Origin of the sequence: Streptomyces sp. NPDC049970, from assembly GCF_040660235.1 — a bacterium.
Taxonomy (GTDB): Bacteria; Actinomycetota; Actinomycetes; order Streptomycetales; family Streptomycetaceae; genus Streptomyces.
Window position 1 is genome coordinate 1 of sequence record NZ_JBFALP010000026.1, and the last position, 55253, is coordinate 55253.

Annotated in this window: 56 protein-coding genes and 1 riboswitch (1 of these 57 running past the window's edge); of the genes, 30 read left to right on the forward strand and 26 right to left on the reverse strand. The window is 72.2% G+C overall.

Features of this window, described 5'->3' with window-relative positions:
* The coding region (cobC, locus tag AB0I83_RS29275; protein ID WP_363306796.1) for an Rv2231c family pyridoxal phosphate-dependent protein CobC at window positions 1-1515 on the reverse strand (1515 nt) is incomplete at its 3' end.
* A gap of 77 nt (window positions 1516-1592) precedes the next feature.
* Here cobC and AB0I83_RS29280 point away from each other — a divergent pair.
* Window positions 1593-2315 carry a ZIP family metal transporter gene (locus AB0I83_RS29280; protein WP_356536253.1) on the forward strand — a complete coding sequence of 241 codons (723 nt, stop codon included), beginning with the start codon at window positions 1593-1595 and terminating at the stop codon, window positions 2313-2315.
* Between the two features lie 2 nt (window positions 2316-2317).
* Here the strand turns inward: AB0I83_RS29280 and AB0I83_RS29285 are convergent, their stop codons facing one another.
* The 7 genes from AB0I83_RS29285 to AB0I83_RS29315 form a co-directional block, all read right to left on the reverse strand.
* The gene (locus AB0I83_RS29285) at window positions 2318-3664 is read right to left on the reverse strand and encodes a cobyrinate a,c-diamide synthase (protein ID WP_356536252.1); all 1347 of its coding nucleotides are present in this window, start codon (window positions 3662-3664) and stop codon (window positions 2318-2320) included.
* Complete coding sequence (gene cobO, locus AB0I83_RS29290) at window positions 3658-4266, reverse strand: cob(I)yrinic acid a,c-diamide adenosyltransferase (RefSeq protein ID WP_356536251.1); 609 nt, start codon at window positions 4264-4266, stop codon at window positions 3658-3660. The genes AB0I83_RS29285 and cobO overlap by 7 nt, the downstream gene beginning before the upstream one ends.
* Window positions 4266-6299, reverse strand: coding sequence for a putative cobaltochelatase (locus AB0I83_RS29295; RefSeq protein WP_363306797.1), 2034 nt, complete (start codon window positions 6297-6299; stop codon window positions 4266-4268). Before AB0I83_RS29295 ends, cobO begins: the two co-directional genes overlap by 1 nt.
* Window positions 6296-7927, reverse strand: a complete 1632-nt coding sequence (locus AB0I83_RS29300; protein ID WP_363306798.1) for a cobyric acid synthase — start codon at window positions 7925-7927, stop codon at window positions 6296-6298. Before AB0I83_RS29300 ends, AB0I83_RS29295 begins: the two co-directional genes overlap by 4 nt.
* Window positions 7924-8868 (reverse strand): cobalamin biosynthesis protein, encoded by a 945-nt coding sequence (locus AB0I83_RS29305; RefSeq protein ID WP_363306799.1) that lies wholly within the window; start codon window positions 8866-8868, stop codon window positions 7924-7926. The genes AB0I83_RS29300 and AB0I83_RS29305 overlap by 4 nt, the downstream gene beginning before the upstream one ends.
* 128 nt (window positions 8869-8996) lie before the next feature.
* Window positions 8997-9127, reverse strand: a riboswitch (cobalamin riboswitch).
* A gap of 149 nt (window positions 9128-9276) precedes the next feature.
* Window positions 9277-9501: a hypothetical protein gene (locus AB0I83_RS29310; RefSeq protein ID WP_356536247.1), complete on the reverse strand. Its 225-nt coding sequence runs from the start codon at window positions 9499-9501 to the stop codon at window positions 9277-9279.
* Window positions 9502-9513: 12 nt separating this feature from the next.
* On the reverse strand, window positions 9514-10755 hold the full coding sequence (locus AB0I83_RS29315) for an inorganic phosphate transporter (RefSeq protein WP_356536246.1): 1242 nt from the start codon (window positions 10753-10755) through the stop codon (window positions 9514-9516).
* Between the two features lie 301 nt (window positions 10756-11056).
* Here AB0I83_RS29315 and AB0I83_RS29320 point away from each other — a divergent pair, with 301 nt between their 5' ends.
* The 3 genes from AB0I83_RS29320 to AB0I83_RS29330 all read left to right on the forward strand — a co-directional run bounded on the left by AB0I83_RS29320 (window position 11057) and on the right by AB0I83_RS29330 (window position 14402).
* A complete protein-coding gene (locus AB0I83_RS29320; protein ID WP_363306800.1) occupies window positions 11057-11716 on the forward strand; it encodes a class II aldolase/adducin family protein in 660 nt (219 codons plus the stop codon).
* A gap of 68 nt (window positions 11717-11784) precedes the next feature.
* Window positions 11785-12918 (forward strand): hypothetical protein, encoded by a 1134-nt coding sequence (locus AB0I83_RS29325; protein ID WP_363306801.1) that lies wholly within the window; start codon window positions 11785-11787, stop codon window positions 12916-12918.
* Between the two features lie 185 nt (window positions 12919-13103).
* Window positions 13104-14402: a hypothetical protein gene (locus tag AB0I83_RS29330; protein ID WP_356536256.1), complete on the forward strand. Its 1299-nt coding sequence runs from the start codon at window positions 13104-13106 to the stop codon at window positions 14400-14402.
* Window positions 14403-14423: 21 nt separating this feature from the next.
* Here the strand turns inward: AB0I83_RS29330 and AB0I83_RS29335 are convergent, their stop codons facing one another.
* Window positions 14424-14834, reverse strand: coding sequence for a VOC family protein (locus AB0I83_RS29335; RefSeq protein WP_356843710.1), 411 nt, complete (start codon window positions 14832-14834; stop codon window positions 14424-14426).
* A gap of 332 nt (window positions 14835-15166) precedes the next feature.
* On the opposite strand from AB0I83_RS29335, the gene AB0I83_RS29340 reads away from it, so the two are divergent.
* The 3 genes from AB0I83_RS29340 to AB0I83_RS29350 all read left to right on the forward strand — a co-directional run bounded on the left by AB0I83_RS29340 (window position 15167) and on the right by AB0I83_RS29350 (window position 18288).
* A complete protein-coding gene (locus AB0I83_RS29340) occupies window positions 15167-16765 on the forward strand; it encodes an ABC-F family ATP-binding cassette domain-containing protein (protein WP_356536242.1) in 1599 nt (532 codons plus the stop codon).
* 361 nt (window positions 16766-17126) lie between these two features.
* A complete protein-coding gene (locus AB0I83_RS29345) occupies window positions 17127-17348 on the forward strand; it encodes a helix-turn-helix domain-containing protein (RefSeq protein ID WP_006123601.1) in 222 nt (73 codons plus the stop codon).
* 148 nt (window positions 17349-17496) lie between these two features.
* Window positions 17497-18288: an enoyl-CoA hydratase/isomerase family protein gene (locus tag AB0I83_RS29350; RefSeq protein ID WP_356536241.1), complete on the forward strand. Its 792-nt coding sequence runs from the start codon at window positions 17497-17499 to the stop codon at window positions 18286-18288.
* A gap of 41 nt (window positions 18289-18329) precedes the next feature.
* Here AB0I83_RS29350 and AB0I83_RS29355 read toward each other — a convergent pair whose 3' ends face one another.
* Window positions 18330-19037, reverse strand: coding sequence for a hypothetical protein (locus tag AB0I83_RS29355; RefSeq protein ID WP_363306802.1), 708 nt, complete (start codon window positions 19035-19037; stop codon window positions 18330-18332).
* Window positions 19038-19132: 95 nt separating this feature from the next.
* Here AB0I83_RS29355 and AB0I83_RS29360 point away from each other — a divergent pair, with 95 nt between their 5' ends.
* Genes AB0I83_RS29360 through amaP form a run of 5 tightly spaced genes read left to right on the forward strand, consistent with a single transcriptional unit; the run spans window position 19133 to window position 21460 of the window.
* The gene (locus AB0I83_RS29360) at window positions 19133-19621 is read left to right on the forward strand and encodes an Asp23/Gls24 family envelope stress response protein (RefSeq protein WP_356536239.1); all 489 of its coding nucleotides are present in this window, start codon (window positions 19133-19135) and stop codon (window positions 19619-19621) included.
* Window positions 19622-19651: 30 nt separating this feature from the next.
* A complete protein-coding gene (locus AB0I83_RS29365; RefSeq protein ID WP_356536238.1) occupies window positions 19652-19843 on the forward strand; it encodes a hypothetical protein in 192 nt (63 codons plus the stop codon).
* A complete protein-coding gene (locus tag AB0I83_RS29370; protein ID WP_356843707.1) occupies window positions 19840-20193 on the forward strand; it encodes a hypothetical protein in 354 nt (117 codons plus the stop codon). The genes AB0I83_RS29365 and AB0I83_RS29370 overlap by 4 nt, the downstream gene beginning before the upstream one ends.
* Window positions 20190-20876 (forward strand): DUF6286 domain-containing protein, encoded by a 687-nt coding sequence (locus AB0I83_RS29375; protein WP_356843706.1) that lies wholly within the window; start codon window positions 20190-20192, stop codon window positions 20874-20876. The genes AB0I83_RS29370 and AB0I83_RS29375 overlap by 4 nt, the downstream gene beginning before the upstream one ends.
* A gap of 5 nt (window positions 20877-20881) precedes the next feature.
* Window positions 20882-21460: an alkaline shock response membrane anchor protein AmaP gene (amaP, locus tag AB0I83_RS29380; protein ID WP_363306803.1), complete on the forward strand. Its 579-nt coding sequence runs from the start codon at window positions 20882-20884 to the stop codon at window positions 21458-21460.
* Between the two features lie 49 nt (window positions 21461-21509).
* On the opposite strand, the gene AB0I83_RS29385 is transcribed toward amaP, so the two are convergent.
* The 5 genes from AB0I83_RS29385 to AB0I83_RS29405 form a co-directional block, all read right to left on the reverse strand.
* Window positions 21510-22265 (reverse strand): SDR family oxidoreductase, encoded by a 756-nt coding sequence (locus tag AB0I83_RS29385; RefSeq protein ID WP_363306804.1) that lies wholly within the window; start codon window positions 22263-22265, stop codon window positions 21510-21512.
* Window positions 22266-22269: 4 nt separating this feature from the next.
* Window positions 22270-24063 carry a glycoside hydrolase family 15 protein gene (locus tag AB0I83_RS29390; protein ID WP_363306805.1) on the reverse strand — a complete coding sequence of 598 codons (1794 nt, stop codon included), beginning with the start codon at window positions 24061-24063 and terminating at the stop codon, window positions 22270-22272.
* Between the two features lie 80 nt (window positions 24064-24143).
* A complete protein-coding gene (locus tag AB0I83_RS29395) occupies window positions 24144-24938 on the reverse strand; it encodes an SURF1 family protein (protein ID WP_356843702.1) in 795 nt (264 codons plus the stop codon).
* 69 nt (window positions 24939-25007) lie between these two features.
* Window positions 25008-25241, reverse strand: a complete 234-nt coding sequence (locus AB0I83_RS29400) for a hypothetical protein (protein ID WP_356536231.1) — start codon at window positions 25239-25241, stop codon at window positions 25008-25010.
* Between the two features lie 63 nt (window positions 25242-25304).
* Window positions 25305-26312, reverse strand: a complete 1008-nt coding sequence (locus tag AB0I83_RS29405) for a DEDDh family exonuclease (protein WP_356843700.1) — start codon at window positions 26310-26312, stop codon at window positions 25305-25307.
* A gap of 141 nt (window positions 26313-26453) precedes the next feature.
* Between AB0I83_RS29405 and AB0I83_RS29410 the strand changes: the two genes are divergently transcribed.
* From AB0I83_RS29410 to AB0I83_RS29425, 4 genes are all read left to right on the forward strand, one after another.
* A complete protein-coding gene (locus tag AB0I83_RS29410) occupies window positions 26454-27173 on the forward strand; it encodes a VIT family protein (protein ID WP_356536229.1) in 720 nt (239 codons plus the stop codon).
* 254 nt (window positions 27174-27427) lie between these two features.
* Window positions 27428-28336 carry a sterol desaturase family protein gene (locus AB0I83_RS29415; RefSeq protein WP_363306806.1) on the forward strand — a complete coding sequence of 303 codons (909 nt, stop codon included), beginning with the start codon at window positions 27428-27430 and terminating at the stop codon, window positions 28334-28336.
* On the forward strand, window positions 28333-29013 hold the full coding sequence (locus tag AB0I83_RS29420; protein WP_363306807.1) for a lysoplasmalogenase: 681 nt from the start codon (window positions 28333-28335) through the stop codon (window positions 29011-29013). The genes AB0I83_RS29415 and AB0I83_RS29420 overlap by 4 nt, the downstream gene beginning before the upstream one ends.
* A 21-nt stretch (window positions 29014-29034) precedes the next feature.
* Window positions 29035-30078 (forward strand): zinc-dependent alcohol dehydrogenase family protein, encoded by a 1044-nt coding sequence (locus tag AB0I83_RS29425; RefSeq protein ID WP_356536226.1) that lies wholly within the window; start codon window positions 29035-29037, stop codon window positions 30076-30078.
* Between the two features lie 49 nt (window positions 30079-30127).
* On the opposite strand, the gene AB0I83_RS29430 is transcribed toward AB0I83_RS29425, so the two are convergent.
* Window positions 30128-31660 (reverse strand): S8 family serine peptidase, encoded by a 1533-nt coding sequence (locus AB0I83_RS29430; RefSeq protein ID WP_356536225.1) that lies wholly within the window; start codon window positions 31658-31660, stop codon window positions 30128-30130.
* A gap of 320 nt (window positions 31661-31980) precedes the next feature.
* On the opposite strand from AB0I83_RS29430, the gene AB0I83_RS29435 reads away from it, so the two are divergent.
* The 3 genes from AB0I83_RS29435 to moaA all read left to right on the forward strand — a co-directional run bounded on the left by AB0I83_RS29435 (window position 31981) and on the right by moaA (window position 35132).
* Window positions 31981-32346: a DUF485 domain-containing protein gene (locus AB0I83_RS29435; RefSeq protein WP_356536224.1), complete on the forward strand. Its 366-nt coding sequence runs from the start codon at window positions 31981-31983 to the stop codon at window positions 32344-32346.
* The gene (locus AB0I83_RS29440; protein ID WP_363306808.1) at window positions 32343-33983 is read left to right on the forward strand and encodes a cation acetate symporter; all 1641 of its coding nucleotides are present in this window, start codon (window positions 32343-32345) and stop codon (window positions 33981-33983) included. Before AB0I83_RS29435 ends, AB0I83_RS29440 begins: the two co-directional genes overlap by 4 nt.
* A 159-nt stretch (window positions 33984-34142) precedes the next feature.
* The gene (gene moaA / locus AB0I83_RS29445; RefSeq protein WP_356536222.1) at window positions 34143-35132 is read left to right on the forward strand and encodes a GTP 3',8-cyclase MoaA; all 990 of its coding nucleotides are present in this window, start codon (window positions 34143-34145) and stop codon (window positions 35130-35132) included.
* On the opposite strand, the gene AB0I83_RS29450 is transcribed toward moaA, so the two are convergent.
* Together AB0I83_RS29450 and AB0I83_RS29455 are read right to left on the reverse strand one after the other, a co-directional pair.
* On the reverse strand, window positions 35115-35363 hold the full coding sequence (locus AB0I83_RS29450) for a hypothetical protein (RefSeq protein ID WP_356536221.1): 249 nt from the start codon (window positions 35361-35363) through the stop codon (window positions 35115-35117). The genes moaA and AB0I83_RS29450 overlap by 18 nt on opposite strands.
* A 223-nt stretch (window positions 35364-35586) precedes the next feature.
* A complete protein-coding gene (locus AB0I83_RS29455) occupies window positions 35587-35973 on the reverse strand; it encodes a DUF3099 domain-containing protein (RefSeq protein ID WP_356536220.1) in 387 nt (128 codons plus the stop codon).
* Window positions 35974-36185: 212 nt separating this feature from the next.
* On the opposite strand from AB0I83_RS29455, the gene AB0I83_RS29460 reads away from it, so the two are divergent.
* Window positions 36186-36470 (forward strand): GlsB/YeaQ/YmgE family stress response membrane protein, encoded by a 285-nt coding sequence (locus AB0I83_RS29460; protein WP_356536219.1) that lies wholly within the window; start codon window positions 36186-36188, stop codon window positions 36468-36470.
* Between the two features lie 70 nt (window positions 36471-36540).
* On the opposite strand, the gene tyrS is transcribed toward AB0I83_RS29460, so the two are convergent.
* From tyrS to AB0I83_RS29475, 3 genes are all read right to left on the reverse strand, one after another.
* Complete coding sequence (tyrS, locus tag AB0I83_RS29465; RefSeq protein WP_356536218.1) at window positions 36541-37809, reverse strand: tyrosine--tRNA ligase; 1269 nt, start codon at window positions 37807-37809, stop codon at window positions 36541-36543.
* Window positions 37810-37879: 70 nt separating this feature from the next.
* Complete coding sequence (locus tag AB0I83_RS29470) at window positions 37880-39274, reverse strand: metallopeptidase TldD-related protein (RefSeq protein WP_356536217.1); 1395 nt, start codon at window positions 39272-39274, stop codon at window positions 37880-37882.
* A complete protein-coding gene (locus AB0I83_RS29475; protein WP_363306810.1) occupies window positions 39271-40794 on the reverse strand; it encodes a TldD/PmbA family protein in 1524 nt (507 codons plus the stop codon). Before AB0I83_RS29475 ends, AB0I83_RS29470 begins: the two co-directional genes overlap by 4 nt.
* A 355-nt stretch (window positions 40795-41149) precedes the next feature.
* Between AB0I83_RS29475 and fabG the strand changes: the two genes are divergently transcribed.
* The 3 genes from fabG (at window position 41150) to AB0I83_RS29490 (ending at window position 43220) form a co-directional block, all read left to right on the forward strand.
* Window positions 41150-41869, forward strand: coding sequence for a 3-oxoacyl-[acyl-carrier-protein] reductase (gene fabG / locus AB0I83_RS29480; protein WP_356536215.1), 720 nt, complete (start codon window positions 41150-41152; stop codon window positions 41867-41869).
* Window positions 41870-41874: 5 nt separating this feature from the next.
* Window positions 41875-42642, forward strand: coding sequence for an enoyl-ACP reductase FabI (fabI, locus tag AB0I83_RS29485; protein ID WP_356536214.1), 768 nt, complete (start codon window positions 41875-41877; stop codon window positions 42640-42642).
* Window positions 42643-42848: 206 nt separating this feature from the next.
* Window positions 42849-43220, forward strand: coding sequence for a hypothetical protein (locus AB0I83_RS29490; protein ID WP_356536213.1), 372 nt, complete (start codon window positions 42849-42851; stop codon window positions 43218-43220).
* Window positions 43221-43281: 61 nt separating this feature from the next.
* Here AB0I83_RS29490 and AB0I83_RS29495 read toward each other — a convergent pair whose 3' ends face one another.
* On the reverse strand, window positions 43282-43959 hold the full coding sequence (locus AB0I83_RS29495; RefSeq protein WP_363306811.1) for a FadR/GntR family transcriptional regulator: 678 nt from the start codon (window positions 43957-43959) through the stop codon (window positions 43282-43284).
* 138 nt (window positions 43960-44097) lie between these two features.
* On the opposite strand from AB0I83_RS29495, the gene AB0I83_RS29500 reads away from it, so the two are divergent.
* The 4 genes from AB0I83_RS29500 to AB0I83_RS29515 all read left to right on the forward strand — a co-directional run bounded on the left by AB0I83_RS29500 (window position 44098) and on the right by AB0I83_RS29515 (window position 46462).
* A complete protein-coding gene (locus tag AB0I83_RS29500) occupies window positions 44098-45351 on the forward strand; it encodes an MFS transporter (protein WP_363306812.1) in 1254 nt (417 codons plus the stop codon).
* A 17-nt stretch (window positions 45352-45368) separates the two neighbouring features.
* Window positions 45369-45485 carry an SGM_5486 family transporter-associated protein gene (locus tag AB0I83_RS29505; RefSeq protein ID WP_356536210.1) on the forward strand — a complete coding sequence of 39 codons (117 nt, stop codon included), beginning with the start codon at window positions 45369-45371 and terminating at the stop codon, window positions 45483-45485.
* Window positions 45486-45620: 135 nt separating this feature from the next.
* A complete protein-coding gene (locus AB0I83_RS29510) occupies window positions 45621-45827 on the forward strand; it encodes a hypothetical protein (protein ID WP_363306813.1) in 207 nt (68 codons plus the stop codon).
* Window positions 45828-45943: 116 nt separating this feature from the next.
* Window positions 45944-46462, forward strand: a complete 519-nt coding sequence (locus AB0I83_RS29515; protein WP_363306814.1) for a histidine phosphatase family protein — start codon at window positions 45944-45946, stop codon at window positions 46460-46462.
* A 145-nt stretch (window positions 46463-46607) separates the two neighbouring features.
* Here the strand turns inward: AB0I83_RS29515 and serB are convergent, their stop codons facing one another.
* Window positions 46608-47855, reverse strand: coding sequence for a phosphoserine phosphatase SerB (gene serB / locus AB0I83_RS29520; RefSeq protein WP_356843695.1), 1248 nt, complete (start codon window positions 47853-47855; stop codon window positions 46608-46610).
* Between the two features lie 279 nt (window positions 47856-48134).
* On the opposite strand from serB, the gene AB0I83_RS29525 reads away from it, so the two are divergent.
* Complete coding sequence (locus tag AB0I83_RS29525) at window positions 48135-50699, forward strand: FHA domain-containing protein (RefSeq protein WP_363306815.1); 2565 nt, start codon at window positions 48135-48137, stop codon at window positions 50697-50699.
* Between the two features lie 139 nt (window positions 50700-50838).
* Here the strand turns inward: AB0I83_RS29525 and AB0I83_RS29530 are convergent, their stop codons facing one another.
* The 3 genes from AB0I83_RS29530 to AB0I83_RS29540 all read right to left on the reverse strand — a co-directional run bounded on the left by AB0I83_RS29530 (window position 50839) and on the right by AB0I83_RS29540 (window position 53669).
* Window positions 50839-51573, reverse strand: a complete 735-nt coding sequence (locus AB0I83_RS29530; protein ID WP_356536205.1) for a transglycosylase SLT domain-containing protein — start codon at window positions 51571-51573, stop codon at window positions 50839-50841.
* A 327-nt stretch (window positions 51574-51900) separates the two neighbouring features.
* On the reverse strand, window positions 51901-52959 hold the full coding sequence (locus AB0I83_RS29535) for an S-adenosylmethionine:tRNA ribosyltransferase-isomerase (RefSeq protein ID WP_363306816.1): 1059 nt from the start codon (window positions 52957-52959) through the stop codon (window positions 51901-51903).
* Window positions 52956-53669 (reverse strand): SDR family oxidoreductase, encoded by a 714-nt coding sequence (locus tag AB0I83_RS29540; protein WP_363306823.1) that lies wholly within the window; start codon window positions 53667-53669, stop codon window positions 52956-52958. Before AB0I83_RS29540 ends, AB0I83_RS29535 begins: the two co-directional genes overlap by 4 nt.
* A 181-nt stretch (window positions 53670-53850) precedes the next feature.
* Between AB0I83_RS29540 and AB0I83_RS29545 the strand changes: the two genes are divergently transcribed.
* A complete protein-coding gene (locus AB0I83_RS29545; protein ID WP_363306817.1) occupies window positions 53851-54996 on the forward strand; it encodes a GAF domain-containing sensor histidine kinase in 1146 nt (381 codons plus the stop codon).
* Window positions 54989-55253, forward strand: partial view of a response regulator transcription factor gene (locus AB0I83_RS29550; RefSeq protein ID WP_363306818.1) — the 5' portion only. 380 nt of this gene lie beyond the right edge of the window; 265 of the gene's 645 nt are visible here — the first part of the coding sequence; its start codon is at window positions 54989-54991; its stop codon lies beyond the right edge, outside the window. The genes AB0I83_RS29545 and AB0I83_RS29550 overlap by 8 nt, the downstream gene beginning before the upstream one ends.

Consider the following 55253-nt stretch of genomic DNA (forward strand, 5'->3'; position numbering starts at 1 on the left):
CGGCGTAGTTGCACGCGGCCGTGATGTTGGCGACCGGGTCGTAGCTGTCCGTCGACGTGCCGGACACGTGGTACGCCTGGAAGGTCGGGTCGATGCCAGCCACTCGGCTCCCAGCCCGGGAAACGTGTCCCCGCGCCGCGCGGCGAACCCCCGCGAGCGCAGCAGTTCGCGTACCTCGTCAGCGCGCTCCAACCGCAGCAGCACGAACGGTCCTGCGGCCGATTCCACGGCCCGCACCTCACTGAACTCCGCCAGACCGGCCAGCAGATGAGCCCGGTCCACCGTGATCCGGTCCGCCGCGTCCGCCGCCTCGACCAGTGCCCGCGGCTCCATGCAGGCCTCGGCGGCCGCGAGTGCCGGCGAGGACACCGGCCACAGCGGCTGCGCCTCCTGGAGCAGGGCGATCGTCCCGGGCTCGGCCGTCACGTAGCCGATCCGCAGGCCCGCAAGGCCCCACGTCTTGGTCAGGCTCCGCAGCACGACGAGGCCGGGGACGTCCTGCCGCGCGCACAGCGCCTCCCGTTCGCCGGGGACGACGTCCATGAACGCCTCGTCGACCACCAGCGTCCGACCGGGCCGCGCCAGTCGCTCCAGCACCGCCGCGGGATGCAGCACGGAGGTCGGGTTGGTCGGGTTGCCGACCACCACCAGGTCCGCGTCCTCGGGCACCGCCGCCGGATCGAGCCGGAAGCCGTCCTCCGGCCGCAGCACCACCCGTCCGACGTCGTGCCCCGCCGCGCGCAGGGCCGCCTCGGGCTCGGTGAACTGCGGATGGACGACGACCGGCCGGCGCGCCGGAAGGGCCCGCGCGATGAGCACGAACGCCTCGGCCGCCCCCGCGGTGAGCAGCACCCGTTCCCCGGGTATCCCGTGCCGTGCGGCCACCGCCGTCCGGGCCTGCCGCCCGTCCGGGTACGCGGCCAGCGAACCCAGCGACGCGGCGATCCGCTCGCGCAGCCAGTCCGGGGGCGTACCGGTCCGTACGTTCACGGCGAGGTCGGTCAGATCCAGACCGCGTATCTCCGCGTCGCCGTGGTGCCGCAGGTCGGGCCCGGCGCTGTCTACGTGCTTCGTGGGGGGCAGCATGGCAGCCATGGTGGACGGCCGGGAGCCATCCGTCGATGCCCGGGTTCCGGACATCGGGTTCCGGCGTGCCACCGCGCAGGTCGCCGACGCCGACTTCTGCTTGGGAACCAGCAGTTCACCGGCGTTCATGAGAGCGGCGGCCTCGGCCACCGACCCGGTGGCCACGGCGGCACGCGTCGCGGCCGACGGGTTCGGCACCCGGACCTCCGCGAGCGCCTTCGCGGAGTACGACCGCACCGGCACGCCCAGCAGCTCCGCCGCACCCGCGACACCCGGCCGGTCCGCCCTGGTGTCGAGCGTCGCGAGCTCGACCACGTCACCGGGCAGGAGCCCCGCCGTCTCCAGCGTCGCGCGGATCAGCCCGAGCACCTCGTCGGCGGAGGCACCCCGGCGGGCACCGACACCCACGACGAGCGCGGACCTGTTCATGGAAACGTCCTTCCGTGGGACACGGGTAAGGGGGGCCTGAGGTGCGGGAGGCGGGGTCAATCCGCTAGCAAGGGCCCATGGCGGTATTCGTCGCGCTCGGCGCGTTCCTGATGACCCTGGCGGGCGGCTGGGTCGCGCAGCGCGTCAGCGACCGCCGCCACCTCGTGCTCGGCCTGGCCGGCGGGCTGATGCTGGGAGTCGTCGGCCTCGATCTGCTGCCCGAGGCGCTGGAGGCCGCGACCGGGGTGGTCTTCGGCGTCCCCGCGGCCCTGCTGCTCTTCGTGGGCGGCTTCCTGACGGCCCATCTCGTCGAGCGATCGCTGGCCGTACGCCAGGCGGCACACGGGGCGGGCGAGGAACGGGTGCCGCAGGTCGGGCTGACGGCGGCGGCCGCGATGGTGGGCCACAGCCTGATGGACGGCGTCGCCCTCGGCGCCGCCTTCCAGATCGGAGGCGGCATGGGGGCCGCCGTCGCGCTCGCCGTCATCACCCACGACTTCGCCGACGGATTCAACACGTACACGATCACCAGCCTCTACGGGAACGCCCGCCGCAAGGCGCTCCTGATGCTGTACGCGGACGCGCTGGCCCCGATCGTGGGGGCGGCGACCACCCTGCTGTTCACCCTTCCGGAGGAACTGCTCGGCTGCTATCTCGGCTTCTTCGGCGGGGCGCTGCTCTACCTCGCCGCCGCCGAGATCCTTCCCGAGGCGCACCACGACCACCCGGCCCGCTCCACGCTGCTGTGCACCGTGGCCGGTGTGGGCTTCATCTGGCTGGTGGTCGGCATCGCGGAGTGACGTCACCCCCGGCACCGCTCCACGAAGCGCCGGGCCACCCCGGGCTCGGCAGCCCAGTGCGTGTGCAGATAGCTCGCGTGCACCCCCCGCTCCACGAAGCCCTCGACTCGCCGCTCCGGCTGGTGCAGGCCCCAGGCGGGGTTCGTACCGGCGCCGGGCTCCAGCACCGTGCGGTGGAACTCGTGGCCCCGCATCCGGGTCCCGGCCACGGCCAGCACGCTGTCGGACAGCGCCACCGCCTGCCGGTAGCCCAGCGTCAGCCTCTCGGACATCCGGGCCGAGGCGTCCAGCACCCCGCACATGGGACGCCCGTCCAGCTCGCGGGCGAGATAGAGCAGCCCCGCGCACTCCGCCGCCACCGGCGCGCCGGACCGGGCGAGTCCGGTCACCGCCCGGCGCAGCGGCTCGTTCGCCGAGAGCTCCGGTGCGTACATCTCGGGGAAGCCGCCCCCGACGACCAGCCCCGCGGTGCCCGCGGGCAGCTTCTCGTCGTGCAACGGGTCGAAGACGACCACGTCCGCGCCCGCCGCCGTGAGCAGCTCGGCGTGCTCCGCGTACGCGAACGTGAACGCGGCCCCGCCCGCCACGGCCACCACCGGCCGGGTGGGCGGGGCGGGACACCGCTCCGGCTCCCACGCCTCGCCGGGCAGGGCGGGCGCCGAACGCGCCAGCGACATCAGGGCGTCCAGATCGCAGCCGTCGCGCACCCGCTCACCCATCGCCCGTACGGCGTCGAGCGCGTCGGCCTGCCGCTCGGCCACCGGGACCAGGCCCAGATGGCGCGAGGGTGTGGCCACCTGCGGCGCACGCCGCAGCACACCGAGCACCGGCAGGCCGGACTCGTCGAGGGCCTCCCGCAGCAGGGCCTCGTGGCGGTCGGACGCGACCTTGTTCAGGATCACCCCGCCGATGCGTACCTCCGGGTCCCAGGAGGCGAAGCCGTGGACCAGGGCCGCGACCGAACGCGACTGCGAGGAGGCGTCGACCACCAGCACCACGGGAGCCCGGAGCAGCTTGGACACCTGGGCGGTCGAGGCGAGTTCACCCTGACCCGAGGCCCCGTCGTACAGCCCCATCACCCCTTCGACGACGGCCAGGTCGCAGCCGGCCGCCCCGTGGGTGAAGAGCGGGGCGACCAGACCGGGCCCGCACATGTAGGCGTCCAGGTTGCGCCCCGGACGGCCGGTGGCCAGCGAGTGGTAGCCCGGATCTATGTAGTCGGGCCCCACCTTGTGCGGGGAGACCGCCAGGCCGCGCCCGGCGAAGGCCGCCATCAGGCCGGTGGCGACCGTGGTCTTGCCGCTGCCCGAGGCGGGCGCGGCCACGACCAGACGGGGGACGCTCACCACTCGATGCCTCGCTGGCCCTTCTGCCCCGCGTCCATGGGGTGCTTGACCTTCGACATGTCGGTCACCAGGTCCGCGGCGTCGATCAGCTTCTGCGGAGCGTTGCGCCCCGTGATCACCACGTGCTGCGTCCCGGGACGGTCGCGCATCACCTCGACGACCTCGTCGGTGTCGATCCAGCCCCAGTGCATCGGATAGGCGAACTCGTCGAGCACGTAGAGCTTGTACGTCTCGGCCGCGAGGTCACGCTTGACCTGCTCCCAGCCCTCGCGCGCCTTGGCCTCGTTGTCGGAGTTGTCGCCGTGCAGGCCCCGCTGGACCCAGGACCACCCCTCGCCCATCTTGTGCCAGTCGACGCTGCCGCCCTCGCCGCTCGCGCCCAGCACCTTCAGCGCGTTCTCCTCGCCGACCTTCCACTTCGCCGACTTCACGAACTGGAACACCCCGACCGGCCAGCCCTGGTTCCACGCCCGCAGCGCCAGCCCGAAGGCCGCCGTCGACTTGCCCTTGCCGACGCCCGTGTGGACGAACAGCAGCGGACGGTTTCGGCGCTGACGTGTCGTCAGCCCGTCGTCCGGTACCGATACCGGCTGTCCCTGTGGCATTACGCGGCCCTCCCGGCAGCAGTGATGTCCTTGACCAGCCCGGCGATCGAGTCGGCGCGCAACTCGTCGAGCGTGACCGCGCTGCCTCCCAGATCCCGGGCGAGCTGTGCGGCGAGACCGAGGCGTACGAACCCCGACTCGCAGTCCACGACGACCGACGCGGTGCCCTGCGAGGCGTGCAGCCGCCCGGCCCGCGCCGCCAGCGCCACCGGATCGACGCCCCCGGTCGCCCGGCCGTCCGTCACCACGACGAGCAGCGGCCGCCGCGACGGATCACGCAGCCGCTCCACCCGCAGCACGTCGTGCGCCCTCAGCAGCCCGGCGGCCAGCGGGGTGCGCCCGCCGGTCGGCAGCGACTCCAGCCGCGCCGCCGCCGCGTCCACCGACGAGGTCGGCGGCAGCGCCACCTCGGCGTCCCTGCCCCGGAAGGTGACGAGGCCGACCTTGTCCCGGCGCTGGTAGGCGTCCAGCAGCAGCGACATCACCGCGCCCTTCACCGCGCCCATCCGCTGCCTGGCCGCCATCGAGCCGGAGGCGTCGACGACGAACAGCACGAGATTGCCCTCGCGCCCCTCCCGCGTCGCCTGCCGCAGATCGTCACGCCGCACGACGAGGCCCCGCCCCGACCGTCCGCGAGCCCGCTGGTGCGGAGCGGCCGCCTGCACCGTCGCCGCCAGATGAAGCTTCGTCAGCGCGCCCTCGGGCCGCCGCGACCCGGTCGTCCGCCCGTGCTCGGTACGCGCCCGGGACCGCCGCCCGGCCGCGCCCTCGCCCAGCCCGGGCACGCTCAGCACCTTCGTACGGAACGGCTCGCCCGCCCGCACCGGCCGCCGCTCCCCGGCTCCGCCACCCGGTGCGGGCGCGTCGCCGCTCCCCGGCTCCTCGCCGCCGGCCGGGTCGGATCCGCCGTCGTCGGGGCCGCCCGTGTCCGTACCGCCGTCGGGGCCGCCGTCCTGCGGAGGCACACCGCCGCCGGGGCCGTCCGGGTCCGGCTCCGGGTCGTCGTCGCCCCCGCCCTCGTCGTCCCGCGCGTCCTGGAGCGCGTCGTCCAGCTTGTCCTCGTCCAGCCCCGGCGCGTCGAACGGATTGCGCCGGCGGCGGTGGGGGAGCGCCAGAAGCGCGGCCTGCCGCACGTCGTCGGCCACGACCTCCTCACGCCCCGCCCAGGCGGCCAGCGCGGTCGCGGTACGGGCCATGACGATGTCGGCGCGCATCCCGTCCACCTCGAACGCCGCGCACGTCGCCGCGATCTGACGCAGCACGCCGTCACCGAGCACCACCCGGGGGAGCAGGGCACGGGCGGCCACGATCCGCTCCCGCAGCGCGGCCTCCTCGTCGGCCCACCGGGCGGCGAACCCGACCGGGTCGTCGTCGTAGGCGAGCCTGCGCCGTACGACCTCGACGCGCAGGTCCGTCTCGCGCGACGCGGCCACCTCGACGGTCAGCCCGAAGCGGTCGAGCAACTGAGGGCGGAGCTCGCCCTCCTCGGGGTTCATCGTCCCGACCAGCAGGAAACGCGCCGCGTGCCGGACGGACACGCCCTCGCGCTCGACGTACGAGGCGCCCATGGCCGCCGCGTCGAGCAGCAGGTCCACCAGGTGGTCGTGGAGGAGGTTGACCTCGTCCACGTACAGGATCCCGCGGTGCGCGTCGGCGAGCAGCCCGGGCTCGAACGCCTTCACCCCCTCGGAGAGGGCCCGTTCGATGTCGAGCGCGCCGACGAGCCGGTCCTCCGACGCGCCGACCGGCAGCTCCACGGTCCGCGCCGGACGCGACACACCCGTCCCCGCCTCGTGCGGGCCGTCCGGACACGCCGGATCGGGTGCCCCCGGGTCGCACGAGAACCGGCACCCCGCGACCACGGGAACGTGCGGCACGAGCGCGGCCAGCGCCCGCACCGCGGTCGACTTCGCGGTGCCCTTCTCGCCCCGGACCAGCACCCCGCCCACGGCGGGACTGACGGCGTTGAGCAGCAGCCCGAGCCGTAGATCGTCCTGCCCGACGATGGCGGTGAAGGGATACGGGGTACTCACAGGGCCTCCTCGGTGGCGTGTACTTCGGTTCCGGCGTCCGGCGGGGCCGGGGCGTCCTCGGTGCCGTGCGGCCCGGTCACCGGGGCCGGGGCGTCCTCGGCGCGCCGCGGCGCGGGAGCGGACGCGGGCGCTCCCGGCGGCACGAAGGGCAGCCCCGCCGGAGCCCCCTCCTCGATCAGCCGCCACAACGCGTCCGTGTCCGCGTGCTCCTCGACCAGGTCCCCGAGCCGGTCGAGCTGCTCCTCCCGCAGCGCCGCGAAACTCGTGTCGGGCGCGGCGGTGAACCGCCGCCCGGCCGCCCGCGCGACCTCGCCCAGGAACGCCCGCCGGAAGCCGTCGCTCTCCAGCGAGCCGTGCCAGTGCGTCCCCCACACCGAGCCCACCCGGCAGCCGTCCAGGAAGGGTTCGCCGCCGTGCACCTCGGCGACCCCGTGATGGATCTCGTACCCCTCCACCGGCTCCCCGAGCGCCGTCCCGACGGGCCGGCCCAGCACCTTCTCCCGGCCGAAGCGGACGCGCACCGGCAGCAGCCCGAGCCCGTCCACCAGCCCCGCCCGGGACTCCACGTCGTCCTCGACGCGCTCGCCCAGCACCTGGAACCCGCCGCAGATTCCCAGCACCGGACGCCCCTCGGCGGCCCGCCGCAGCAGGGCGTCCGCCAGCCCGCGTTCCCGCAGCCAGGCCAGCGCCTTCACGGTGCCCCGCGTGCCGGGCACGACCACCAGGTCCGCGTCGGCGAGCTCCTCCGCCCGGTCCACGAACCGCACCACCACACCGGGCTCCGCGGCGAGCGCGTCCACATCGGTGAAGTTGGACATCAGCGGTACCGCGCACACCGCGACCCGCAGCACGTCCTCGCCGTGCGGGGGCGCCACCACCGACTCCCGTACGGTGCCGCGCATCGAGACCCGCAGCCCGTCCTCCTCGTCGATGCCCAGCCCGTGGGCGTACGGGAGCACACCGTAGCTCCGCCGTCCCGTGAGCCCGTGCAGCATGTCGAGGCCGGGCTCCAGCAGCGACACGTCCCCGCGGAACTTGTTGACGAGGTACCCGGCGACGAGCGACTGGTCCTCGGCGCTCAGCAGCGCCGTCGTACCGAAGAACGAGGCGAACACACCGCCCCGGTCGATGTCGCCCACCACCAGCACGGGGAAGCGCGCGGCCCGCGCGATGCCCATGTTCACTATGTCCGTACGCCGCAGGTTGATCTCGGCCGGACTGCCCGCCCCCTCGCAGATCACGGCGTCGTACGTACCCCGAAGCTGCTCAAGGCAGTCCACGACCGTGCCCAGCAGCGCCTCCTGACGCCCGCCGTGGTAGCCGCGGGCGCTCATCTCGCCGACCGGCCTGCCCATCAGGACCACCTGGCTCGACCGGTCGCTCCCGGGCTTGAGCAGCACCGGGTTCATCAGCGCCGACGGCTCCACCCGGGCGGCCTGTGCCTGCATCGCCTGGGCGCGGCCGATCTCCGCCCCCTCACGGGTGACGAACGAGTTCAGCGACATGTTCTGCGCCTTGAACGGCGCGACCTTCACCCCCCGGCGCACCAGCCACCGGCAGATCCCGGCCGTGACCACGCTCTTGCCCGCGTCCGACGTGGTGCCGGCGACCAGCAGCCCGCCGCTCATCTTCCCCTCCGTCCCATGGCCAGCCGCCCCGCCGCACACACGCCGAGGGCCAGCACACTCACCCGGCGCGACAGCCGCACCGCGCGTTCGATGTCGGTGACCCGCACGTCCCGGCCGGCCTCCCCGTTGAGTACCGGCCGGTGCTCGACCCGGCCGGCGTAGGCGAGGGTCCCGCCCAGCCGTACGCCGAGCGCCCCCGCGAAGGCGGCCTCCACCGGGCCCGCGTTGGGGCTCGGGTGCCTGTCCGCGTCGGCACGCCAGGCCCGGACGGCCTCGCGCGGGCGGCCCCCGGCGGCCACCGCGAGCGCCGCGGTGAGGCGGGCCCCCGGCCAGCCGGCCAGGTCGTCGAGCCGGGCCGACGCCCAGCCGTAGCGCCGGTTGCGGGCCGACCTGTGTCCCACCATGGCGTCGAGCGTGTTGACGGCCCGGAAGCCGACCAGCCCCGGCACCCCGCCGAGCGCGCCCCACACCAGGGCCCCCACCACGGCGTCGGAGGTGTTCTCGGCCACGGACTCCACCACCGCGCGGGCGATCTGAGGTCCGTCCAGCGCCTGTGGATCGCGGCCGCAGAGATGCGGCAGCCGCTCGCGGGCCAGCTCGACGTCCCCGGCGGCCAGGGCGCCGCCGATGGCGCGCGCCTCGCGGCCCAGCGACGTACCCCCGACGACGGACCAGGTGGCGGCGGCGGTCAGCGCCACGGCCGCGGCGGGGCGGTGGCGTACGGCGCGGGCGGCCAGCGCGGCGGCGCCCGTGGCACCCCCGGCGCAGACGAGCGCGTGCAGGGCGCCCCGGCCCCGGTGGTCGCGCCACAGCACGCTCTCGGCCACCGCGGCGGCTCGCCCGAAGGCGGCGACGGGGTGGCCCCGGCGGGGATCACCGAGCAGCAGGTCGCCGATCAGGCCGGCGGCGGCACCGTACGCGAAGATGCGGTCGGCTCGCACGGATCAGCAGGCCGTCGCGCCTCGAAGGGACCTCGTCACGGGTGGTGCGGGAAGGGACGCACGGCGGCCGGGCATGGCAGATGTCCTCACTCAGGGTCCGCGCCCTGGTTCGACGTGACCGGCGACGAGAGTCTCCTGGCTTCCGGATCCGCAGGTCCTCCGGCCTTCCAGCCCGCGGTCGCGGGCCGTGACTTCCGTGTGGAGGACTGCTCCCCGGTGACAGTGGCGGGACCGCGCCGGATTCGCACCGGCTTCCTCTCCTGTCGCCGTAATGGCCCGGGCAGTCCACCACGCTCTGCGAACGCCCGTCAACCTGCCGTTGACCTGCGAGGCTTCGGCGTGCCCGGACGCACACCGGGCCGGACACACGCACGGTGTGTCCGGCCCGGTGTCACGCACCGAGGAGGTTCAGGCGACGATCAGGTAGATCCCGTACGCGACCGCCACCGCGCACAGCGCGAAGCAGGCGTAGGCACCGGCGCGCGCCGGAGCGTGGGGACCGCCACCGCCCTGAGCCGTCGGCACCTGCCTGGCCAGGCCCAGGATGCCGAGGGTGAAGAGGCCGACGAGTGCGACGGTGATCACGAGGCTGACGCCGAAGACGGACGCGAGAGCTGCCCAGTCGATGTTCATACGGATCTGTCCTTACACCGTGGCCGGTCGGGCCGGGTCGGTCTGGGGGTCGGCCGGGGCGGGGATGGTGGCCTTGAGGTCCGGGACCAGCGTGCCGGCGGGCGGCGGGCTGACCGCCGCGATCGCGGTGGTCACGACGCCCGCGGGCTCGTTGACGTTGGTGTGGTCGACCGGCTTGCGGCGCGACAGCAGCCAGATGGCACCGGAGCCGGCGACGAGCACGACGGCCACCACGGCGACGCCCCAGGGGCCCTGCTTGGTGAGGAACTCCGCCCCGGCGCCGACCAGGCCGGCGGCCGGCAGCGTCAGGCCCCAGGCGATGAACATCCGGGTGGCGGTGGACCAGCGGACCACGCCTCCCTTGCGTCCGAGGCCTGCGCCCATCACCGCACCGGAGCAGGACTGCGTGGTGGAGAGGGAGAAGCCGAGGTGCGAGGAGGCCAGGATGACCGTGGCCGCGCTGGTCTGGGCCGCGAAGCCCTGCGGCGGCCGGAGCTCGGTGAGGCCGCTGCCCATGGTGCGGATGATGCGCCAGCCGCCGAGGTAGGTGCCCAGGGCGATCGCGACACCGGCGGAGGCGATGACCCAGACCGGCGGGTTCGAACCGGGGGCGAGGACGCCGCCGGTGACCAGGGCCAGGGTGATGATGCCCATGGTCTTCTGCGCGTCGTTGGTGCCGTGGGCGAGCGAGACGAGACCGGCCGAGGCGATCTGGCCGGCGCGGTAGCCCTTGGCGGTCGACTTCAGCTGCGCCTCGTCGGTGATCTTCCGGTTGAGGCGGTACGTCAGCTTCGTGGCCAGGAGCGCGGCCACGCCGGCGACGAGCGGCGCGGCGATCGCGGGCAGCAGGACCTTCGTGACGACGGTGCCGCCGTCGATGGAGGACCAGCCCGCCGACATCACCGCTGCGCCGATGAGGCCGCCGAAGAGCGCGTGCGACGAGCTGGAGGGCAGGCCGACCAGCCAGGTCAGCAGATTCCACAGGATGGCGCCGACGAGCGCGGCGAAGATGACCTCGGTTCTGAGGCCGTCCTCGTTGATGATCCCGCCGGAGATCGTCTTGGCGACCTCCACCGACAGGAACGCGCCGACGAGGTTGAGAACGGCGGACATGGCCACCGCTGTCTTGGGCTTGAGTGCGCCGGTCGAGATGGTGGTGGCCATCGCGTTGGCGGTGTCGTGGAAACCGTTCGTGAAATCGAACACGAGAGCTGTCACGATCACGATCGCGAGCAGCAGCGTGATGTGTTCCATTTACCCAGGCAATCGTTCGACGTCAGTGGCACGTGGAACGTAAGCAACCTGGGTGAACGGAAGATGAACTGGGCAGGGCGGCATGGTGACCCCAACCGTTCGCGGCGATTCCGCTTGTGTGCGCGACGGGTAGGCCGGACCGCCGTCGCCGGTGCGGGGACCGGCCCCTCCCGGTGCGAATGGTCCGCTTCCGCGCCGATTCGCCCCGACGGGAGACATGGCTCACGTGTGCCCGCGGAGGCGAACGGGACACCCTCCCTGCCCCTGCCGGGGGCGAGGGGGCGACCCCTAGGATCTCCGCATGAGCGACGGCGATCAGAGCGAGATCCAACAGGCGTGGGACGGTGTCGTCGCGACGGCCCGCAGGACGGCGGCGGAAGGGCTGGTCGTCGGCACCTCAGGCAACGTCTCGGCCCGGGTCGGCGGAATCGTCCTGGTCACCCCCAGCGGAGTGCCCTACGACCGGCTGGGCCCGGGGGACACGGTGGGCGTCGACCTCGAAGGCCGCCAGGTGCTGGGAGAACTCGTCCCGACCAGCGAGCTCCCCCTCCACCTCGCCGTCTACCGGGGGAGCTCCGCGAAGGCCGTCGTCCACACCCACGCCGTGCACGCCACCGCCGTCTCCACCCTCGTCCCCGAGGTACCGCTCGTCCACTACGCCGCGGCCCTGCTCGGCGGCCCCGTCCGCACCGCCGCCTACGCCCGCTACGGAAGCCAGGAGCTCGCCGACAACATGGTGGACGCCCTGCGCGACCGCACGGGCTGCCTGCTGCAGAACCACGGAACCGTCACCTACGGGGACACCCTCGACGAGGCCTACGACCGCACCGCGCAGCTCGAATGGATGTGCAGGCTCTGGCTCGCCGCGAGCTCCGTGCCCGGCCTCAGCCCCAACCTGCTCTCCCACGCCCAGCTCCACGACGTCCAGGACGCCCTGAAGGGCTACGGCCAGCCGGGCTGAGCCCCGCCCCCGCACCGTACGGACGCCGCCCGCTGGCAGCCCGTGCCCAGGCCCGGGACACTGGAGCCGTGCGCCCGGCAACAGCAGCGGCAGCGGCCGCCACCACGATCCTCGGAGTCGGCGCGGCAGCGGTCGCCGCCGGCCGGTACGCGAGCGACGCAGCCCTCGGGGCGCCGTCGCCACCGCGTCCGTTCCCCGCCGACCGCCGTATGACCGTCCACGCCACCGAGGCCGGACAGGTCACGCTGACCCGCTCCTTCGCCGCCCTGCGCCCCGGCGTGTACGGACTGACCGCCCGCGACGTCCACGCGGTCGTCGGCCCGGTCGTCGAGCAGGCCGCCCACGACTCGGCCGACACCGTCGTACGGCGGCTCGAGCGCGTGAACCTCGGCAGTCTGAAGCCGGGCTCCAGGGTCCGCCTCACCCCCGAGATCCACCGCGGCGACCCGCTCGCCGCCCTCGGCCTGGCGTACAAGGAGGTCGAGGTCCCCGGAGAACTCGGCGCCCTGCCGGCCTGGTTCGTTCCCGGCGCCCGCGACACCTGGGTCATCACCGTGCACGGCCTCGGCACCACCAGGGAGCACCCGCTGAACGTGCTGGAGTTCCTGCACGCCCAGCAGCTCCCGGTGCTCGACCTGGCCTACCGCGGCGACCCCGGTGCCCCGCGCTCCCCGGACGGCCTCGCCCACCTCGGCGAATCCGAATGGCGCGACCTCGACGCGGCCATCCGCCACGCCGTGCGCTACGGCGCCGAGAACGTCATCCTCCACGGCTGGTCGTCCGGTGCCTCGATGGCCCTGCACGCGGCCGTGAACTCCGCCCTCCGCGACCGTATCCGCGGCCTCGTCCTCGACTCCCCGGTCCTGGACTGGAAGACCACGCTGCGCGCCCTGGCGGCCGCGCGGGGCGTCCCCGGCGCGCTGCTGCCGCTCGCAGTCCGGGCGGCCCAGGGCCAGACCGGGCTGCACGGCGCCCCGCTCCTGGACACCTCGGTGCCCTCGGCCCTGCACGTCCCCACCCTCGTCCTCCACGGCCCCGACGACACCGTCGCCCCTTGGCAGCCGTCCCGGGAGCTCGCGGCCCGCCGTCCCGACCTGGTCACCCTGCACTCCGTACCGCAGGCTCCGCATGGGGCGATGTGGAACGCCGACCCGGCCGGGTACGAGGAGGCGCTCCGGCGTTTCCTCACGCCCCTGATGTGAGCTGATGGGCCGGAACGGCCCGGTTGGTGACACCGCCTGAGGGCTCCCCGAACCCCGGTCGTGCGGCTTCCGTTTGGGCTTTCGGCCCGTCAGAGGCAAGACTGCTCCCCGTGACGTCCCGTACCCCGCGCGACTCCAGGCTGCGACTTGTCCGCCCGCGACCCCAGGCCACCGCCCGCAAGGCCGTGACGACCCGGCGCACCAGGCCGGCCCCCCGCCCACCCGAGGGCACCCCGCCCCCCGCGGAACTGGCGCGGCAGGCCCGGGCCGTACTCGCCGACGCCGTACGGATCGCGCGCTGGGCCGCGGACGGTGCGAACCCGGCAGCGGCACCGCTCGCCACCGGTGCCCTCGAAGAGGCCTCGGCCGCGCTGGAACTCCCCCGGGACCGGGTGCGGACCGGATGGGACCGGGCCAGGCTGGCCGGGCTCATCGAGTTCCACGGCGACACCGCGCGCCCCGGCTGGCGGCTGCGCGCCTGGGACCGTGACGACTCCGCCGTGCTGCGCGGCTGGGTCGCCCTCTTCGACGCCTGGTCGCTCGTCCACGCCTCGCCCGAGGGCATCGAGGCCACCGCGGTGGCGGAGGCCGTCGAAGCCGTGCCCCAGGTGCTCTCGCTCCTCCAGCTCTCGGCCGGCCCCGTCACCGTGCCCGCGCTCCTGGACCTGCTGGGCCAGCGCGTCGCGGAACTCCACGACGAGCGGTGCGAGGTGCCGTACGGACCGCGTGAGCAGCCCGCTCCCACCGACGGGCCGTCCGCCGACCTGAACGCCCTGCTGCTCGACTGGGCGCTGGAGGGCCTCGCCTCCGTCGGCGCCCTCACCCTGGGCACCGGCCACGCCACCCTCACCCCGCTGGGCAACTGGGCGGTCTGGGTCAAGCTGGAGCAGATCTGCGTCGCCGCCCAGAGCCCGGCCGGCAACATCGAGCAGCCGGCGGCCGACATGCTGCTCGGCTGCGCGCGGCTCACCCCGGGACCGGCCCGCGCCGAGTACCGCGCCTGGCTCGCCGCCCGGCCGGTGGGCAGCGCCGTCGCCGAACTCCTGGCCGTGGCCCGCGGGGAGGACGCCCTGCTGCGCGGCCTCGCCTTCGAGGCGCTGCGCGTCGTCGGGGCCCCGGCCGAGCCCGTCGTCCGCTCCGTCCTCACCGAGGTACCGCTGCGCCCGTACGCGCTGCTCTGGCTCGCCGAGTACGAGGGCACCGACCCCGACGACGCCCAGGACGTCCTCACCCGCGAGGAGGCCACCTGGCTCTGGGTCGACACGGCCGCCGCCGTCGCCGACCACGGCGAGACGGGGCTGCTGGTCCGCCACCTCGACTCCGCGGTCCAGGGCACGGTCCCGGCGCTGCTGGACGAGGTACGGGCCGTGGGACACCCGCGCACCGTCCAGGTGCTGGTCGCGCTGGCGGCGGCGCACCCGGACCCCGCCCTCGCCAAGGCGGTGCGCCGAGCGGCGTTCCAGGTGCACACCGGCGGGGTGTGACGGCACCGGCCCCGGGGGCGGTCAGCCGGCGGACCCGGGGGAGTAGGTCCCGAAGCTCCAGATGTTGCCCTCCGGGTCACGCGCCATGTAGTCCCGCGAGCCGTAGGACTGGTCGGTGGGAGGCATGAGGATCTCCACGCCGTGCTCGACGGCCCTCGCGTGGTGGTCGTCCACCTCCTCCAGGACGACGTAGACCGCCGCGGGACCCGCGCCGGCCATCGCCTTGGCGAAGGCGCCCTCCCCGCCCCTGGAGCCGAGCATCACCCTGCCGTTCCCGCAGGACAGCTCGGCATGGAGCACGCTGCCGTCGTCCGCCTCGTACACCACCTCCTCGGTGAACCCCAGGGCCTGGGTGAGCACCCGGACAGCGGCCTTCGCGTCGTCGTACAGAAGTGTCGGAAAGACCGTCGGGACGCCGTCCGTGTGTGCCATAGCGCTCGCCCTCTTCCTGTTCGTGCGCACCGTTGCGGTGTGATCCGCGTCTCAGTCTTGCACCGGCCACCGACAACGCCGACCGGGGAGCGTCCCCCGTGCCGGTCGCCGGACCCCGGCGTACGGGTCCGGCGACCCGCGCGCGGAGACCGCCGCCCCTGAATCACCGGACGGCGTGCCGGTGGGACACCGTGCGGGGCCGGGAACACGCGGAGAAGCAGGTGGACACCGCCAGTAGACTGGGTCCCATGGCAATTCTCCTTGTGCATTAGACGGCGTCGAGTCGTGAACCCGCTGTCCCTCCGCCGTCCATACCGCCCTGGAGTATTTCCGTGATCACCGCCTCCGGCATCGAGCTGCGTGCCGGCGCCCGCATCCTCATCGAGTCCGCCTCGTTCCGTATCGCCAAGGGCGACCGCATCGGTCTGGTCGGCCGCAACGGCGCGGGCAAGACCACCCTCACCAAGTGCCTGGCGGGGGAGGGGACGCCGGCCGGCGGAACCATCACGAGCAGCGGCGAGGTCGGCTACCTCCCGCAGGACCCGCGCACCGGCGACCTCGAGATCCTCGCCCGTGACCGCATCCTCTCGGCCCGCGGACTCGACGAGATCCTCCGCAAGATGCGGGAGAACGAGCAGCGGATGTCGACCGGCCAGGGCGCCACACGCGAGAAGGCGATGAAGCGGTACGAGCGCCTGGAGACGGAGTTCCTCACCAAGGGCGGATACGCCGCCGAGGCCGAGGCCGCCACCATCGCCGCCGCGCTCAGCCTGCCCGACCGGGTCCTCGGCCAGCCCCTGCACACGCTCTCCGGCGGTCAGCGCCGCCGCGTGGAGCTCGCCCGCATCCTCTTCTCGGACGCCGACACCCTGCTCCTCGACGAGCCCACCAACCACCTGGACGCGGACTCGATCGTCTGGCTGCGCGACTACCTCAAGAGCTACCGCGGCGGCTTCATCGTGATCTCCCACGACGTGGAGCTCGTCGAGACGGTGGTCAACAAGGTCTTCTACCTCGACGCCAACCGCGCGCAGATCGACATCTACAACATGGGCTGGAAGCTCTACCAGCAGCAGCGCGAGGCCGACGAGAAGCGCCGCAAGCGCGAGCGGCAGAACGCCGAGAAGAAGGCCGCGACCCTCAACGCGCAGGCCGACAAGATGCGCGCGAAGGCGACCAAGACCGTCGCCGCCCAGAACATGGCCAAGCGCGCCGACCGGCTGCTCTCGGGTCTGGACGCCGTGCGGGTCTCCGACAAGGTCGCCAAGCTGCGCTTCCCCGACCCCTCCCCGTGCGGCAAGACCCCGCTGATGGCGGAGGGCCTGTCGAAGTCGTACGGCTCGCTGGAGATCTTCACCGATGTCGACCTCGCCATCGACAAGGGCTCCCGGGTCGTCATCCTCGGCCTCAACGGTGCGGGCAAGACCACCCTGCTCCGTCTGCTCGGCGGTGCCGAGAAGGCCGACACCGGTGAGATCATCCAGGGCCACGGCCTCAAGCTCGGCTACTACGCGCAGGAGCACGAGACGCTCGACCCGGAGCGCACGGTCCTGGAGAACATGCGCTCCGCGGCGCCCGACCTCGACCTCGTCGCGGTCCGCAAGACACTCGGTTCGTTCCTGTTCTCCGGGGACGACGTCGACAAGCCCGCAGGAGTGCTCTCCGGCGGTGAGAAGACCAGGCTCGCCCTCGCGACCCTGGTCGTCTCGTCCGCCAACGTGCTGCTGCTCGACGAGCCCACGAACAACCTCGACCCGGCCAGCCGCGAGGAGATCCTCGGGGCCCTGCGCACCTACAAGGGCGCCGTCGTCCTCGTCACCCACGACGAGGGCGCGGTCGAGGCGCTCCAGCCGGAGCGGATCATCCTGCTGCCCGACGGGGTCGAGGACCTCTGGGGTGCCGACTACAGGGACCTGGTCGCCCTCGCCTGAGGGGCGCCGAGGGTGGTGCCTGAACCCTCCGCGGAGTCCGGTGATCCAGCGCGCATCGATCATTCGGCCCATCGGTGATCCATCATCTGGGTGAGCGGGTCTCGTACCCCGGCGCGGCACCCGGCAGATAGCTGCCGGGTGCACTGATTTTCGGCCATCCGCTCCGTACGGCCCTGACCTGGCCGTTCTTCGTGACGCCCGCGCCGATAAGCGCCACAGCCCGCTGGAATGTCGAATTCCGCATGTGTCGTCCCGCTTCGGGGCGAGGAATCCGGCGTACGTACCTTGCCGAATGGGTGGCCAGGAAGGGCGGGAGGGGTGATCATGAGAGTCCAGAGCGCACTTCCTTGAGGAGGCACGGGTGGCCGAGACTCTGAAGAAGGGCAGCCGGGTAACCGGCGCCGCGCGTGACAAGCTCGCGGCAGACCTGAAGAAGAAGTACGACTCCGGTGCGAGCATCCGGGCGCTGGCCGAGGAAACCGGCCGCTCCTACGGGTTCGTCCACCGGATGCTCAGTGAGTCCGGGGTCACGCTGCGGGGACGCGGCGGAGCGACTCGCGGCAAGAAGGCCGCCTCGGCCTGACGGCGGGCGGCGGTCAGGGGCGGCCCAGGCCGGCCCCGGAGCTCACCGGAACAACGGGTGCCACCCGGCCGACCGAGAGGCCGTCCGGGTGGTTACTGTTCAGTTACTTGCCAGTAAGTGCTGACTGCACCCGATCCGGAGGCGCTCCATGACCTCGCTCGACTCTGTGCTCGACAAGGACGGCGTACGGCTCACCGTCGATGACGCGGTTGCCACGGTGTCGCTCACCAATCCGGCCAAGCGCAACGCTCAGTCTCCCGCTCTGTGGCGGGCGTTGGCAGAGGCCGGACGGGCGCTCCCCGGCAGTGTGCGGGTCGTCGTGCTCCGCGGGGAGGGCAAGTCCTTCTCCGCGGGTCTCGACCGGCAGGCATTCACCCCCGAGGGATTCGACGGCGAGCCGTCGTTCCTCGACATGGCGCGCGGGCCGGAGGCCGGTCTCGACGCGACCATCGCCGAGTACCAGGAGGCTTTCACCTGGTGGCGCCGCAACGACATCGTGTCGATCGCGGCCGTGCGGGGACACGCCATCGGCGCGGGATTCCAGCTCGCTCTCGCCTGCGATCTGCGGATCGTGGCCGACGACGTGCAGTTCGCCATGCGCGAGACCAGCCTGGGTCTCGTCCCCGACCTCACGGGCTCCCACCCCCTGGTGCACCTCGTGGGATACGCGCGCGCCCTCGAAATCTGCGCCACGGGCCGCTTCGTCCACGCGGAGGAGGCCGAGCGGACGGGGCTCGCCAACCTCGTGGTCCCCGCCGACCAGCTCGACGCGGCGGCGCACGATCTCTCCGCCGCACTGCTCGCCGCCCCGCGCGACGCGGTCATCGAGACCAAGGCGCTGCTCGCCGGTGCCGTCTCGCGCACGTACGAGGAGCAGCGCGTCGCCGAGCGGGCCGCCCAGGGCCGCCGGCTGCGCGACATCGCCGGCATCTCGGACTGAACGACGTACCTGGCTGCCCCCACCCGCCGGCGGGGGCAGCCTCAGTTCCGGTCCACGACAGCCGTGACCAGCACGGAGACCGCCGGGTCGCCCTCCACGGCCGCTGACACGGCTCCGCGCACCGCCCGTGCGACGTCGAGCGCCCTGTGGTCACCCGCGGTGGAAAGCTCGACCCGTACGTGCCCGGCCTCCTTCTGCACCGGACTGCCCAGCACCCGCGTCAGCGAGACGACACCGGGCACCCCCGCGGCAGCCGCCCCCGCCGGCCCGTCGGGCTCCGCCGCGTGGTGTTCGTCCGCCGTCCGCGCCGCCGGTCCGGGTTCCTCCTCCAGCAGGCCCGTCACCCGCAGGTCCACCTCGTCGACGACCAGTCCGAGCCGCCGGGACGCGGCCGTCAGCAGCGCCTCACGCAAGGCGTCCGCGGTGGCGGTCAGCGGCCGCCGGGCCGTCGCCGAGAATCCGGCCTCGATCCGCAGGGGCCCGTGCGGCAGGGCACTGGGCGGGCCGGGCACCGGGTCCCCCGGCGGTGTGCCGTCGGTGTCCGGCGTGTCCCCCGGGGCGATCCTGAGCACCCCCAGCACCGCGCCGGAACCGGTCGAGGCGTCCCGGAGCACCGCAGCCGCCGCTCGTTCGGCGATCCAGGCCCCGTCCGCGGGGCCGCCCAGAGGGAGCAACCGGCCCAGGCCGAGCCGTTGGCGTACCGCGGCGGTCCATCCGTCGGCCCTGTGCGGGCTGTCAGCCGTTGTCATTGCTCCACCCTGCCCCATCCACGGCGCGGGACCGGGTAAGCGCACTTACTGTGGGCAACGGAAGTTCACCCCCCGTCCCGAAGGGAACAGCGGCGATGACCGAGACCCCACAGCGGAACCGGCCCGACAGCCCCGGCAGCACGTCCGGCGGGGACGACGGCAGGCAGAGCCAGTTGACCAAGCGCGGCGGCGGAGCCCCCGCCACCCGTGGCCGCACCACCATCGCCGACGGCGTGGTCGAGAAGATCGCCGGACTGGCGGCCAGGGACGTGGTCGGAGTCCACGCGATGGGCAGCGGCCTCTCCCGTACCTTCGGCGCGGTGCGTGACCGCGTCCCCGGCGGCAAGTCGGTCAGCCGCGGCGTCAAGGCCGAGGTCGGCGAGTCGCAGACCGCGCTCGACCTGGAGATCGTCGTCGACTACGGCGTGGCGATCAGCGAGGTGGCCCGCGACGTACGGGAGAACGTCATCGCGGCGGTCGAGCGGATGACCGGACTCGAGGTCGTCGAGGTCAACATCGCGGTCAGCGACGTCAAGCTGCCGGACGAGGAGGACGAGGACGAACCCGAGCCACGACTCCAGTAGCACTCCCGCGCGGCAGTTGAGGAGCACACGATGAGCATGGCTGTGGTCGGCCTGGTGGCCGGCATGGCGCTCGGATTCGCCGGATACTTCGGTGGCTTCGGAGCCTTTCTACTGGTGGCGGCCCTGGGCGCGGTCGGCTTCGTCGCCGGTCGCTTCCTGGACGGCGACCTGGAACCCGGCGACTTCTTCCGTAGTCGCGAGCGCGGCGACGGGCGACGGTGACGGCGGTGACGGGCCCGGTCGCCGCCGCCGGGCGGGGAGAGACCCGGATCGCCGACCGGGTCGTCGCGAAGATCGCCGCACAGGCGGCGAAGGAGGCCGTCGACGAGCGGCCCACGGGCGCCGCCGCGCCGCGTGCCACCGTCACCGTGCACCGCGAGACCGCCCGGGTACGGGTCAGCCTCGACCTCGGCTACCCCGGCGACATCGGCCGTCAGTGCGGTGCGGTGCGTCGTCGCGTGGCGGAGCGGGTAAGAGCACTGGCGGGGATGGAGGTGCCCGAAGTGGCGGTGCAGGTCGAACGGCTGCATCTGTCAGGGGCAGGCACCGCACCGGAGGGGAGCATCCGATGAGCGAGCCCCAGGACCCGGAGAACAGCACGCAGCGCCTGCCCACGGTCGAGTCCGGGCGGGACGGCGGTGTGCTCGCGATGGACCAGTCCACCTCGGGTTCGACCTACGAGGCCGCCCCCGAGCCGGACCGGCCGCGCGGTCGCGCCCGCCGCTTCCGGGCCCAGCGCAGGATCCCCGCGGCTCTGGTGGCCCTGGTCGTCCTCGGCGGTTCCGGCATCCTGCTCTACGACATCGCGGCGGTACGCGCGGACCACCCGGCCATGCGGTGGCGGCGTACGGTCGCCGACGACCTGGCGAGCCGTCACCTCGACGACGTGTGGGTGCTGGCCGGCTCCGCACTCGCCGCCGCCCTGGGCCTCTGGCTTCTCCTCCTGGCGTTCACCCCCGGCCTCCGCGGCCTCCTGCCGATGCGCCGCGAGCACGCCGGTGTCCGGGCCGCGCTTGACCGGAGGGCCGCCGCCCTCGTGCTCCGCGACCGGGCGATGCAGGTGGCCGGCGTCCAGTCCGTGCGGGTCAGGATGGGGCGGCGCAAGGCGGCCGTGCGGGCCCTGTCGCACTTCCGTGAACTCGACGACGTCAGGGCCGACCTGGACGCCGCCCTGGGCGAGGCCATCGGTGAGCTGGGCCTGGCGCGGCAGCCCGGCCTCTCCGTCCACGTCCGCCGGCCGACGAAGAAGGGGTGAAGCACGTGATCCGAAAAGCCAACCGGACCCTGATCGGCCTGACCGGGCTCGTCCTCCTCGTCGTCGGCGGCGCCGTCCTCGCCACGGGGCTCGGCCTGTCCATGCCGTCCTGGTGGCCCTACGACGGCACGAGCGACGTGCTGCTCAGCAGGGGCGACCGCTACCGGTGGCGGGACCAGGGCTGGTGGTGGCCCACCGTCATCGCGGTCCTCGCCGTCCTGGTGGTCCTCGCGCTCTGGTGGCTGCTGGCCCAACTGCGCCGCGGGCGCCTCACCGAGGTGCTGGTCGACAGCGGCGACGGCGAGGGCGCCCTGCTGCGGGGCAGGGCTCTGGAGGGCGTCCTCGGCGGCGAGGCGGCCGCCCTGGACGGGGTGTCCGACGCCAAGGTCACGCTGACCGGCCGGCGGACCGCCCCCCGGGCCCGGCTCAAGCTGCTGATGGAGCCGCACGCGGCGCCGGCGACGACGCTGCGGGGCGTCTCCGAGGGAGCCCTGGCCCACGCCCGTGGCTCCGCCGGGCTGGACCAACTGCCCGCCGAGGTCCGCCTGAAGGCGGTCAAACACCGTGCGGAGCGGGTGAACTGACGGACCCCGGCGCGGGAGCGGGCCGGAGCCCGCTCCCGCGCCGGGGTGCTCAGAAGCCGTGCCGCGCGCCGCCGTCGACCGGCACCATGATGCCCGTCAGGTAGGAGGCGGCGGGGGAGAGCAGGAAGGCCGAGGTCTTCCCGAACTCCTCCGGGGTGCCGTACCGGCGCAGCGGGATGCGTGCCTCGTTCGCCGTACGGGATGCCTCCGCGTCGCCGGACAGGGCGTCGAGCTCGCGGACCCGGTCGGTGTCGATCCGGGACGGCAGTACGCCGACGACCCGGATGCCCCGCGGGCCCAGCTCGTCGGCCAGGGACTTGGCGAAGCCGGCGAGGCCCGGCCGGAGCCCGTTGGAGATGGTCAGGCCGGCGATCGGCTCGTGCACCGATCCGGACAGCACGAAACCGATGACACCGCCCTCGCCGAGCGCCTCCGCCGCGGTGCGGGCCAGGCGCACGGCACCGAGGAAGACCGACTCGAAGGCGGTCTGCCACTGGTCGTCCGTGTTGTCGGCGAGGAAGCCGGGCGCGGGGCCGCCGACGCTGATGAGAATGCCGTCCAGCCTGCCGAAGCGTTCCTTCGCGGTGTCCACCAGGCGGCGGGCTGCGTCGGGTTCGGCGTTGTCGGCGGCGATCCCGACCACGTCGGGGCCCAGTTCGGCGGCCGCCTCGGTGACGCTCCTCTCCTCCCGGCCGGTGATGACCACCTTCGCGCCGTCGGCGGCCAGCGCCCGCGCGGTGGCGTTGCCCAGCCCCCGGGTCGCGCCGGTGACGATGTACACACGGTCCTTCAGTCCAAGATCCATGCGCCTATCCTGCCGCGTCCTCGCGCGCCAGGTCGACCGCGCTGTTGACCAGGCCGACGTGGCTGAACGCCTGCGGGTAGTTGCCGAGCTGCCGCCGGGCCACCGGGTCGTACTCCTCGGCCAGCAGTCCCACGTCGTTGCGCAGCTCCAGCAGCCGCTCGAACAGCGCCTCGCTCTCCTCCCTGCGGCCCGTCCGCAGCAGGGCGTCGACCAGCCAGAACGAACAGGCGAGGAAGGCACCCTCGTCGCCGGGCAGACCGTCCACCGACCCGCCCTCGGTGCTGTAGCGGCGGATCAGACCGTCGTGGGCGAGCTCGTCGCGTACGGCGTCGACCGTCCCGGTCACCCGCGGGTCGTCGAGCGGCAGGAACCCGGCGCGCACGATGAGCAGCGTCGAGGCGTCCAGCTCCCGGGAGCCGTAGTACTGGGTGAAGGTGTTGCGTACGGGGTCGTAGCCCTTCTCGCAGACCTCCGCGTGCACGGCGTCCCGCATCGCGCGCCAGCGGTCGGCGTCGCCGGGCAGCTCCGGGTTCTCCTCCAGGCTCCGCACCGCGCGGTCGGCCGCGACCCACGCCATGACCTTGGAGTGCACGAAGTGGCGGCGCTGCCCTCGGATCTCCCACAGGCCCTCGTCCGGCTCGCGCCAGGTGGACTCCAGGAAGCCGAGCAGGCTGAGCTGGAGGTTCCAGGCGTGCGGCTTGTCGTCGAGCCCGGCCGTGCGGGCCAGCCGGAGCGAGTCGATGACCTCGCCGTAGACGTCGAGCTGTCGCTGCCGCACGGCCGCGTTGCCCGTGCGGACCGGCTGGGACCCCTCGTAGCCGCTGAGCCACGGCAGCTCCGCCTCGGGGAGTCTGCGCTCGCCCGCGAGCCCGTACATGATCTGCAGGTCCGCGGGGTCGCCGGCGACGGCCCGCAGCAGCCAGTCCCGCCAGGCCGCCGCCTCCTCCACGTACCCGCCCGCGATCATGGCGCCCAGGGTGAGGGTGGAGTCCCGCAGCCAGCAGTAGCGGTAGTCCCAGTTCCGTACGCCGCCGATCTCCTCCGGCAGCGAGGTGGTGAGGGCTGCCACCATCCCGCCGGTGGGGGCGTAGGTGAGCGCCTTCAGGGTGATCAGCGAGCGGAGCACCGCCTCCCGGTGCCTGCCCTGGTAGGTGCACTTCGCCGACCACTTCGCCCAGTCCGAGAGCGTGTGCTTCAGCGACTTGTGAGGATCGATCAGCTTGGGGCGGGCCGAGTGCGAGGGGTGCCAGGTCAGTACGAACGCCACCGACTCGCCCTCGGCGACCGTGAACGAGGAGCAGGTGCTGAACTGCTGGCCCCAGGTCTTGACCGGCGGCTCGCTGCGCAGCCAGACGGAGTCGGGGCCCGCCACGGCGACCCGGTGGCCGTGGGAGCGGCGCATCCAGGGCACCACGGAGCCGAAGTCGAAGCGCAGCCGCAGGACCGAGCTCATGTCGACGGTGCCGCTGACGCCCTCGACGATGCGCATCACGTCGGGCGCCTTGTCGCGCTGGGGCATGAAGTCGATGACCTTGACGGTCCCGGTCCTGGTCTCCCAGTAGGTCTCCAGGACCAGCGAGTCGTCCACGTAGGCGCGCCGGGTGCAGGTGTCCGTGCTGTCGGTGCCCTGGGGAGCGATCCGCCAGTGGCCGTTGTCCTCGTCGCCGAGCAGGGCCGCGAAACAGGCGCCGGAGTCGAAGCGGGGCAGGCACAACCAGTCGACAGAACCGTTCCTGCCCACCAGGGCGGCCGTCTGGAGATCGCCGATGATGGCGTAGTCCTCGATACGTGGGGTCACGCTCTGCCGTCTTCCCGAACCTGGGCCCCGTTAAGCAGCGAAACCGGTGCGAACAGGCGGCCGTGGCACGGGACGGGCCCTCAGGCGGTCGCCGGCTCCGGCTGCCCGGCCGTCTCGCGCTCCCGGGCGGCCTGTTCGAGGTCGCGCTTCTCCCGGCGTACGAGGACGACCCAGCCGACGGGGACGCCGGCGGCGAACAGCCACCACTGGACCGCGTACGCCATGTGGGGGCCGATGGAGCTGTCGTCCGGGGCCGCGATCGTCTCGGGGCGGCCGTCGGCCGGTGCGGGCGCGGTCAGCTCCAGGTACCCGCCCAGGACCGGACGGCCGAGCAGGTGCGCCTGCTGGGCGCTGTTGATCAGCATCACCTGGCGGTCCGGCAGGCCGCTGAGGTCCTTGATGCCGCTGGTGCCCGTCGTCTCGTCCGCCTTGAGCCGGCCCGTGACGGCGACCTCGCCGCGGGGCGGGGCCGGAACCTCGGGGAACGCCTGCTGGTCGGGCGCGGCCTCGACCCAGCCGCGGTTGACCAGGACGGTGCCGCCGCCCTTGAGGTCCAGCGGGGTCAGCACCAGTACGCCGATGCGCTCGTCCTGCGAGGTGCGGCGGCGTACGACGACCTCGTGCCCGGTGTCGAAGGTCCCCGTCGCCGTCACCGCGCGCCAGTAGTCGGAGCGGGGGACCGTGTGCCCGGGTGAGGTGAGGCGGTCCACGGGCACCGGATCGGACTCGAGGTTCCGCGAGATCAGCGCGTTCTGCTCGACCCGGTGCTCATGCCGGTGCAGCTGCCAGAAACCCAGCTCGACCATCGTGGGGATCATGGCGAGGACGAGGAGGGTGACGAGCACCCACTGCCGGGTCAACAGGAAGCGGTACACCCCATGACCGTACAGCCGGGGTCATGGGGTGCGGCACGGAGGGGTCCTCCGCGCGGGTGGGACGGACCGTCACACTTTGTCCACGATGCCCGTCCTCCCCTCGGCCTTGGCGCAGTGACCGCCGCAGTACCAGTGGCCCTCCACCTCGACGCCCTGGCCGATCACCTGGACCCGGCAGTGCTCACAGATGGGCGCCATGCGGTGGATGGCGCAGGAGAAGCAGTCGAAGACGTGCACCGCGCCCTGCGCGTGCACCTCGAATGACATCCCGTAGTCGTTTCCGCAAACCTCACAACGTGCCATGCGCCACAGGTTGGGACGCCGCGAGGCGACGGGCGAGAGGGCGCGGGGCGAGTCGCCGCCGGTTCACTCAGATGACGGTGACGGCTTCGGTACCGCGACCGACCTGGCAGGTGCCACGTCCCTCAGCAGATGGGTGAAGGCGCTCTCCTCCAGGACCGGCGTGCCGAAGGACCTGGCCTTCACCGTCTTGGAGGTCGCCGAGTCCGGGTCGTTGGTGACGAGCAGGCTGGTCAGTCGCGACACGCTGGTCGCCACGTGCAGGCCCGCCTCCACCGCGCGGTCCTCCAGCAGCTCCCGGTCGATGGAGGTGTCTCCGGAGAACGCCACCCGCATCCCCTGCATGAGCGGTTTGTCCGACTCGTAGCGCCCCGGGTTGGGGTACGGGCAGGCGGGACGCTTGCGCGAGGCGCGCCAGCTCCCCTGCGCCTGCGAGGGCCGGTAGCCGGCGCGCGGGGTGACCGGTGAGTCGTACCACTCGGTCAGCGGGCGGCACTCAAGCAGCGGCAGCCGCACCCCGTCCCTGGCCGCCGCGTGCAGGCTCGGCCGGAACGCCTCCGCCAGCACCCGGGCGTCGTCCAGGGCGTGGTGCGCACGCTGCTGCACCACGCCGAAGTGCGCGGCCAGCGACTCCAGCTTGTGGTTGGGCAGGGGGAGCCTGAGCTCCTTGGAGAGCGCGATGGTGCACAGGCGCTGCTCGACCGGTGCGGTGACCGCCGCGCGCGCGTACTCTCGGGCGATCATCGACCAGTCGAACGCGGCGTTGTGGGCGACCAGCACCCGTCCCGCGAGCCGCTCGGACAGCTGTGCCGCCACCTCGGGGAAGAGCGGCGCACCCTCCAGGACATCGCTGGTCAGTCCGTGGATCCAGACCGGCCCGGGGTCCCGCTCCGGGTTCACCAGGGTGTACCAGTGGTCCTCGACCTCGCCCCGGGCGTCAAGGCGGTACACGGCAGCGGACACTATCCGGTCGTCGCGGGCGAGTCCGGTGGTCTCCACGTCGACGACCGCGTACCCCTGGGGATACGCGGCCGGCCACGGCGCTGCGGTCTGACGGTCGTCGAGCATGGTCACAGAGAATACGGGCCGGGACCGACAGTGACCTATCCGGGCGCCCGGGGCCGCGAACCCGGCCACCTCGCCGAGCAGTTGGCCGCCGCGCCGGACGAGCGGTCCTGGCCCGGCCCGCGGCGGACGCGGTGAGACGCTTCCCGGATGACGGACACGCAGGGGCAGACGCACGACGAACCCCACGGAAACGGACTCGGCGCCCGGCTCAACTGGCTGCGGGCCGCGGTGCTGGGGGCCAACGACGGTGTGGTCTCGACCGCCGGCCTCGTCGTCGGGGTGGCCGGTGCGACGGGGGACCGCGCCACCCTGCTGACGGCCGGTCTGGCCGGGCTGCTCGCGGGCTCGATGTCGATGGCCGCGGGCGAGTACGTGTCGGTGTCCACCCAGCGGGACTCGGAGAAGGCCGCGCTGGCGACGGAGAGGCGGGAGCTCGAGGAGACCCCGGAGGAGGAACTCGCCGAACTGGCCGGGCTGCTGGAGGAGAAGGGGCTGAGCAGCCGGCTCGCACGTGAGGCGGCCGTCCAGCTCACGAAGCGCGACGCGCTGCGCGCCCACGCGGAGGTCGAGCTCGGTATCGACCCGGACGAGCTGACGAACCCGTGGCACGCGGCCGGGGCGAGCTTCCTGGCCTTCACGGTGGGCGCGCTGCTGCCGCTCCTCGCGATCGTGCTGCCGCCTACCTCGCTGCGGCTTGCCGTCACGGTGGTGTCGGTGCTGGCGGCCCTGGCGCTCACCGGCTGGTGGAGTGCCCGGCTGGGCGAGGCCGCGGCCGGCCGCGCGGTGCTGCGGAACATGGCCGGGGGAGCGGTGGCGATGGCCGTGACCTACGGCGCGGGGCTGCTGCTGGGGGCGGCGGGGGCGTAGCGGGGGTCCGGCCCGGCGGAGCGTCCGGCAGCGCCCGGGCGCCGCCGCTGCCTCGCGGAGGGCCCCGCGGTACGCCGGTTGGTCGCAACACCCGCCAGCGCACGTTGAGTTCGTCCTCCGCGCCGGTCCGTACGCCGTGGCTCCCACGCCGGAGCGGTTGGCGGAACCCACCAAACGCTCATGACGCCATGTCTCACATACTTGTCGGTAACAACGTCTATGCCCAGCACCCGGGACGGCTCTACGGTGCTCGCATGGAGCCGAACCTGCCCGATGCCGTGTTGTGGTCGATCCCCGCCTTCGTCCTGCTCGCCGTCCTCGAGATGGTGTCCTACCGCCTCCACCCGGACGACGAGGCCGCCGGGTACGACGCCAGGGACGCCACCACCAGCGTCACCATGGGGCTGGGCAGCCTGGTCTTCGACCTGCTGTGGAAGATACCCGTCGTCGCGGTCTACGCCGCCCTGTACGAACTCACCCCGCTGCGCGTCCCCGTGCTGTGGTGGACCGTCCTGCTGATGCTCCTCGCCCAGGACTTCTTCTACTACTGGTCCCACCGGGGCCACCACGTCATCCGGATCCTCTGGGCCTGCCACGTGGTCCACCACTCCAGCAGGAAGTTCAACCTCACCACCGCCCTCCGCCAGCCCTGGACCTCGCTCACCTCCTGGCCGTTCTACCTGCCGCTCATCGCCCTCGGCGTCCACCCGGCCGCACTCGCCTTCTGCTCGTCGGCGAACCTCGTCTACCAGTTCTGGGTGCACACCGAGCGGATCGACAGGCTGCCCCGGCCCTTCGAGTACGTCCTCAACACCCCCTCCCACCACCGGGTCCACCACGCCTCGCAGGGCGGCTACCTCGACCGGAACTTCGGCGGGATCCTGATCGTCTGGGACCGGCTCTTCGGCTCCTTCACCGCCGAGACCGAGCGGCCCGTCTTCGGCCTCACCAAGAACATCACCACCAACAACCCGTTCCGCGTCGCCACCCACGAGTACGCCGCCATCGCCCGCGACGTGCGGTCGGCGGACTCCTGGAGCGAGCGGGCGGGCCGGGTCTTCCGGGGGCCGGGCTGGCAGCCGTCGCGGACCGCGGAGGCCACCGTGCCCGTGCCCGCCCCGGCCGCCGCGCAGCCGCACGCCGCCACCGAGCGCGCCGGATGACCGCCGGTGCCGGTGCGCCCCGGCTCGTACGCCCGCTGCTCGTCGCCTTCCTGTCCGTCTCCTTGGTCCACCTGGCAGGACTCCTCGCCGGGGTCGACGCCGCCCACGTGGCCACCAAGCCGCTGCTGATGCTCCTGCTCACCGGCTACGCCGCCGCCCGAGGCGGCCCCAGGCTGCTGACCGCCGCGCTGCTGTGCGGCTGGGCGGGGGACGTGCTGCTGATGCCCGACGCGGAGCCCGCCTTCCTCGCCGGCATGGCCTTCTTCGCCGCGGGCCACGTCTGCTATCTCCTGCTCTTCGGCCGCGCTCCCCTACGGCCGGTCACCGGCCTCGTCTACGCCGCCGTCCTCGTGGGCTTCGTCGTCCTCCTGTGGCCCGGACTGCCCTCCGGCCTGCGGATCCCGCTGACCGGGTACAGCCTGCTGCTCACGGCGATGGCCTGGCGGTCGGGCGTCCTCGGGCGGTACGCCGCACTCGGCGGCGCGCTCTTCCTGCTCTCCGACGCGCTCATCGCCACCGGCATCGCGGACTGGCCGCCGCTGCCCGCCCACGACTTCTGGATCATGCTGACCTACATCGCCGCGCAGTACCTGCTGACCCGGGGAGCGCTCGACGCCGCCACGGATTCCGCCGGCGCCGCCCCCGGGGCGTACCGTGAGGGCGGTATCAGAATCTGAGACGAGCGAGGACTTCGACGCATGCGCGCCACCGTGATCCATGCCGCCCACGACATACGCGTCGAGGAGGTGCCCGACCCCACGATCCAGCAGCCCACCGACGTCGTGCTCCGGGTCCTGCGGGCCTGCATCTGCGGCAGTGACCTGTGGGCCTACCGAGGCGAATCCGCCCGGCAGCCCGGCCAGCGCATCGGCCACGAGTTCCTCGGCGTCGTCGAGGAGGCCGGTCCCGGGGTCGAGGGCTTCGCCGTCGGCGATCTCGTGGTCGCCCCCTTCGTCTGGTCCGACGGCACGTGCACCTACTGCGCCGAGGGGCTCACCACCTCGTGCCCGCAGGGCGGCTTCTGGGGCTCGGTCGGCTCCGACGGCGGCCAGGGCGAGGCCGTCCGCGTCCCGTTCGCCGACGGCACCCTGGTGCGGCTCCCGGCCGCCGCGGCGTCCGACGACCGGCTGCTCACCGCGCTCCTGGCGCTCTCCGACGTCCTGGGCACCGGACACCACGCGGCGCTCGGCGCCGGTGCGGGGCCCGGGAGCACCGTGGCGGTGGTCGGCGACGGCGCGGTCGGCCTGTGCGGTGTCATGGCGGCCAAGCGGCTGGGCGCGGAGCGGATCATCGCGCTGGGCCGCCACACCGCGCGCACGGACATCGCGCGGGCGTTCGGCGCCACGGACGTCGTCGCCGAACGCGGCGAGGCGGCCCTCGCCGCCGTACGGGAGCTGACGCGCGGCGAAGGCGCCCACGGCGTGATCGAGGCGGTCGGCACCGAGCAGTCCATGCGTACGGCCATCGACATCGTCCGCGACGGGGGCTCCATCGGCTACGTCGGGGTCCCGCACGGCAGCGGCACCGGGATCGACCTCGACGCCATGTTCGACCGGAACATCGCGCTGCGGGGCGGCGTCGCCCCCGTGCGTACGTACATCCCGGAACTGCTCCCCGACGTGCTCGACGGCATCATCGACCCGTCGCCCGTCTTCGATCTGGCCGTCGGCCTGGACGGGGTGCCGGACGGATACAGGGCGATGGACGAGCGCACGGCGCTCAAGGTGCTCATCAAGCCCTAGCGGTACGCGAGAGGGGCCGGGAACGGATCCCCGGCCCCTCGCCCGTGCCTTACCTGCGGACAGCGTCCAGCGCGTCCACGACACCGGCTCCGTAGAAGCCGTTGTAGTTCTTGCCGCCCTCGCAGACGGCGTCGACGGTGCCGTCACCGTCTATGTCGTACGGCGCGCCACAGGCGGTGGCGTCCGCCTGGTGCGTCAGCAGCGCCTTCACCCCGGCCGCCGAGGCGTGCGGGTGGGTGGACCTGATCAGTGCCGCGACGCCCGCGACGTGCGGGGACGCCATGGACGTCCCGGCCTTGTAGCCGAACTTGCCGCCGGGCAGCGTGGAGAGGATCAGGCCGCTGGTGGCCGGCGGTGCGGGCGTCTGGTAGACGGTCGAGTCGCCACCGGGGGCGGCGACCTCGATCACCCCGAGACCGTAGTTCGAGTACGAGGCCTTCAGGCCCTTCGCGCCGGTCGCGGAGACGGTCACGACACCCGGCAGCATGCTCGGGATGTCCGGGCACTCGCTCGGGTCGATCGTGCGGGTGACCGGCGTGGCGTCGTCCGGGCTCGTGGTGTCCTCGATGGCGTCGAGGGCCAGGTCGTGGTCGGAGTTGCCTGCCGCGGCGACGTTGACGACGCCCTTGCCCTCCGCGTAACGGGTGGCTCGGGTGATCGCCTCGACCAGGGCGCCCTGGTCCGGGTCGTTCTTGCAGTTGAACAGCCACGGGTCGGTGTAGTAACTGCTGTTGGTCACGTCGACGCCGTGCTCGGCGGCCCAGACGAAGCCGCAGACGACGGCCTCGGTGTAGAAGAGGCCGGCCGGCGTGGACACCTTGATGCCGGAGACCTTCACGCCCGGCGCGACGCCGGTGACGCCGACGCCGTTCTTCGCCGCGGCTATGGTGCCCGCGACGTGCGTGCCGTGGTCGCTCTCGCCGGCGGCGGGCCGCCAGGCGCCGTCCGTGGTGTCCGGCACGCCGGACACACAGTTCACCGAGGCCCTGCGGTCGAAGTTCGGTGCCAGGTCCGGGTGGGTGTCGTCCACACCCGTGTCGATGACGGCGACCGTGACCTTGCTGCTGCCGAGCGACTTCTGGTGCGCCTTGTCCGCCTTGATGGCGGGCAGGTCCCACTGCAGGGGCTCCAGCGGGTCCTGGCCGGCCACCGCGTCGTTCGCGGCGGCGGTGGCCTGGGCGGCGGTGAGGGGCTGCTCGACCCCGATGTCCTTCGTCGCCTGCGGGACGATCGGGCTGGTGCGCGTCGCGCCCGCCGACTGCACGCCCCTGACCTTGCGGATCGTCGCGCCGAAGTCCGGGTTCTTCGAGTGGACGACGACGACGCCGATCCTGTCGTACGAGGTCACGACGGTTCCGCCGGCCTTGGATATCGCCTTGCGGACCTGCTTGACGGTGCCGTGACCCGCTCGCGTGTTCACGACGTACGACAACTCCGGGCCGTCGGCCGGAACCGCCGCCGCCGGCTCGTCCGAGGGTGCCGCGGACGCGGTACCCGTCGGGAGGAAGCCGAGCGAGGCCGTGAGCGCGAGCCCGACGGGCAGCGTGAGAGCGCGTGTCCGTCTGGATGCCAGATGAGCCATGGGTTCTCCACATCATCCGTGCCGGTGGGCCGGACACAGGCGTGTCCGGTCCGGTACATGACCAGTGAAGTTATCGCTGATCTTGCCGGCACATCAACGAATACGGGCAAGTGAGTTCGAGGTGTGACCTCCGGGAGGCGCGTTTACCCGCCCGTCCGTACCCGTACAAGAAGACCCGAACCTTCGGTGAACCGCTTCGCCGCGCCCTCCGTGCCGTTGCACAGGGAGTCGTGCAACCAGCCCCCACCACCCGACAAGGCAGAGGACTCCCCTTGAAATCCACCGCCCCGACCACCGCATCCGCGTCGCGAGGAGAATCCGTGGCCACCGAAGCACCGCCGCCCCAGGGCCATGAGGACGACGGCCCCGTCCAGCCCACGACCGAGGCGTTCCTCGAGACGCAGAACAGCCCGGAGTTCGCCGAGCTGCGCCGCTCCCACCGCTCCTTCGCCTTCCCGCTGACCGTCGGCTTCATCGCCTGGTACCTGCTGTACGTGCTGCTGTCCAGCTACGCCGGCGACTTCATGGGCAAGATCGTCTTCGCCAACTTCAACGTGGCCTTCGTGTTCGGCCTCGCCCAGTTCGCCACCACGTTCCTGATCGCCTGGTTCTACTCGCGCCACGCCGCGAACAAGCTCGACCCGCAGGCGGCGGCCATCAAGTCCCGTATGGAGGCCGACGTATGAGCGTCGCGTACCAGTCGCACGCCGTGGTCCAACTGGCCGCGTCGTCGTCGACGACCGAGCACCGGCCGCTGATCATCACCCTCTTCGCGGTCTTCGTCGCCGCGACCCTGGGCATCACCGTCTGGGCGGGCCGGCAGACCAGGAGCGCCTCCGACTTCTACGCCGGCGGGCGCCAGTTCACCGCGTTCCAGAACGGCCTCGCGGTATCCGGCGACTACATGTCGGCAGCGTCGTTCCTCGGCATCGCCGGGGCCATCGCCCTCTTCGGATACGACGGCTTCCTCTACTCCATCGGCTTCCTCGTGGCCTGGCTCGTCGCCCTGCTGCTCGTCGCCGAACCGCTGCGTAACTCCGGCCGCTACACCATGGGCGACGTCCTTGCCTACCGCATGCGGCAGAGGCCCGTACGCACCGCCGCGGGCGTCTCCACCATCGTGGTGTCGATCTTCTATCTGCTGGCCCAGATGGCGGGCGCGGGGGTGCTCGTCTCGCTGCTGCTCGGCATCACCAGCGACGCGGGCAAGGTCCTCATCGTGGCGCTCGTCGGCGTGCTGATGATCGTCTACGTCACCATCGGCGGCATGAAGGGCACCACCTGGGTGCAGATGGTCAAGGCCGTGCTGCTCATCGCGGGCGCACTCCTGATGACCTTGATGGTGCTGTGGAAGTTCGACTTCAACGTCTCCGACCTGCTCGGTACCGCCGCGGAGAAGAGCGGCCACGGTGCGGCGTTCCTGGAGCCCGGCCTCAAGTACGGTGCCACCGACGTGTCGAAGCTGGACTTCATCTCGCTCGGCATCGCGCTGGTGCTCGGCACCGCCGGTCTGCCGCACATCCTGATCCGCTTCTACACCGTCCCGACGGCCAAGGCCGCGCGCAAGTCCGTGAACTGGGCCATCGGGATCATCGGCGCCTTCTACCTGATGACGATCGCCCTCGGCTTCGGCGCAGCGGCCCTCATCGGGCCCGAGGAGATCAAGGCGAAGAACCCGGCCGGCAACGCGGCGGCACCCCAGCTCGCCGAGTACCTCGGCGGGGTCGGCACCACGGGCGGCGCCGTCATGCTGGCCGTCATCTCCGCCGTCGCCTTCGCCACCATCCTCGCCGTCGTCGCGGGACTCACCCTCGCCTCCTCGTCCTCCTTCGCCCACGACATCTACGCCAACGTCATCCGCAAGGGGCGGGCCACCGAGAAGGAGGAGATGAGGGCGGCCCGCTGGGCCACCGTCGCGATCGGCGTCGTCTCGATCGGACTCGGCGCGATGGCCCGGGACCTGAACGTCGCGGGACTCGTGGCCCTGGCCTTCGCCGTCGCCGCGTCGGCCAACCTGCCGACCATCCTCTACAGCCTCTTCTGGAAGCGGTTCACCACGCAGGGCGCCCTCTGGTCGATCTACGGCGGCCTCGCCTCGTCCGTCCTGCTGGTGCTCTTCTCCCCGGTCGTCTCCGGCAAGGCCACCTCGATGTTCCCGGACGTCGACTTCGCGTGGTTCCCCCTGGAGAACCCGGGCCTCATCTCCATCCCGCTGGGCTTCCTGCTCGGCTGGGTGGGCTCGGTCCTCTCCAAGGAGGAGCCGGACAAGGGCAAGTACGCGGAACTCGAGGTCAAGTCCCTCACCGGCACCGGGGCCCACTGACCCGCCCGCCACCGCACCCCACGGGGCCCCGTCGTAGAGACCTACGACGGGGCCCCGTCGTACCTCGTGTCAACCGCGCACCCTGGATGTCAGCGGTCTCGCGTACTCTCGGAGGAGTCGGACCGCAATCACGGACACCAACGAGGAGGGGGCTCAACAGTGCTCGTCGACACCTACGACCGGGTCGCCACCGACCTGCGTGTCTCACTGACGGACAAGTGCAATCTCCGCTGCACCTACTGCATGCCCGAAGAGGGCCTGCAGTGGCTGGCCAAACCCGACCTGCTCACCGACGACGAGATCGTCCGGCTGGTCCGCATCGCCGTCACCGGCCTCGGTATCACCGAGGTCCGCTTCACCGGCGGCGAGCCGCTGCTGCGCCCCGGACTCGTCTCCATCGTCGAGCGGTGCGCGGCCCTGGAGCCCCGGCCCAGGATGTCGGTCACCACCAACGGCATCGGGCTCAAGCGCACCGCTGCCGCACTGAAGGCGGCGGGCCTCGACCGGGTCAACGTGTCCCTGGACACCCTGCGCCCCGACGTCTTCAAGACGCTCACCCGCAGGGACCGCCACAAGGACGTGCTCGAAGGACTCGGCGCCGCGCACGAGGCAGGTCTCACGCCGGTCAAGGTCAACTCCGTCCTCATGCCCGGCCTCAACGACGACGAGGCCCCCGAGCTGCTCGCCTGGGCCGTGGCGAACGACTACGAGCTCCGCTTCATCGAGCAGATGCCGCTCGACGCCCAGCACGGCTGGAAGCGCGACGGAATGATCACGGCAGGTGACATCCTCGCCTCGCTGCGGACACGCTTCACCCTCACCGAGGAGGGGGACCGGGAGCGCGGATCCGCCCCGGCCGAGCGCTGGACTGTGGACGGCGGCCCGCACCGCGTCGGTGTCATCGCCTCCGTGACCAGGCCCTTCTGCCGCGCCTGCGACCGCACCCGGCTCACCGCCGACGGCCAGGTCCGCACCTGCCTGTTCGCCCGCGAGGAGACGGACCTGCGGGGCGCCCTGCGCTCCGACGCGCCCGACGAGGAGATCGCCAGGATCTGGAAGCTCGCGATGTGGGGCAAGAAGGCGGGCTCCGGACTCGACGACCCCGCCTTCCTGCAGCCCGACCGCCCGATGTCAGCGATCGGCGGCTGAGGACTCCCACTCCTCCAACGGCACGACGTCCTTCAGGAAGCCGCGCACCCCGAGGAACGACGACAGGTGTTCCCGGTGCTCGTCGCAGGCCAGCCAGGTCTTACGGCGCTCGGGCGTGTGCAGCTTCGGGTTGTTCCAGGCCAGCACCCATACGGCATCGGCGCGGCAGCCCTTCGCGGAACAGACCGGCGCACCGGTGGCGCTCTCGGCGGAAATGTCGGGGAGGTTCACGGCCTCAACCCTAAGGGCTGTGCGTCCGAGCCCTTCGCGACGCATCCCCGCCGGAGAAAAGGCGACGCCGGGCAGCCACGGGGGGAGCTGCCCGGCGTCGGTCCGTCGCTCCGACGGGGGATGCGGAGCGCATCCGAAGTATGGCATGGGGAGCATGGCGCGGTGCACCTGAACGGCATGATTGATTTGAGCTCTTCCTGAGCTTTCCCGCGCCTGCCGCCGTTCAGTCCGCGGCGCGTGGATCCCCGGTCGCGCCGGTCCGCCCGGACTCCGTGCCCGCCTCCGGGCCGGGCTTCGCGGGCCCGGCCTGCGGGGGCGCGTCGAGGGCCGGCCGCAGCGGCGCGACCACGAACGTCGTGGGCAGCGAAGGGGTGTTCTCGCGACCGGCGTTGGCGATGACGACGGAGACGTACGGCAGCAGGACGCCCAGCGCGAGCGCCACCACGGCCACGTGCCTCTCGACGTTCCACAGGGTCGCGGCCAGCACCACGGAGACGGTGCGCACGGACATCGAGATGATGTAGCGCCGCTGTCTGCCGCGCACATCGTCGGCGAGGCTCTGCCGCGCACCCGTGATCCGGAAGACCTCCGCGCCGCTCTGCTTCCCCATCGTGATCACACCGCCAGATCTCTGTGCCGGACTTGTCCGGACGACACCGCCCCTACGGTACGCCCGGTATCCCCGAGCGCCGAGACCGGGGCGCGCCCCGCGCGCGTGGGTCCGAACCCCTTGTCCACGTACGGCCCTGTCCGGCATGCGGCGTATGCGCTGCGAACAGAGACTGGTGGGCGTGCGCACATCGCGCCGCGCGAGGAGGCGATATGAGCTGGTTGTGGGCAATCATCGTGGGTCTGGTGCTGGGTGTGATCGCCCGAGCGATCCTGCCCGGCAAGCAGGACATCCCTCTGTGGCTGACTGTGGTGTTCGGCATCCTCGGCAGCATCCTCGGCAACGCCGTCGCGACCTGGATCGGTGTGAACGACACCAAGGGGATCGACTGGATCCGCCACGTCCTTCAGCTGATCGGCGCCGTGGCCGTCGTCGGTGTCGGCGACATGGTCTGGCAGTCCATCAGAGGCAACCGGAACAAGAGGCAGAGCACCTGATCCGGATGTGACACAGCACCGCGGCCGGCCACGCGAGACGCGTGGCCGGCCGCGGTGCTGTGCCCGGCGGTCAGCCGGCCGTGACCTCGACGGCGGCCAGGTTCTTCTTGCCCCGGCGCAGCACCAGCCACCTGCCGTGCAGCAGCTCGGAATCCGCGGGGGCGCTCTCGCCGTCCACGACCTTCGCGTTGTTCACGTAGGCCCCGCCCTCCTTGACGGTGCGGCGGGCGGCCGACTTGCTTGCCGACAGCCCGACCTCGACCAGGAGGTCCACCACGGGGCCGAGCTCGGCGACCCTGGCGTGCGGCACCTCGGACAGCGCCGCGCTCAGCGTCGCCTCGTCCAGCTCGCCGAGCTCGCCCTGGCCGAACAGCGCCTTCGACGCCGCGATGACCGCGGCGCACTGGGCGCCGCCGTGTACCAGCGTCGTCAACTCCTCGGCCAGCGACCGCTGCGCCGAACGCGCCTGCGGGCGCTCCTCGGTGAGCGTCTCCAGCTCCTCGAGCTCCTCGCGGCTCTTGAAGCTGAGGATGCGCATGTACGTCGAGATGTCCCGGTCGTCCACATTCAGCCAGAACTGGTAGAACGCGTACGGCGTCGTCATCTCCGGGTCGAGCCAGACCGCACCGCTCTCCGACTTCCCGAACTTGGTGCCGTCGGCCTTCACCATGAGCGGTGTCGCCAGCGCGTGCACGGCGGCACCCGGCTCCAGGCGGTGGATCAGGTCGATCCCCGCCGTGAGGTTGCCCCACTGGTCGCTGCCGCCCTGCTGGAGGGTGCAGCCGTGGCGCCGGTACAGCTCCAGGAAGTCCATGCCCTGAAGGAGCTGGTAGCTGAACTCCGTGTAGCTGATGCCCTCCTGGGACTCCAGCCGGCGGGCCACGGAGTCCTTGGTGAGCATCTTGTTGACCCGGAAGTGCTTGCCGATGTCCCGGAGGAACTCGATCGCGGAGAGACCCGCGGTCCAGTCCAGGTTGTTGACCATCGTGGCGGCGTTCGGGCCCTCGAAGGTGAGGAAGGGCTCGATCTGGCCGCGCAGCCGCTGGACCCACGCGGCGATGGTCTCCGGGTCGTTCAGCGTGCGCTCCGCGGTCGGGCGCGGGTCACCGATCTGGCCGGTGGCCCCGCCGACCAGCGCGAGCGGCTTCAGGCCGGCGAGCTGCAGCCGGCGCATCGTGAGCACCTGCACCAGGTGGCCCACGTGAAGACTCGCGGCGGTCGGGTCGAACCCGCAATAGAAGGTGACGGGGCCGTCCGCGAGAGCCTTGCGCAGTGCGTCCTCGTCGGTGGACTGGGCGAACAGCCCGCGCCACTTCAGCTCGTCGACGATGTCCGTCACGGTCTCTTCTCTCCTCGTGGGGGTTCGATCGGGTGTCCGGTCGGTCTGTCGTCCGGTCAGTCTATGGGGGTCAGACCCCCCGGCTGACCGAGCTCATCTGGAAGTCCGGGATGCGCAGCGCGGGCATCGCCGCCCGGGTGAAGTAGTCGCCCCACTCGCGCGGAAGCGTCCGCTCCGTACGGCCCGCCTCCGACGCCCGGGACAGCAGCCCCACCGGGGACTCGTTGAACCGGAAGTTGTTCACCTCGCCGACGACCTGGCCGTCCTCCACCAGGTAGACCCCGTCACGGGTCAGCCCGGTCAGCAGCAGGGTGGCCGGATCCACCTCCCGGATGTACCAGAGGCAGGTCAGCAGCAGGGCCGGGCCGGTCGTCGCGGCCACCATCTCCTCCAGCGACCGCTCACCACCGCCGTCCAGGACCAGGTTGTCGACCGCCGGTACCACCGGCTGCCGTGTGAGCGCCGCGGAGTGGCGCGTCGTGGTCAGCCGTTCAAGCTTGCCGTTCCTGATCCAGTCGGTCGGTGCCAGCGGCAGCCCGTTGTCGAAGACCGAGGAGTCGTCCCCGGACGCGTGCGCGATGACGAACGGGGCGGACTCCAGCCCCGGCGCGTACGGGTCGCTGCGCAGGGTCAGCGGAAGCTCGGAGAGCTTCTCGCCCAGCCGCGTGCCGCCGCCGGGCCGGGAGAAGACCGTCCGGCCCTCGGCGGCGTCCCGCGCTCCCGCCGACCAGTACTGGTAGATCAGCAGGTCGGCGACGGCGGTCGGCGGCAACAGGGTCTCGTAGCGCCCGGCGGGCAGCTCGATCCGGCGCTCGGCCCAGCCGAGGCGCTGCGCGAGCTCCGCGTCCATGGCCGCCGGGTCGACGTCCTTGAAGTCGCGGGTTGCCCTGCCCGCCCAGGCGGACCGGGTCCGGTCGGGCGACTTGGCGTTGAGCTCCAGCGTCCCGTTCGGCTGGTCGTGGCGCAGCCGCAGCCCCGTCGACGTACCCAGGTAGGTCGACGTCAGCTGGTGGTGGGCGAAGCCGTACAGCTCACGGCCGCCCGCGCGGGCCCGGGCGAAGGAGTCGCCGAGCGCCGGTGCGAAGTCGGCGAAGACGTCGGATCCGGTCTCGGCCGGCGGCTCGGTGAAGCCGGCGGACGCCGGGACCCCGGAGACCAGTGGCTGGGCGTCCTCGGCGGGCCCGGCACCGCGTGCGGCGGCCTCGGCGGCCCGTACGAGCGGCTCCAGGTCGTCGGCGGTGACCGCGGAGCGCGACACCACCCCCGACGCCGTCCCCTCGGCCCCGTCCACGGTCGCGATCACGGTCAGGCTCCGGCCCCGCGTCACCCCGTTCGTGGTGAGCGCGTTGCCCGCCCAGCGCAGGTTCGCGGAGGAGGTCTCGTCCGCGATGACCACACAGCCGTCGGCGGTGGAGAGCTCCAGTGCGCGTTCGACGATCTCGTACGGCTTGCTGACGCGGCTCATCGCCCGCCCTCCTGCGTCGTGTTGAGGATGTTCACGCCCCGGAAGAGAGCGGAGGGGCAGCCGTGCGAGACGGCCGCGACCTGCCCGGGCTGGGCCTTGCCGCAGTTGAACGCCCCTCCGAGCACGTACGTCTGCGGGCCGCCGACCTTCTCCATCGAGCCCCAGAAGTCGGTGGTCGTCGCCTGGTAGGCAACGTCCCGCAACTGGCCCGCGAGCCTGCCGTTCTCGATCCGGAAGAACCGCTGCCCGGTGAACTGGAAGTTGTAACGCTGCATGTCGATCGACCAGGACCGGTCGCCGACCACGTAGATCCCGCGCTCCACGCCCCCGATCAGATCCTCGGTGGACAGCCCGCCCGGATCCGGTTCCAGCGAGACGTTCGCCATGCGCTGGACGGGGACGTGCTCCGGCGAGTCGGCGTACGCGCACCCGTTGGAGCGTCCCAGACCCGTCAGCCGCGCGATCCGCCGGTCCGTCTGGTAGCCGACCAGCGTCCCGTCCCTGACCAGGTCCCAGGACTGCGCCTCGACGCCCTCGTCGTCGTAGCCGATGGTCGCGAGCCCGTGCTCGGCGGTGCGGTCACCCGTGACGTTCATCGCGGGGGAGCCGTACGCCAGCTTGCCCAGCCGGTCGAAGGTCGCGAACGACGTCCCGGCGTACGCCGCCTCGTAACCCAGCGCGCGGTCCAGCTCGGTCGCGTGGCCCACGGACTCGTGGATGGTCAGCCACAGGTTGGAGGGGTCGACGACCAGGTCGTACGTCCCCGCCTCGACGCCCGGTGCCCGCATCTTCTCGGCCAGCAGCCCCGGAATGCGCTCCAGTTCGGAGTCCCAGTCCCAGCCGGTGCCCGTGAGGTACTCCCAGCCGCGGCCCACCGGCGGCGCGATGGTCCGCATCGAGTCGAACTCGCCGGTCGTCCCGTCCACGGCCACCGCCGTCAGCTGCGGGTGCACCCGCACCCGCTGCTGGGTGGTGACGGTGCCGGCCGTGTCCGCGTAGAACTTGTTCTCGTGGACCGTCATCAGCGAGGCGTCCACATGCGCGACCCCGTCGGCCGCCAGCAGCCGCCCGCTCCACTCGGCGAGCAACCCGGCCTTCTCCGCGTCCGGCACGTCGAAGGGGTCGCGCTCGTACGCCGACACCCAGGTCCGCTCGCCGTGCACCGGCTCGTCCGCCAGCTCGACCCTCTCGTCCGAGCCCGCCGCCGCGATCACCTTCGCCGACAGCTTCGCCATGGCGACGGCCTGCGAGGCCACCTTCGCCGCCGCGTCCATCGTCAGGTCCACCCCGGACGCGAAACCCCACGCCCCGCCGTGCACCACCCGGACCGCGTACCCGGTGTCGGTGCTGTCCGACGTCCCGGAGAGCCGGGCGTCCCGCAACCGCCAGGAGGCGCCGCGCACCCGCTCGAACCGGAAGTCCGCGTGCACGGCGCCGAGCGCGCGGGCGCGGGCGAGCGCCGCGTCGGCGAGGGCGCGGAGCGGCAGGGCCAGGAACGACTGATCTACCTCGTGGGCCACGAAGAGTTCCCCTTCTTCTCTCTGAGTACCTCGGAGTGAACCATGCAACGGGACGCCGCCGGTCGGCTACACGTTTCCCAGGTCCAGGGCGTGCTGTGCGGTAGTCGGCTGATAGTCACGGTTGGCGGGGCCGGGTTCTCGGCGTCCGGCCGACGGCACCGCTGACGGACGACCGGGGCGGCCCATGAGCGGAACCGGCCGGGCTCGCGCCCGGGGCGGCGGACCGGCGCGGCGGTCGCGACTGTGGGAACCCCACAGAGGCCGCCCGGCGGCGCTGTCAGAGGCCGATTCCCTGGATGCAGGGTGGTACCGATAGGTTTTCGACGTACCAGACCGCCAAGGAAAGGGTGATCCGTTGAGCCGCTCGGTTCTCGTCACCGGAGGAAACCGGGGCATCGGCCTCGCCATCGCCCGCGCCTTCGCCGACAACGGCGACAAGGTCGCCATCACCTACCGCTCGGGCGAGCCGCCCCAGGTGCTCACCGAGGCGGGCGTGCTCGCGGTCCGGTGCGACATCACCGACACCGAGCAGGTGGAGCAGGCCTACAAGGAGGTCGAGGAGAAGCACGGCCCCGTGGAGGTGCTGGTCGCCAACGCCGGTATCACCAAGGACCAGTTGCTGATGCGGATGTCCGAGGACGACTTCACGTCCGTGCTCGACACCAACCTCACCGGCACCTTCCGCGTGGTCAAGCGCGCCAACCGCGCGATGCTGCGCGCCAAGAAGGGCCGCGTCGTCCTGATCTCCTCGGTCGTCGGTCTGCTCGGCTCCGCCGGCCAGGCCAACTACGCGGCGTCCAAGGCGGGCCTGGTCGGCTTCGCCCGGTCGCTGGCCCGTGAGCTCGGCTCGCGCAACATCACGTTCAACGTCGTCGCGCCCGGGTTCGTCGATACCGACATGACCCAGGTGCTCACCGACGAGCAGCGCAAGGGCATCGTCTCCCAGGTGCCGCTCGGCCGCTACGCGCAGCCCGCCGAGATCGCCGCCGCGGTGCGCTTCCTCGCGTCCGACGACGCGTCGTACATCACTGGAGCCGTCATCCCCGTTGACGGCGGATTGGGCATGGGTCACTGATCACCATGAGCGGAATTCTCGACGGCAAGCGCATCCTCATCTCGGGTGTGCTGATGGAGTCGTCCATCGCGTTCCACACCGCGAAGGTGGCCCAGGAGCAGGGCGCCGAGGTCATCCTCACGGCCTTCCCCCGGCCCACGCTGACCGAGCGCATCGCCAGGAAGCTCCCGAAGCCCGCCAAGGTCATCGAGCTCGACGTGACCGACGACGAGCACCTGGACCGCCTCGCCGGTCTGGTCGAGGCCGAGCTCGGCTCGCTGGACGGCGTGGTGCACTCCATCGGCTTCGCGCCGCAGGACGCGCTCGGCGGTAACTTCCTCAACACGCCCTTCGAGTCGGTCGCCACGGCGATGCACGTCTCGGCGTTCTCGCTGAAGTCGCTGGCCATGGCCTGCAAGCCCCTGATGGCGGAGGGCGGTTCCATCGTCGGCCTCACCTTCGACGCGCAGTTCGCCTGGCCCCAGTACGACTGGATGGGCCCGGCCAAGGCCGCGCTGGAGGCCACCTCCCGCTACCTCGCCCGCGACCTGGGCAAGGACAGCATCCGCTGCAACCTGATCTCGGCCGGACCGATCGGCTCCATGGCCGCCAAGTCCATCCCCGGCTTCGGCGAGCTCGCGGACGTCTGGAACCACCGCTCCCCGCTGGAGTGGAACATGGCCGACCCGGAGCCGGCCGGCCGCGGTGTCGTCGCGCTGCTCTCGGACTTCTTCCCGAAGACGACCGGCGAGATCATCCACGTCGACGGTGGCGTGCACATGATGGGCGCCTGACTCGTACGTCCCGCACGCACGGTCCCGACGGCCGCGTACCCGCCTTCCCGGCTCCGGTACGCGGCCGTCGCGCGTAACGGGGCCCTTCGGCGCGTCCGGAGCCCGCACGCGCCGGGGCCGTCCGGCGCTCAAGTCGAAAAGATGGCCGCGCCACCGCAGAATGTGGTGAACCGGACTTCTTGTCAGGCTGCGGGGAGGAGATCGCTGTGCGCTCCACACGTCGCCGAACCTGGTCCCTCCTCGCCGCCGCGGCCGTCGTCCCGGGTCTCCTCGCCCCGGTGGCCGTGAGCGCGGCAGGCCGTACCGGGAGCGGCGCGGCGGCTCCCCGCGCCCCGGAGCCCGAGCCCTCCGGGGCCGAATGCCGTACGTCGGTCGACGGGTCCCGGGTGGTCGCCTACTGCCACAACCCCTACCCCACCACCGACCTCGTCCGGCTCCACACCGAGTGCGTCCGCTGGTGGGACGTCGACGCGGACGGCGGGGCCGTCGCGGTGCAGCCCGGCCGAACGGTCAAGCTGGAGGACCGCTGCTGGAAAGAGGTCGGCTCGGCGTGGGTCAGCCACTCGGTGACCTCCTGAGGGCTGTCCCGGCCCCTCGCCCGCTCCGGGAGCGGACCGCCCCGGCCACTGGACCCCCGGGCTACTGGACCCGCTCGCGCAGGCAGTCCAGCGCGTGGGCGGCGGCCTCCGCCGCGGCCGTCTCCGGGTCGCCGGCCCGGATCGCCTCGACGAGACGCGTGTGGTCCATGAGCCCCTCCGGCCCCAGCTCCGGTCCCACGTCGTCCCGGAGGTAGTCGCGCAGCAGGTCGTTCAGGTCGGCGTAGAGCTCGGTCAGGACGTCGTTGTGCGAGGCGGCGACCACGGCGAGGTGCAGGGTCGCGTCGGCGGCGACGAAGGCCTCCGCGTCACCTGCCTCCCAGGTCGCCTCGCGCCGCGCCATCAGCGTGTCGAGCTGCCGCAGATCGCGTTCCGTACGCCGGAGTGCGGCGAGCCTGGCGGCCGAGGACTCCAGCGTGGAGCGCAGCTCGGCGACGTGCCGGGGGTCGGCGTCCGCGAAGCGGCGGTGCATCACCCCGGCCAGTTCGCTGGTGGCCACGACATACGTGCCGGAGCCCTGGCGGATGTCCAGCAGCCCGTTGTGCGCCAGGGCGCGCACCGCCTCGCGCACCGTGTTGCGGGCGACCCCGAGCTGTTCGACGAGCTCGGGTTCGGTGGGAATCCGTGAGCCCACGGGCCACTCGCCCGCGGTGATCTGATTCCTCAGCTGGGCAATCACCTGGTCGGCGAGAGCCGAACGCCGTGGTGACGTCAGCGCCATGGTGCTCCTTGCTCGTGGTCCGGCGTATGCAGGCCGATCGTCTCTCCGAAGTGTTTCAGGTGTGAGCACGTGGAGCGGTGGAGTGGAGGACCGGGCGGAGTGGACATTTAATCATCCCATGATTCTATGATGGGTCCCATGCGTCACGACGAGACCCCGACACTGAGCCCGGCCGCCGCTCCCGTCCGGACCCCGCCCGCCCCCACGCCCTCGCCCTGGGTGCTGCGGATCGTCACCATCGGGCTCGTCCTCACCGCACTCAACCTCCGGCCCGCCATCACCAGCCTCGGCCCCCTCCTGGAGGAGGTCCGGGACGGGCTGCACATGAGCGGCGGTGTCGCCGGCCTCCTCACCTCCGTGCCGCCGCTGTGCTTCGCTCTGTTCGGCTTCATGGCGCCGAGGCTCGCCCGCCGCTTCGGTCCCAGCGCCGTCGTGTGCGCGGGCATGGCGGCCATCGCCGCAGGTCTGCTGATCCGCCCCTTCCTCGGAGGCGCGGCGGGGTTCCTCGCCGCCAGCGCCCTGGCCCTGATGGGCATCGCCGTCAGCAACGTCCTGATGCCCGTCATCGTGAAGCGCTGGTTCCCCGACCGGGTCGGCACCGTGACCGGGCTCTACTCCATGGCACTGGCTCTCGGCACCGCCCTCGCGGCAGCCCTCACCGTGCCCATGACCAACGCCCTGGGCGGCAGTTGGCGGACCGGACTCGCCGTCTGGGCGGTGCTGGCCGCCGTCGCCGTCGTGCCCTGGGTCCCCTTCCTGAAGGACCGCGCCAAGACGGCGGGACCGGGCGCCGGCGCCCCGGCGGCGCCCGTGCTCCGGATCACCCGGAGCCGTACGTCCTGGGCGCTGGCCTGCTTCTTCGGCCTCCAGGCCACGGCCGCGTACATCACCATGGGCTGGATGCCGCAGATCTTCCGGGACTCGGGGATCCCGGCGGGTACCGCGGGCGTCCTGCTCGCCGTGACCATGGCCATGGGCGTACCCCTCGCCTTCGTCATCCCCCGGGTCGCCTCCCGGCTGCGCACCCAGGGGCCCATCGTCCTCGTGCTGAGCGGGTGCGGGCTCCTCGGCTACGCCGGCCTCTACCTCGCCCCGGCAGGCGGCGCCTGGCTCTGGGCGCTGCTGCTGGGAATCGCGAACTGCGCCTTCCCGCTCGCCCTCACCATGATCGGGATGCGTTCGCGCTCCGGTGCCGGGGTCGTCAGGCTCTCCGCCTTCGCGCAGTCCACCGGCTACCTGCTCTCCATCCCCGGCCCGCTGCTCGTCGGCGTGCTGTACCAGCACAGCGGCGGCTGGGGTCTGCCGCTCGCCCTCATGGCCGGCCTGCTCGTGCCCCAGACGGTGGCGGGCGTGCTCGCCGGAAGGGACCGGACGATCGAGGACGAATGCTGAGATGCGAGACTGTGCGCATGCCAGTGCTCGATCCGAACCCCCAGAACGGTCAGAAGAAGCTCCTCCTCGTGTTCGGGGCGATGCTTCTCATCTCCTTGGTCATCGGCGTGATCGCCACGATCGCCTCCCCCTGACATCGGGGGTGGGGCAGGCCCCCCTGTCCCCTAGGGGGCCAGGTTCAGGGTCCAGTGGGTGGCTCACCGGATGGGACAGCCGCCGGTCGGCCCGTAGGTTCTGCCTGAGACGGCCCAGGACCCACGGAGGCGGACATGCCGGCCCGAACACACACCCGGACCCCCCGCCCCGCGCGGGGCTCCGTCGAGGTCACTCTGCCGTGGTGGGCCGTCGTGCTGCCCGCTCTCGCCTTCGCGGTGCTGCTCCTGCTCATCCTGGAACCCGGCCAGGCACACGCGGCGGCCGGTGATCCCGCGCTCGGGCGCCTGTTCGGACGCATCCTGGAGTTCCTGGCCCTCTGAGGGTTCCCGGCCCGCTGACGGGGGGCGGAAGCGGACCACGGCCTTGATCCGTCCCTACCGGGTGAGCACGTCAACTCCCTGCGCCCTGAGGTGCAATTCATGCGAAGCTGAGATGTATGAGCGCCGATACACCTCGCAGGATCGTCCTTCTCAGGCACGCAAAGGCGGAATGGTCGCAGGAGTCCGACCATGAGCGGCCACTGGCCGAACGGGGCAGGAAGGACGCCCCCGTCGCCGGCCGCAGGCTCGCCGATTCGGGAACCCCCCTCGATCTGGCCCTCTGCTCGACCGCCACCAGGACCCGTGAGACCTGGAAGCTCGCGGTCCACGAGTTCGCGCAGCGCCCCAGGACGGTGTACGAGGAGAGGCTCTACGAAGCCTCCCTCGGCGAGCTGATCGCCCTGTTCGGCGAGACCCCCGACGACGTGCGGAATCTCCTGGTCATCGGCCACAACCCGGGTATGCACGCTGCCGCGGACGCGCTGTCCGGCAAGGCCGAGGACGACGCGCTCGCCCGGATGACCAGGGACGGCTTCCCGACCGCCGCCTACGCCGTCGTCGAGTTCCCCGGTTCCTGGAAGGACCTGGAGCACGGTGTGGGCAAGCTCGTCGAGTACTGGACACCGAACGACTGAGCGGACACGCGAAGGGGCGCCGGCACAGTGAATGTGCCGGCGCCCCTTTTCCGTTTCCGTCTTCCGCGGCTGCTCTCCGTGCGTACGCGCTCCCGGTTCCGCGCGTACGCGGTCAGGCCTCCCGTGCGCGCGGGGTCCCTACTGGTCAGTCGACGAGGCCGTCGGCGGCCTCGACCTCCTCGCGGGTGATGCCGAGCAGGTACAGCACGGTGTCCAGGAACGGGACGTTCACCGCCGTGTGGGCGGCCTCCCGGACGACCGGCTTCGCGTTGAAGGCGACGCCTAGGCCGGCCGTGTTCAGCATGTCCAGATCATTCGCGCCGTCCCCGATCGCCACCGTCTGCGCCAGTGGTACGCCCGCCTGGGCCGCGAAGCTGCGCAGCAGCCGGGCCTTGCCCGCACGGTCGACGATGTCTCCCACGACCCGGCCGGTGAGCCTGCCGTCCACGACCTCCAGGGTGTTGGCGGAGGCGAAGTCGAGCCCGAGGCGCTCCTTGAGGTCGTCCGTGACCTGGGTGAAGCCGCCCGAGACGACGCCGACCTGGTAGCCCAGCCGCTTCAGCGTCCGGATCAGGGTGCGGGCGCCGGGCGTCAGCCGTACCTCCGCGCGTACCTTCTCCACCACCGAGACGTCGAGCCCCGCCAGCAGTGCCACGCGCGCGTGCAGGGACTGCTCGAAGTCGAGCTCGCCGCGCATCGCCTGCTCCGTCACCGCGGCGACCTCGGCCTCGCAGCCGGCGTGGGCCGCGAAGAGCTCGATGACCTCGTCCTGGATGAGCGTCGAGTCGACGTCCATGACGACCAGGCGCTGTGCCCGGCGGCTCAGCCCGGCCGAGACGACGGCGATGTCGACACCGATTCCGGCCGCCTCCGTCGCGAGCGCGGTCCGCAGCTCCTCCGTGCCGGTGCCGGACACCGCGAACTCGACCGCCGTGACCGGGTACTTCGCGAGACGGAAGATCCTGTCGATGTTGCCGCCGGTGGAGGTGATCATGGCCGCTATGGCCGCCGTGGACTCCGCGGTGAGCGGGTGCCCCAGTACCGTCACATGTGAACGGCCGTCACCCCGGGGCCGGTTGTCACCGGTACCCGAGATGATCTCGGCCTGGAGCTTCAGCGACTCCGCCCAGCTGTGCACGGTCGCCCGGAGGTCGCCCTCGGTCGTGCCGCCGGGGGTCGGCGAGGTCACCAGGGCGCACAGGACGATGCGTCCACGGGTGACCACCTGCTCGATGTCCACGACGTCCACGGCGTACGCGGCCAGCGTGTCGAAGAGTCCGGCGGTGATGCCCGGCCTGTCCTTACCGAAGATCTTGACGAGAAGAGTGGGGGCGTCCGTGTCCCGAGGCGGGTCAGGGAGCTCAGGAGACCGAGGTGGCTGAGGTGCGCTCATGGTGGTCCCACCGTATAGGGCCGCCGGGTCGCCCAGAAGCCCGTCCCGAGTGGCGGACAGCACGCGGGCGGTGCCACGACCGGGCCGGCGATCCGCCGAGCGGCGCCTCGGATGGGATGCTCCCGACCCATTTCTCCCGAGTCGGCGGACCGTACGCCGAGACTCCGCGCCGTCTTCACGCCGCCCGGCTTTCCGTCCGGGGACCGCTCCTGGAATAGTTCGCCACGATGTTCAGCATCCCTAGACTCCCTGCAACGGGGGTGACTCGGGGGACAACTAGTGGGGCGCGGAGTGCCGGAACTCGTACTGGAATTGAATGGCAGGACCTGGACGCTCGATCCGTCCAGGTCGTACACCCTCGGACGTGATCCGCAGGGCGACCTGATGATCGACGACGCCAGGGTCTCGTGGCGGCACGCCACGATCAGCTGGAACGGCCGCGGTTGGTCCATCGAGGACCACGGCAGCACCAACGGAACCTACCTGCAGGGCCGTCGGGTCCAGCATGCGGAGATCGGCCCCGGGAGCGCGGTGAACCTGGGCAACGCCGACGACGGACCGCGGCTCAGCCTCAGCGCCGCCGCGGGTGCCGGTGTCCACAGCGGGCAGGCCGCGGGGGCGTATCAGGCGCCCGCGTACCCGGCACAGCAGCAGGCTCCGGTGCACCAGCAGCCGCAGCAGGCTCCCGTGCGGCAGCCGCAGCAGGGGGCAGGCTGGCCCGCCCCCGCGCAGCAGCAGGCGCCGCACCCTCCGGTCCCGCACCAGCAGGGCCACGGCAACCCGCCCGCCGCCGGCGGGCACGGCGGCGCCGCGGGGGCGGCGCCGGTCTACGGGGACCGCAGCCCGACCACCTTCCACCAGCTGGACCTCGGCCGGGTCATGCGCATCGGCCGCGCCCTGGAGAACGAGCTGGTCGTCTCCGACCTGCAGGTCTCCCGCCTGCACGCCGAATTCCGCGCGACGCCCGACGGCCGCTTCGAGATCCGCGACCTCGGATCCCACAACGGCACGTACGTCAACGGCCAGCCGCTCAGCAAGTCCGGCTCGGCGCTCATCGGCCCGAACGACATCGTCGGCGTCGGGCACTCGGCGTTCCGGCTGGTCGGGGACCGGCTGGAAGAGTTCGTCGACACCGGTGAGGTCTCCTTCTCGGCCCGCCACCTCACGGTGACGGTCGACGGCGGCAAGGACATCCTCAAGGACGTCTCGTTCGGTGTCCCGGAGAAGTCGCTCATCGCGGTCATCGGCCCCTCGGGTTCCGGCAAGTCCACCCTGCTCAAGGCGCTCACCGGCTACCGGCCCGCCAACCAGGGCGACGTCCTCTACGACAACCGGAACCTGTACAAGCAGTTCGCCGAGCTGCGGCAGCGCATCGGCCTGGTCCCGCAGGACGACATCCTGCACAAGGAACTCACGGTCACCAGGGCCCTGCGGTACGCGGCCAAGCTGCGCTTCCCCGCGGACACCACCGAGGCCGAGCGCACCGCCCGGATCCACGAGGTCCTCGCCGAGCTCAAGCTCGACATCCACAAGGACAAGAAGATCACCTCGCTCTCCGGCGGCCAGCGCAAGCGCGTCTCGGTCGCACTGGAGCTGCTGACCAAGCCGTCGCTGATCTTCCTGGACGAGCCGACCTCGGGCCTCGACCCGGGCATGGACCGCGACGTCATGCAGCTGCTGCGCGGGCTCGCCGACGACGGCCGTACGGTCCTCGTGGTCACGCACTCCGTGGCCGAGCTGGCCATCTGCGACAAGCTCCTGGTGATGGCCCCCGGCGGAGCCGTGGCCTACTTCGGTCCCCCCGAGGAGGCGCTGAACTTCTTCGGCTACACCAGCTGGGCCGACGTCTTCTCCGCCTTCGAGAACTACCGCGACTACGACTGGGCGGGCCGCTGGCGCGGTTCGCAGCACTACCAGATGTACGCGGCGGACATCGACGCCGTCGCCGTGCAGCCGGCGCACCTGCCGCCGCAGCAGCAGATCCGCCCGCCGAAGCCGTCGGGCTGGGCGGCCCAGCTGTGGACGCTGATGCGCCGGTACGTCTCGGTGATCGCGTCCGACAAGGGCTTCCTGATCCTGATGGTGCTCCTGCCGGCCGTGCTCGGCGTGGTCAGCGTGGTCATCCCCGCGGAGTTCGGCCTCGCGGAGCCCGAGCCGCCCACCAAGTTCAACGCCAAGGCCGGAACGATCATGCTGATCCTCGCGGTGGGCATGTGCTTCGCCGCGGCGGCCAACTCCGTACGAGAACTGATCAAGGAGCGGGTGATCTACGAGCGGGAACGGGCCACCGGCCTCTCCCGTTCCGCCTATCTGCTCTCCAAGGTGATCGTCCTCGGCGTGATCACCGCCTTCCAGGGCGTGATCATCTGCGGGATCGGCTTCTCTACGCGCGAGCTGCCGGCCGAGGGCCTGTTCATGCCGCCCGCCGTGGAGATCTGCCTGTCGATCATCGTGCTCGGCTTCACGTCGATGATGTTCGGCCTGATGATCTCCGCGCTGGTCAAGACCACCGAGAAGACGATGCCGCTGCTCGTCATGTTCGCCATCGTCCAGGTGGTCTTCACCGGTGTGCTCTTCCAGGTCTACGGTTCGCCGGGCCTGGAGCAGTTCGCCTGGCTGATGCCGTCGCGCTGGGCCGTGGCCGCCGCCGGCACCACGCTCGACCTCGCCCACCTCATGCCGCCGTGGGAGCCCGAGCACCCGACCGACCTCGACCCGCTCTGGGAGCACTCGGCCACCCAGTGGGGGATCAACATCACGGTGATGCTCGCCATGAGCGTCGCGCTCTTCTTCGTGGTCTCGCGGATGCTGCGGCGCCATGAGCCCGAGGTGATGCGCAAGTAGCGCGCAGGGTCCCCCGCCGGCCCAGGAAACGCCCGAGGGCGGCACCCCGTGGGGTGCCGCCCTTCGGCATGCGGCGGCCGGACCCTCATGGTCCGGCCGGCCGGTCGCTGTCATGCCGGGCCGCGCTGTTCCGCTCGGCTCAGTACGCGCTGTCGACCTTGTCGATCGAGCCGTACTTGTCGGCCGCGTAGTTGGCGGCGGCGGTGATGTTGGCGACCGGGTCGTACTGGTCGTGCTTGGTGCCCTTGACGTGGTAGAAGTCGAACGTCGGCTTGATGACCTGCAGCAGGCCCTTCGACGGGACGCCGTTGATCGCGTTGACGTCCCAGTTGTTGATGGCACGGGGGTCACCGCTGGACTCGCGCATGATGTTGCGGTGCAGGCCCTCGTACGAACCGGGGATGTTCTTCTTGTCCATGATGGCGAGAGCCTCACGGATCCAGCCGTCGAGGTTGTTCTTGTAGACCGGCTTGCGGTCGGCGGCGCGGCTGGCCTTCTTGGCGGCGCGCTTCTTCGCGTCGGCCTTGGCCTCGGCCTTCTTCTCCGCGACGGCCTTCGCCTTCGCCGCGGCCTTCGCCGCCGCCTTCTTCTTCTCGGCGGCGTCCTTGGCCTTGGCCTCGTCGGCGGCCTTCATCAGCTGCGCGGCCGTCGAGTGCTTCTCTATGACGCTGGACTGGACGCTCTTCACCTGTCCACCGGTGTACGCGACCGGTGCGGCGGCGGAGGCGGCCTGGGGCTCGGCCGTGGCCGAGGCGTCGTCCGGGACGAGCGAGAAGGCGAGTGCGGCGGCGGCCAGGGTCGAGACCCCCGCGACGGAGAGCTTCTGCGCCTTGTTGAGGCGACGGCTACGGCTGGAGATGCGGGACACGGACATACAGTCGTACCTCTTCGAATAGCAGGAGTCCTCGGCGAGGACGCGGACGGAAGCGCCGGGGCGCATCTCCGTCGGGGACAGCTGCAATTCTTAGCGCCAGCAAAATGCCCTGGCAAAGGTGTGACGTACGAAGCCGGGTAGTGGATGAGGGTCTCGTTAGTGCCTCATTGTCCGCTTTGCGGGCTGGCAAGTTGCCCGATTTGATCCAACTATCCGTCTTCGTAAGTGACGTGGGTCCTATGCCTGGGCTCACACGGGGGACCCCGGGAACTCACGAAAAGTTGCTTCCGTAATGCAGAGCGTGAGGGCTTTCGGTGTGAGTCGCGGTCACAGGCGGCACGAGGGCGGCAGGAGCAGGTGCACGTCCCCGAACTCGTGCCACAGATAGCGGCGGCTCAGCGCCTGGGTGTACCCCCGGACCAGTGCCTCCCGCCCCGCGACCGCCTCCAGCATCAGCAGGTGCGAGGCCTCCGGCTCGTGCAGCCCCGTCAGCAGACCGTCCACCGCCCGCACCCCCCGCTCGGGCGTCACCACCAGATCCGTCCAGCCCCCGGCGGCCCGCACCGCACCGTCCGCCCCCACCGCGGACTCCAGGGCCCGCACCGCCGTCGTCCCCACCGCGATCACCCGGCCCCCGCCCGCCCGCGCCGCGTTGACCAGCCACGCCGTCGCGCGCGGGACCTCGAACCGCTCCGGGTAGGGCGGCTCGTACGCCTCGGCCGAGGCCACCCCCGTGTGCAGCGTCAGCGGCGCGAACTGCACCCCGCGGCTCACCAGCGCCGCCACCAGCCCCGCGGTGAACGGCCTCGCCGCACTCGGCATCTCCGCCGAGCCGCTCCCGTCGGCCGACGGCACGGCGAACACCGTCCGGTACGCCGACAGCGGCTGGTCCCGCTCCGTGTACGCGTACCGGATCGGCCGCCCGTACCCGTCCAGCAGAGCGGGGACGTCCGACGGCGTCCGCGCCCACCAGAGCCTCGCCCCCGTCCCCGGCCCCAGTGGCTCGTCCAGCACCAGTTCGTGCCCGCCGGGCAGCCGCACCACCGCCCCCGCCGGGCCGCCGGGGCGCGGACGCGTGGTCCCCGCACCGTCCGGCCGGCGCAGCTCCACCGCCCACCTGCCGTCCTCGCCCCGGGTCGAGAAGTGCACGACGACGGGCTCACCGCCCAGGCGCGCGTTCACCGCGGCCGCCAGCGTCGTCGACGTGTTCACCACCAGGACGTCCCCCGCCCGCAGCTCCCCGGGCAGCTCCAGGAACGCGCGGTGCGAGACCGCCGTCCCCCGGGAGACCAGCAGCCGTATGTCGTCACGCCCGGCGCCCCGCCTCTCCGCCGGGACCCGGGCCGACAGCTCCGGAGGCACCCGCAGGGTCTCCAGTGCCGTCATCGCCCCTGCCTCCGGTCCGTGTCCAGCAGGCCCGCCGCCGTGTACCGGCCACTCGCCGGCCGCAGCTCCAGGAGCCGCACGAAGGCGGGTGCGACGACCTCCGGATCCGGGCGGGGCTCCGTGTCCTCGGGCACGGCCGCCGTATAGAGGTCCGTCCCCATGTCGCCCGGGTCCACCGCCCACACCCGCAGCCCGGGCTCCTCCCCGCCGAGAACCGCGGACAGCTGGTCCAGCGCCGCCTTCGAGGCCCCGTACCCGCCCCACGTCGGGTACGCCCCGGTCGCCGCGTCCGAACTCACGGTGACCACCGCCCCCGCCGCCGAGGCCCTCAACAGCGGCAGCGCCTCCTGCACCAGCCCGAGCGCCGCGACCACGTTGGTCTCCAGCGCCCCCCGCAGCCCGTCCAGGGTCAGCGCCTCCAGTCGTACGAGAGGCTCCGAACCCAGCGCGCTCGCGTTGCTCACCAGCACGTCGAGACCGCCCAGCTCCCCGGCCGCCGCCACCAGGGCCCCGCGGTGCGCCGCGTCGGTGACGTCCCCGGCCACCGCCACCACCCGCGTCCCGTACCGGCCCCTCAGCTCGCGCGCCGTCTTCCCGAGCACCTCCGCCGACCTGGCGCCCAGCACCAGGTCCCACCCCCGCCGCGCCAGGGCCGCGCCCAACGCGCGCCCCAGCCCCTTGGACCCACCCGTAATGATCGCGACCGGCATGACAGCCATCCCCTCGAACCTCGTACGGCTCCGACACCACCAACCTAGGAATCCGCCAGGGCCCGCCGCCTCGTCCGTCGGCCGCAGCGGTGCAAGGCACTTCGTCCTAGGCCCGAGGCCCCGTCCCGGGCAGGACCACAGCCCGATACGGCCCCGCCGCCCCCGCCGGTACGGTGAGCGCATGAGTCATCGCCCACCGTCGGGCCTCGCCGCGGTCAGCGCCGCGCTGCTCGCCATGAGCCGGCACCTCGAGGTGGGGGACGTCCTCAAGACGATCGTCGCCTCGGCCCGCGAACTGCTCGACGCCGAGTACGCGGCACTGGGCGTGCCGGACGACCACGGCGGGTTCGCCCAGTTCGTCGTCGACGGGGTCGACGACGAACAGTGGAAGGCCATCGGGCCGCTGCCCCGCCAGCACGGCATCCTCGCTGCGATGCTCCACGACGCCACGCCCCAGCGGCTGGCCGACGTCCGCGAGGACCCCCGGTTCGAGGGCTGGCCCGACGCCCACCCCGACATGTCCGACTTCCTCGGCCTGCCCGTCCAGGACGGCGACGAGACCATCGGCGCGCTCTTCCTCGCCAACAAGCGCTGCCCCAGACCCGAGGGTGGCTGCGGTTTCACCGAGGAGGACGAGGAGCTCCTCGAGATCCTCGCCCAGCACGCGGCGATCGCCCTGACGAACGCCCGGCTGTACGAACGCAGCCGCGAGCTCACGATCGCCGAGGAGCGTTCACGGCTCGCCCACGAGCTGCACGACGCCGTCAGCCAGAAGCTCTTCTCGCTGCGGCTCACCGCGCAGGCCGCGGCGGCCCTCGTCGACCGCGACCCGGCACGCGCCAAGGGCGAGCTCCAGCAGGTCGCCGCACTTGCCGGGGAGGCGGTCGACGAGCTGCGCGCCGCCGTCGTCGAGCTCCGCCCCGCCGCCCTGGACGAGGACGGCCTGGTCGCCACGCTCCGTACCCAGGTCCAGGTCCTGGACCGGGCCCACAGCGCCGAGGTCGCCTTCGAGAGCGCCGGCGTACGCGCCCTGCCCTCCGCCCAGGAGGAGGCGATGCTCCGGGTCGCCCAGGAGGCCCTGCACAACGCCCTGCGCCACTCCGGCGCGGAGCGGGTCACCGTCAGCCTCGGCCGGCGTGCCTCGGTCACGGTCCTGCGGATCACCGACGACGGCCGGGGCTTCGACCCCCACGTGGTCAGGCACGCGGGCCGGCACCTCGGCCTCGTCTCCATGCGGCACCGGGCCGGCAGCGTAGGCGGTCGGCTCACCGTCGATTCCGAGCCCGGCAAGGGCACCACGATCCGTATGGAGGTCCCCTGTGGCTGACAAGACCATCAGGGTGCTGCTGGTCGACGACCACCAGGTGGTCCGACGCGGTCTCCGCACGTTCCTGGAGATCCAGGACGACATAGAGGTCGTCGGCGAGGCGTCGGACGGTGCGGAGGGGGTCGCCAGGACCGAGGAGCTTCGGCCCGACGTGGTCCTGATGGACATCAAGATGCCGGGCACGGACGGTATCGAGGCGCTGCGCAGGCTCAGGGAGCTGGAGAACCCCGCCAAGGTGCTGATCGTCACGAGCTTCA

Excerpts from the sequence above, each read along its gene's own strand:
- AB0I83_RS29280 (WP_356536253.1), top strand. The coding sequence starts at position 1,593 with ATGGCGGTATTCGTCGCGCTCGGCGCGTTCCTGATGACCCTGGCGGGC.
- cobO (WP_356536251.1), bottom strand. The coding sequence starts at position 4,266 with ATGCCACAGGGACAGCCGGTATCGGTACCGGACGACGGGCTGACGACA.
- AB0I83_RS29300 (WP_363306798.1), bottom strand. The coding sequence starts at position 7,927 with ATGAGCGGCGGGCTGCTGGTCGCCGGCACCACGTCGGACGCGGGCAAG.
- AB0I83_RS29310 (WP_356536247.1), bottom strand. The coding sequence starts at position 9,501 with ATGAACATCGACTGGGCAGCTCTCGCGTCCGTCTTCGGCGTCAGCCTC.
- AB0I83_RS29315 (WP_356536246.1), bottom strand. The coding sequence starts at position 10,755 with ATGGAACACATCACGCTGCTGCTCGCGATCGTGATCGTGACAGCTCTC.
- AB0I83_RS29320 (WP_363306800.1), top strand. The coding sequence starts at position 11,057 with ATGAGCGACGGCGATCAGAGCGAGATCCAACAGGCGTGGGACGGTGTC.
- AB0I83_RS29335 (WP_356843710.1), bottom strand. The coding sequence starts at position 14,834 with ATGGCACACACGGACGGCGTCCCGACGGTCTTTCCGACACTTCTGTAC.
- AB0I83_RS29350 (WP_356536241.1), top strand. The coding sequence starts at position 17,497 with ATGACCTCGCTCGACTCTGTGCTCGACAAGGACGGCGTACGGCTCACC.
- AB0I83_RS29355 (WP_363306802.1), bottom strand. The coding sequence starts at position 19,037 with ATGACAACGGCTGACAGCCCGCACAGGGCCGACGGATGGACCGCCGCG.
- AB0I83_RS29360 (WP_356536239.1), top strand. The coding sequence starts at position 19,133 with ATGACCGAGACCCCACAGCGGAACCGGCCCGACAGCCCCGGCAGCACG.
- AB0I83_RS29365 (WP_356536238.1), top strand. The coding sequence starts at position 19,652 with ATGAGCATGGCTGTGGTCGGCCTGGTGGCCGGCATGGCGCTCGGATTC.
- AB0I83_RS29375 (WP_356843706.1), top strand. The coding sequence starts at position 20,190 with ATGAGCGAGCCCCAGGACCCGGAGAACAGCACGCAGCGCCTGCCCACG.
- AB0I83_RS29385 (WP_363306804.1), bottom strand. The coding sequence starts at position 22,265 with ATGGATCTTGGACTGAAGGACCGTGTGTACATCGTCACCGGCGCGACC.
- AB0I83_RS29400 (WP_356536231.1), bottom strand. The coding sequence starts at position 25,241 with ATGGCACGTTGTGAGGTTTGCGGAAACGACTACGGGATGTCATTCGAG.
- AB0I83_RS29410 (WP_356536229.1), top strand. The coding sequence starts at position 26,454 with ATGACGGACACGCAGGGGCAGACGCACGACGAACCCCACGGAAACGGA.
- AB0I83_RS29415 (WP_363306806.1), top strand. The coding sequence starts at position 27,428 with ATGGAGCCGAACCTGCCCGATGCCGTGTTGTGGTCGATCCCCGCCTTC.
- AB0I83_RS29420 (WP_363306807.1), top strand. The coding sequence starts at position 28,333 with ATGACCGCCGGTGCCGGTGCGCCCCGGCTCGTACGCCCGCTGCTCGTC.
- AB0I83_RS29425 (WP_356536226.1), top strand. The coding sequence starts at position 29,035 with ATGCGCGCCACCGTGATCCATGCCGCCCACGACATACGCGTCGAGGAG.
- AB0I83_RS29430 (WP_356536225.1), bottom strand. The coding sequence starts at position 31,660 with ATGGCTCATCTGGCATCCAGACGGACACGCGCTCTCACGCTGCCCGTC.
- AB0I83_RS29440 (WP_363306808.1), top strand. The coding sequence starts at position 32,343 with ATGAGCGTCGCGTACCAGTCGCACGCCGTGGTCCAACTGGCCGCGTCG.
- AB0I83_RS29455 (WP_356536220.1), bottom strand. The coding sequence starts at position 35,973 with ATGGGGAAGCAGAGCGGCGCGGAGGTCTTCCGGATCACGGGTGCGCGG.
- AB0I83_RS29460 (WP_356536219.1), top strand. The coding sequence starts at position 36,186 with ATGAGCTGGTTGTGGGCAATCATCGTGGGTCTGGTGCTGGGTGTGATC.
- AB0I83_RS29470 (WP_356536217.1), bottom strand. The coding sequence starts at position 39,274 with ATGAGCCGCGTCAGCAAGCCGTACGAGATCGTCGAACGCGCACTGGAG.
- fabI (WP_356536214.1), top strand. The coding sequence starts at position 41,875 with ATGAGCGGAATTCTCGACGGCAAGCGCATCCTCATCTCGGGTGTGCTG.
- AB0I83_RS29495 (WP_363306811.1), bottom strand. The coding sequence starts at position 43,959 with ATGGCGCTGACGTCACCACGGCGTTCGGCTCTCGCCGACCAGGTGATT.
- AB0I83_RS29500 (WP_363306812.1), top strand. The coding sequence starts at position 44,098 with ATGCGTCACGACGAGACCCCGACACTGAGCCCGGCCGCCGCTCCCGTC.
- AB0I83_RS29505 (WP_356536210.1), top strand. The coding sequence starts at position 45,369 with ATGCCAGTGCTCGATCCGAACCCCCAGAACGGTCAGAAGAAGCTCCTC.
- AB0I83_RS29510 (WP_363306813.1), top strand. The coding sequence starts at position 45,621 with ATGCCGGCCCGAACACACACCCGGACCCCCCGCCCCGCGCGGGGCTCC.
- AB0I83_RS29515 (WP_363306814.1), top strand. The coding sequence starts at position 45,944 with ATGAGCGCCGATACACCTCGCAGGATCGTCCTTCTCAGGCACGCAAAG.
- serB (WP_356843695.1), bottom strand. The coding sequence starts at position 47,855 with ATGAGCGCACCTCAGCCACCTCGGTCTCCTGAGCTCCCTGACCCGCCT.
- AB0I83_RS29530 (WP_356536205.1), bottom strand. The coding sequence starts at position 51,573 with ATGTCCGTGTCCCGCATCTCCAGCCGTAGCCGTCGCCTCAACAAGGCG.
- AB0I83_RS29535 (WP_363306816.1), bottom strand. The coding sequence starts at position 52,959 with ATGACGGCACTGGAGACCCTGCGGGTGCCTCCGGAGCTGTCGGCCCGG.
- AB0I83_RS29540 (WP_363306823.1), bottom strand. The coding sequence starts at position 53,669 with ATGCCGGTCGCGATCATTACGGGTGGGTCCAAGGGGCTGGGGCGCGCG.
- AB0I83_RS29545 (WP_363306817.1), top strand. The coding sequence starts at position 53,851 with ATGAGTCATCGCCCACCGTCGGGCCTCGCCGCGGTCAGCGCCGCGCTG.